The sequence below is a fragment of the Paraburkholderia bengalensis genome (genome assembly GCF_037126505.1).
Classification (GTDB): Bacteria; Pseudomonadota; Gammaproteobacteria; order Burkholderiales; family Burkholderiaceae; genus Paraburkholderia; species Paraburkholderia bengalensis.
The window spans coordinates 1-57,671 of record NZ_JACFYJ010000041.1; the positions used below are offsets into that span (position 1 = coordinate 1).

General features: G+C 64.4%; 48 protein-coding genes and 2 pseudogenes (1 of these 50 running past the window's edge). 12 read left to right on the top strand and 38 right to left on the bottom strand.

Going from position 1 to position 57,671, the window contains the following annotated elements; genetic code table 11:
• The 10 genes and pseudogenes from H3V53_RS22890 to H3V53_RS22935 all read left to right on the top strand — a co-directional run.
• A pseudogene (locus tag H3V53_RS22890) lies at positions 1-93 on the top strand (HD domain-containing protein); the annotation flags it as partial.
• A gap of 69 nt (positions 94-162) precedes the next feature.
• Positions 163-459: an NAD-dependent epimerase/dehydratase family protein gene (locus tag H3V53_RS22895; protein ID WP_419539550.1), complete on the top strand. Its 297-nt coding sequence runs from the start codon at positions 163-165 to the stop codon at positions 457-459.
• A 32-nt stretch (positions 460-491) separates the two neighbouring features.
• Positions 492-1,559, top strand: a complete 1,068-nt coding sequence (locus H3V53_RS22900; RefSeq protein ID WP_419539551.1) for a catalase family peroxidase — start codon at positions 492-494, stop codon at positions 1,557-1,559.
• A gap of 162 nt (positions 1,560-1,721) precedes the next feature.
• A complete protein-coding gene (locus tag H3V53_RS22905; protein WP_336599899.1) occupies positions 1,722-2,267 on the top strand; it encodes an RNA polymerase sigma factor in 546 nt (181 codons plus the stop codon).
• On the top strand, positions 2,264-3,166 hold the full coding sequence (locus H3V53_RS22910; protein WP_336599900.1) for an anti-sigma factor: 903 nt from the start codon (positions 2,264-2,266) through the stop codon (positions 3,164-3,166). The genes H3V53_RS22905 and H3V53_RS22910 overlap by 4 nt, the downstream gene beginning before the upstream one ends.
• 587 nt (positions 3,167-3,753) lie before the next feature.
• Positions 3,754-4,062: a hypothetical protein gene (locus H3V53_RS22915; RefSeq protein WP_336599901.1), complete on the top strand. Its 309-nt coding sequence runs from the start codon at positions 3,754-3,756 to the stop codon at positions 4,060-4,062.
• Between the two features lie 4 nt (positions 4,063-4,066).
• Positions 4,067-4,315, top strand: coding sequence for a hypothetical protein (locus H3V53_RS22920; protein ID WP_336599902.1), 249 nt, complete (start codon positions 4,067-4,069; stop codon positions 4,313-4,315).
• A 46-nt stretch (positions 4,316-4,361) separates the two neighbouring features.
• Positions 4,362-5,198, top strand: a complete 837-nt coding sequence (locus H3V53_RS22925; RefSeq protein ID WP_336599903.1) for a hypothetical protein — start codon at positions 4,362-4,364, stop codon at positions 5,196-5,198.
• A gap of 29 nt (positions 5,199-5,227) precedes the next feature.
• On the top strand, positions 5,228-6,121 hold the full coding sequence (locus tag H3V53_RS22930) for a c-type heme family protein (protein ID WP_336599904.1): 894 nt from the start codon (positions 5,228-5,230) through the stop codon (positions 6,119-6,121).
• A gap of 3 nt (positions 6,122-6,124) precedes the next feature.
• Positions 6,125-7,465 carry a serine/threonine-protein kinase gene (locus tag H3V53_RS22935; RefSeq protein WP_336599905.1) on the top strand — a complete coding sequence of 447 codons (1,341 nt, stop codon included), beginning with the start codon at positions 6,125-6,127 and terminating at the stop codon, positions 7,463-7,465.
• A gap of 2 nt (positions 7,466-7,467) precedes the next feature.
• Here the strand turns inward: H3V53_RS22935 and tagF are convergent, their stop codons facing one another.
• From tagF to H3V53_RS23015, 16 genes are all read right to left on the bottom strand, one after another.
• Positions 7,468-8,010 carry a type VI secretion system-associated protein TagF gene (tagF, locus tag H3V53_RS22940; protein WP_336599906.1) on the bottom strand — a complete coding sequence of 181 codons (543 nt, stop codon included), beginning with the start codon at positions 8,008-8,010 and terminating at the stop codon, positions 7,468-7,470.
• Positions 7,992-11,501, bottom strand: a complete 3,510-nt coding sequence (tssM, locus tag H3V53_RS22945) for a type VI secretion system membrane subunit TssM (RefSeq protein WP_336599907.1) — start codon at positions 11,499-11,501, stop codon at positions 7,992-7,994. The genes tagF and tssM overlap by 19 nt, the downstream gene beginning before the upstream one ends.
• Complete coding sequence (gene tssL / locus H3V53_RS22950; RefSeq protein ID WP_336599908.1) at positions 11,498-12,829, bottom strand: type VI secretion system protein TssL, long form; 1,332 nt, start codon at positions 12,827-12,829, stop codon at positions 11,498-11,500. Before tssL ends, tssM begins: the two co-directional genes overlap by 4 nt.
• A gap of 28 nt (positions 12,830-12,857) precedes the next feature.
• Complete coding sequence (tssK, locus tag H3V53_RS22955; RefSeq protein WP_336599909.1) at positions 12,858-14,192, bottom strand: type VI secretion system baseplate subunit TssK; 1,335 nt, start codon at positions 14,190-14,192, stop codon at positions 12,858-12,860.
• 8 nt (positions 14,193-14,200) lie between these two features.
• Positions 14,201-15,682: a type VI secretion system-associated FHA domain protein TagH gene (tagH, locus tag H3V53_RS22960; protein WP_336599910.1), complete on the bottom strand. Its 1,482-nt coding sequence runs from the start codon at positions 15,680-15,682 to the stop codon at positions 14,201-14,203.
• Between the two features lie 9 nt (positions 15,683-15,691).
• The gene (locus H3V53_RS22965; RefSeq protein ID WP_336599911.1) at positions 15,692-17,665 is read right to left on the bottom strand and encodes a type VI secretion system Vgr family protein; all 1,974 of its coding nucleotides are present in this window, start codon (positions 17,663-17,665) and stop codon (positions 15,692-15,694) included.
• Entirely contained in the window at positions 17,652-20,258 is a 2,607-nt protein-coding gene (tssH, locus tag H3V53_RS22970; RefSeq protein ID WP_336599912.1) for a type VI secretion system ATPase TssH, read from the bottom strand. The genes H3V53_RS22965 and tssH (H3V53_RS22970) overlap by 14 nt, the downstream gene beginning before the upstream one ends.
• A gap of 4 nt (positions 20,259-20,262) precedes the next feature.
• A complete protein-coding gene (tssG, locus tag H3V53_RS22975; protein ID WP_336599913.1) occupies positions 20,263-21,279 on the bottom strand; it encodes a type VI secretion system baseplate subunit TssG in 1,017 nt (338 codons plus the stop codon).
• Positions 21,264-23,126, bottom strand: a complete 1,863-nt coding sequence (tssF, locus tag H3V53_RS22980; protein ID WP_336599914.1) for a type VI secretion system baseplate subunit TssF — start codon at positions 23,124-23,126, stop codon at positions 21,264-21,266. The genes tssG (H3V53_RS22975) and tssF (H3V53_RS22980) overlap by 16 nt, the downstream gene beginning before the upstream one ends.
• A complete protein-coding gene (gene tssE, locus H3V53_RS22985; RefSeq protein ID WP_336599915.1) occupies positions 23,123-23,626 on the bottom strand; it encodes a type VI secretion system baseplate subunit TssE in 504 nt (167 codons plus the stop codon). Before tssE (H3V53_RS22985) ends, tssF (H3V53_RS22980) begins: the two co-directional genes overlap by 4 nt.
• Before the next feature lie 13 nt (positions 23,627-23,639).
• On the bottom strand, positions 23,640-24,131 hold the full coding sequence (locus H3V53_RS22990) for an Hcp family type VI secretion system effector (RefSeq protein ID WP_014193150.1): 492 nt from the start codon (positions 24,129-24,131) through the stop codon (positions 23,640-23,642).
• Between the two features lie 50 nt (positions 24,132-24,181).
• Entirely contained in the window at positions 24,182-25,699 is a 1,518-nt protein-coding gene (tssC, locus tag H3V53_RS22995) for a type VI secretion system contractile sheath large subunit (RefSeq protein ID WP_336599916.1), read from the bottom strand.
• A gap of 10 nt (positions 25,700-25,709) precedes the next feature.
• Positions 25,710-26,234, bottom strand: coding sequence for a type VI secretion system contractile sheath small subunit (gene tssB / locus H3V53_RS23000; RefSeq protein WP_336599917.1), 525 nt, complete (start codon positions 26,232-26,234; stop codon positions 25,710-25,712).
• 37 nt (positions 26,235-26,271) lie between these two features.
• Entirely contained in the window at positions 26,272-27,294 is a 1,023-nt protein-coding gene (tssA, locus tag H3V53_RS23005; RefSeq protein WP_336599918.1) for a type VI secretion system protein TssA, read from the bottom strand.
• A gap of 102 nt (positions 27,295-27,396) precedes the next feature.
• Positions 27,397-27,900, bottom strand: a complete 504-nt coding sequence (locus tag H3V53_RS23010; RefSeq protein WP_336599919.1) for a DUF3455 domain-containing protein — start codon at positions 27,898-27,900, stop codon at positions 27,397-27,399.
• Between the two features lie 85 nt (positions 27,901-27,985).
• Entirely contained in the window at positions 27,986-28,993 is a 1,008-nt protein-coding gene (locus H3V53_RS23015) for a hypothetical protein (protein WP_336599920.1), read from the bottom strand.
• A 337-nt stretch (positions 28,994-29,330) separates the two neighbouring features.
• Here H3V53_RS23015 and H3V53_RS23020 point away from each other — a divergent pair.
• Positions 29,331-29,570, top strand: a pseudogene (locus H3V53_RS23020) (CBS domain-containing protein); the annotation flags it as partial.
• A 319-nt stretch (positions 29,571-29,889) separates the two neighbouring features.
• On the opposite strand, the gene H3V53_RS23025 reads toward H3V53_RS23020, so the two are convergent.
• Complete coding sequence (locus H3V53_RS23025; protein WP_054922143.1) at positions 29,890-30,093, bottom strand: cold shock domain-containing protein; 204 nt, start codon at positions 30,091-30,093, stop codon at positions 29,890-29,892.
• 483 nt (positions 30,094-30,576) lie between these two features.
• Here H3V53_RS23025 and H3V53_RS23030 point away from each other — a divergent pair, with 483 nt between their 5' ends.
• A complete protein-coding gene (locus tag H3V53_RS23030; protein WP_336599921.1) occupies positions 30,577-31,827 on the top strand; it encodes a hypothetical protein in 1,251 nt (416 codons plus the stop codon).
• A gap of 80 nt (positions 31,828-31,907) precedes the next feature.
• Here H3V53_RS23030 and H3V53_RS23035 read toward each other — a convergent pair whose 3' ends face one another.
• The 21 genes from H3V53_RS23035 to tssB (H3V53_RS23135) form a co-directional block, all read right to left on the bottom strand.
• Positions 31,908-33,170 (bottom strand): hypothetical protein, encoded by a 1,263-nt coding sequence (locus H3V53_RS23035; protein WP_336599922.1) that lies wholly within the window; start codon positions 33,168-33,170, stop codon positions 31,908-31,910.
• A 128-nt stretch (positions 33,171-33,298) separates the two neighbouring features.
• On the bottom strand, positions 33,299-34,450 hold the full coding sequence (tssA, locus tag H3V53_RS23040) for a type VI secretion system protein TssA (RefSeq protein ID WP_336599923.1): 1,152 nt from the start codon (positions 34,448-34,450) through the stop codon (positions 33,299-33,301).
• Positions 34,447-38,616, bottom strand: a complete 4,170-nt coding sequence (locus H3V53_RS23045) for a type VI secretion system protein (protein WP_336599924.1) — start codon at positions 38,614-38,616, stop codon at positions 34,447-34,449. The genes tssA (H3V53_RS23040) and H3V53_RS23045 overlap by 4 nt, the downstream gene beginning before the upstream one ends.
• Before the next feature lie 88 nt (positions 38,617-38,704).
• Positions 38,705-39,457, bottom strand: coding sequence for a DotU/TssL family secretion system protein (locus H3V53_RS23050; RefSeq protein ID WP_054922154.1), 753 nt, complete (start codon positions 39,455-39,457; stop codon positions 38,705-38,707).
• 73 nt (positions 39,458-39,530) lie between these two features.
• A complete protein-coding gene (gene tssK / locus H3V53_RS23055; RefSeq protein ID WP_336599925.1) occupies positions 39,531-40,865 on the bottom strand; it encodes a type VI secretion system baseplate subunit TssK in 1,335 nt (444 codons plus the stop codon).
• On the bottom strand, positions 40,862-41,254 hold the full coding sequence (locus H3V53_RS23060) for a hypothetical protein (protein ID WP_336599926.1): 393 nt from the start codon (positions 41,252-41,254) through the stop codon (positions 40,862-40,864). Before H3V53_RS23060 ends, tssK (H3V53_RS23055) begins: the two co-directional genes overlap by 4 nt.
• Positions 41,255-41,382: 128 nt before the next feature.
• Complete coding sequence (locus tag H3V53_RS23065; protein WP_336599927.1) at positions 41,383-42,810, bottom strand: dicarboxylate/amino acid:cation symporter; 1,428 nt, start codon at positions 42,808-42,810, stop codon at positions 41,383-41,385.
• Positions 42,807-43,508, bottom strand: a complete 702-nt coding sequence (gene cuyB / locus H3V53_RS23070; RefSeq protein WP_336599928.1) for a cysteate racemase — start codon at positions 43,506-43,508, stop codon at positions 42,807-42,809. Before cuyB ends, H3V53_RS23065 begins: the two co-directional genes overlap by 4 nt.
• 9 nt (positions 43,509-43,517) lie before the next feature.
• Positions 43,518-44,792 carry a dicarboxylate/amino acid:cation symporter gene (locus H3V53_RS23075; protein WP_336599929.1) on the bottom strand — a complete coding sequence of 425 codons (1,275 nt, stop codon included), beginning with the start codon at positions 44,790-44,792 and terminating at the stop codon, positions 43,518-43,520.
• A 30-nt stretch (positions 44,793-44,822) separates the two neighbouring features.
• On the bottom strand, positions 44,823-45,740 hold the full coding sequence (locus H3V53_RS23080) for a substrate-binding periplasmic protein (protein ID WP_419539558.1): 918 nt from the start codon (positions 45,738-45,740) through the stop codon (positions 44,823-44,825).
• 58 nt (positions 45,741-45,798) lie between these two features.
• Positions 45,799-46,059, bottom strand: a complete 261-nt coding sequence (locus H3V53_RS23085; RefSeq protein ID WP_054922166.1) for a hypothetical protein — start codon at positions 46,057-46,059, stop codon at positions 45,799-45,801.
• A 13-nt stretch (positions 46,060-46,072) separates the two neighbouring features.
• A complete protein-coding gene (locus H3V53_RS23090; protein WP_054922168.1) occupies positions 46,073-46,459 on the bottom strand; it encodes a PAAR-like protein in 387 nt (128 codons plus the stop codon).
• 20 nt (positions 46,460-46,479) lie between these two features.
• Positions 46,480-47,202: a toxin-antitoxin system YwqK family antitoxin gene (locus tag H3V53_RS23095; protein ID WP_336599931.1), complete on the bottom strand. Its 723-nt coding sequence runs from the start codon at positions 47,200-47,202 to the stop codon at positions 46,480-46,482.
• An 8-nt stretch (positions 47,203-47,210) separates the two neighbouring features.
• Positions 47,211-49,136 (bottom strand): type VI secretion system tip protein TssI/VgrG, encoded by a 1,926-nt coding sequence (tssI, locus tag H3V53_RS23100; RefSeq protein ID WP_336599932.1) that lies wholly within the window; start codon positions 49,134-49,136, stop codon positions 47,211-47,213.
• A gap of 4 nt (positions 49,137-49,140) precedes the next feature.
• Entirely contained in the window at positions 49,141-51,864 is a 2,724-nt protein-coding gene (gene tssH, locus H3V53_RS23105) for a type VI secretion system ATPase TssH (RefSeq protein WP_336599933.1), read from the bottom strand.
• 11 nt (positions 51,865-51,875) lie between these two features.
• On the bottom strand, positions 51,876-53,018 hold the full coding sequence (gene tssG / locus H3V53_RS23110; protein WP_336599934.1) for a type VI secretion system baseplate subunit TssG: 1,143 nt from the start codon (positions 53,016-53,018) through the stop codon (positions 51,876-51,878).
• Positions 52,973-54,730 carry a type VI secretion system baseplate subunit TssF gene (tssF, locus tag H3V53_RS23115; RefSeq protein ID WP_336599935.1) on the bottom strand — a complete coding sequence of 586 codons (1,758 nt, stop codon included), beginning with the start codon at positions 54,728-54,730 and terminating at the stop codon, positions 52,973-52,975. The genes tssG (H3V53_RS23110) and tssF (H3V53_RS23115) overlap by 46 nt, the downstream gene beginning before the upstream one ends.
• Before the next feature lies 1 nt (position 54,731).
• The gene (gene tssE / locus H3V53_RS23120) at positions 54,732-55,187 is read right to left on the bottom strand and encodes a type VI secretion system baseplate subunit TssE (protein ID WP_336599936.1); all 456 of its coding nucleotides are present in this window, start codon (positions 55,185-55,187) and stop codon (positions 54,732-54,734) included.
• A 58-nt stretch (positions 55,188-55,245) separates the two neighbouring features.
• The gene (locus H3V53_RS23125; RefSeq protein ID WP_054922178.1) at positions 55,246-55,734 is read right to left on the bottom strand and encodes a type VI secretion system tube protein Hcp; all 489 of its coding nucleotides are present in this window, start codon (positions 55,732-55,734) and stop codon (positions 55,246-55,248) included.
• A gap of 69 nt (positions 55,735-55,803) precedes the next feature.
• Complete coding sequence (gene tssC / locus H3V53_RS23130) at positions 55,804-57,309, bottom strand: type VI secretion system contractile sheath large subunit (protein WP_336599937.1); 1,506 nt, start codon at positions 57,307-57,309, stop codon at positions 55,804-55,806.
• 66 nt (positions 57,310-57,375) lie between these two features.
• Positions 57,376-57,671, bottom strand: partial view of a type VI secretion system contractile sheath small subunit gene (gene tssB, locus H3V53_RS23135; protein WP_336599938.1) — the 3' portion only. It continues 286 nt past the right edge of the window; 296 of the gene's 582 nt are visible here — the last part of the coding sequence; its start codon lies beyond the right edge, outside the window — the gene reads right to left on this strand; it ends in the stop codon at positions 57,376-57,378.

Genomic DNA, 57,671 nt, shown 5'->3' on the forward strand with positions numbered 1-57,671 from the left:
GGCACGTTCAACGACGATTTCCTGGCATACAAGGACCCGGGCTTCGAGCGCGTGAACCTGTGCAGCATTATTTTGAATTCCCGGTGGGGATGACGTCCTCGCCCGCCCCTACGGGCACACTCTTCTATGCCGTTCAGGATTTAGCATGTCGAGACGCACAGTTTGATAACGGGCGCCAGCAAAGATATCGGGCGTGCGTTGTCAAATCGGCTCGCCTCCGACACACATCAGGTCGTCGGTCCAGCACGCAGGACCGGCGACCCAAATTTCCCCCGCACATTGGTTTTCGTCGATCTGACCGATCGCAACGCGACGGCACGGGCGCTCATCTGCTCATGGGGGCGTCGCAATGCGCTATGCGGTGTATGTGAACACGCAGGGCGTCGCAGGCAGTCGAGGTCGTTGCGGCCGGGGAACCTGCGCGTTCGGACGCACTACCCTATACTTGACAGCCTTTGACTCTGATCAGTCGCATAGCCCGCCTCTGCGTTATGCCCCGAATTCCGCCTGTGCGAATCATCACCCGCTGCGCATTCATCGCGTCAGCGCTCGCCGTGGTTGTCGTATCGTTCGCGTGGGTCGCCGGGTGGATTGTCTGGCCCGGCACGGCGCCGACGCTTTCGCCGAGACGTCTGATCGACGCATTCGAGCACGCAAGTGGCAGGCACCTCGGGTTCCGTCGCAATCATGCCAAGGGAATCTGCGTAAGCGGCTACTTCGACAGCAACGGCAAAGGCGCGACGCTTTCGCGTGCCGAGGTATTTCGACCGGGCCGTACGCCGGTGACGGGGCGCTTCTCCGCTCCGGGCGGCAATCCCGCAGAAGATGACGCGGTCACCACCGTGCGCAGTTTCGCCCTGCGCTTCATGATGCGCAATGGAGAAGAATGGCGCACCGGTATGAACTCCGCGCCGGTCTTCGCCGTTCGCACGCCGCAAGCCGTGTTCGAGCAACAGGAAGCCATGCGGCCCGACCCGCGCACGGGCCGCGCGGATCCCGCCAGGCTGGAGGCGTTCTTCGCAGGGCACCCGGAAACCAACGCGTTGCTCGACTGGCTCGCCGCACATGCGCCGTCCTCGGCCTTCTACAACGCGAACTATTACAGCATCAATGCGTTCCGTTTCACCGATTCGGACGATACCACTCGATTCGTACGCTGGAGCGTGACACCGGAAACGCCCTACGCACCTTTCGACGCCAGCCGACATTCAACGCGCGATCCGGACTTTCTCGCGCATGACCTTCGCACGCGGCTGCGCGAGCATCCCGTCAAATGGCGGTTGATGCTGACGCCAGCCGGCCCGGGCGATCCCGTCGACGATGCCACGCGCGCGTGGCCTGCCGAACGCGAAGCGCATCGAATCGACGCGGGCACGCTGGTCATCACGTCCGCCGAGTCGCAGATCGACGGCGCATGCCGCGACGTCAATTTCGATCCGACCGTGCTGCCGCGGGGCATCGCGCCTTCCGGCGATCCACTGCTCGCCGCACGCGCCTCGGCCTACGCCGAGTCGTTCAGGCGTCGCACAGCCGAGGAGGCTCGTGAGAACGTGCGCTGAAAAAATGAACGCGTGGAATAAAGCCTTCGGGCGAAGTGTTTCATCCCAACCTGAACTTTGCGGTTCGTACCTCGCGCCGGTGCCGGCAAGGAGACGATCGACCACGATCGCGACAGCACGCGCGGCATGGATCCGCCCGGGGATCATGGAGAGATACGGTAAATGAGCGGTGCAGACCTGCCCAGCATGCTTCCTGACATGCTGCCGCGCCTGTGGGCATTCGCGCTTCGTCTTTCGGGCGACCAGCACGATGCCGAAGATCTCGTGCAGCGCGCGTGCCTGCGCGGGCTCGAACGCGCACATCAGCTTCAACCCGACACCGCGCCCCTGAGCTGGATGTATGCCATCATCCATTCGACGTGGATCAACGAACTGCGCGCACGCAGCGTCCGCAAGCGGGCGAGCTTCGAGTGGGACGACGACTTCCTCGAAAATCTGCCCGACCCGGTCGACAGAAGTCCGGAAACGCAGTTGATGCACGGGCAGATCGTCGACGCAATCGAGCGCCTGCCTGAAGCGCAACGTGTGGTCATGTTGCTCGTCGCGGTCGAAGGCTTCTCTTATCAGCAGACTGCAGACACGCTGGAGATTCCCATCGGCACGGTGATGAACCGGCTCTCGCGCGCCCGGCAATCGATCGGCGCCACGTTCGGCGAGCAGACTCCCAAGGCTCGCTCCGCTCCGACTCACAAGGATTCGTTCGCATGATGGCCGACGACGCTCAACTTCTCGCTTATGTCGACGGCGGGCTCTCTCCCGAGCAGCGCGAATCCGTCGAAGCCCAACTGCACGAATCCGCGCAAGCGCGCAAGAAAGTCGCGCTCCTGCGTGCCTCGAAGGTTGAGTTCGCGGACGCCTGCGCGAAGCAGGCTCTGCCCCCCGTGCCGGAGAGCCTGCGGCTCAACATCGACTTGATGGTGAAGGCGCATCGGGCCGCCGCGGCCGCCAATGAACCCGCCAACCCTGCCGCCACGCACGCTCCCGCCGCGCCGGTGCGGTCGCGGCTGCGCCGCATGCCGATGTGGCTCGCTGCGGCGTGCGTCGCGGGCGCGTTCGTGGCCGGCCAGTTCGTCCATTTCGGCTCGCTTCCCGGTTCACCGCAGCCCGGCAGCGGCACGCAAATGGCGAGCGCGGATGTCTCTCCGTGGGTCGCCGCCGCCGTCGGCTATCAGAAGCTCTACACCCGCGACACGGTCGGCTATCGCGAAGACGATCCGGCTACCGCCGCACACGTCGTGGCCGACATCCGCAACGAGGACCGCATCGCGCTACGCGTGCCGGACCTCAGCAGCGCGGGGTTGACTTTCAAGTCGGTGCAGCGCCTGCGCTTCAACGACAAGCCGCTGGTGCAGATCGTTTATCTGCCGCGCAACGGGCCGCCCATTGCGCTGTGCGTGATGAAGGATGCCCGGCCGGACGAGACGGTCGCGTCCCGCACGGTCGACGCCATGGCCGTGACGACCTGGCGGCAGGGCGAGATGAGCTATGCGCTCATCGGCCAGGCGGGCGACGTCGATCTGGGCGCGCTCGGCAAGCGCATCTCCGAACTCGACATGGCGCCGCTCTTCAGTGAGGCGTCGCACGGGCCGGCGAACCTGGCGGGGTGATGCGCCGCGCCTTTCTTTTTTAGCGCATGGAATATAAACACCGTTTCGGGTGTTGTGTGACTAGCCCTTCGTATCCCGGGGGCGTGGGACGCGCGTCCGATTCGCCGGACAGCGCGTGAGACCGCGCTGCACTATACGCCGCGAACAGCGCTTGAAAGCCTTACGACACCGGACGACATCGAACTGCTGGGCCTAGGTGGATGGCAAGCTGCCCGCGCGTGAATGCGCGGCGCGCGAGCGCCTGCTTGCCGCATCGCCCAATGCGGCGTTGCGCGTCAAACGCCTCGAAGGGTCGAGCCTGCCGTACGCGGAGGCCTTCGCGCATCAGCGGCTGCCGCCGGTTCCGCCGTCGCTCGCACGGATGATCGACCGCATCGCGCGGGCCGCGCGCCTCGACACGCCAGGGCCGGCTCACTGCGGGCGCGGCGCCGGCGCCAACGACGACAGAAACATCGGCGCGCCCCCATGGCACGCGACGGCGCGGGTCCGCAGGACAGCCGCGGTCGGCTGGCTCGCGGCAGCGTTTTTCGCCGGCGCGCTCGCATCGGCTTACAGCGTTGCGCTTCGGTTACGACGATGCCCGTCTCGTGCCGCATCAGGAAGGCGCTCATGCAACCGCGGCCTGGGTCGAAGCCGCCGTGCACGATCAACAGCATGACAGCCGGGAAGCGCTGGCAAATGTCGACGTCGATGCGGCCCTCTCGCAGACAACGCTCGACAAGATTCGCCTGGGTGATCGGCTCGCCATCGGCATTCCCGACCTGAGCGCGGATGGCCTCACGTTCAGGCGCGTTCAGCCCCTGCAATTTCATGGCCGGCCACTGGTGCAGATCGTCTACCTTCCCTCCCAGGGCAATCCCGTCGCCCCGTTGCCTGACGCACGAAGCCCAGGCTGACGCGATGCCCGTCGACCGCACGGTCGCCTCGATGGCGGTCGTCACCTGGCGCCGTGGGTACATCGGTTATGCGCTCATCGGCGCATCGGGCGATGCTGCGCTGAACCGGCGGGCGCGCAGCCTCGCGCAGGGCGACGTCGCCTCGCTGCTCGGCGCGGTCGCGCCGCCGCGGACGGTCTGCGCACGCTCGTCGCATCGTCTGACTGAGGTGAGACAGCACCGGAATAATCGCGCTTCCAGGCTGTTGTGTTGATGAGACCGGCGTCTGCCGGACCAAAACGCATCGACCGGCGGCGAGCATGATTCATCGATTGCCCTTCAGCACAGCAGGACTTGTCATTGCCGCGGCGGCAGCGTCGCCCGCTTACGCCGGATGGATGCTCGCGGGCGCCGATGCGCCCGTGAGCGTGATTCGCGGAACACGCATGAGCGATCTCACAGCGGGCGCGAGCCTGCGCGAAGGCGATATGCTCGAATCACGTGAAGGCATCGTGCAACTGCAGGACGAACACGGCACGCTGCTCGCGCTCGGTGCGCGCACGCACGCGATGCTCGCCGCGGATGCGCACGTCGCGCTGCTCGACGGCTGGCTCAAGGTGGCCGCCGCACCCTGCGCCGTTCACGCATGCATTACGCCGCATGTGGATACCGAGCGCGGTGTGCTGGACATCGGCGCTGGCGCTGCGGCGGTCGTGCTCGCGCGCAACGATGCGAACGCCGTCGATATCTTCAGCGAAACCGCTACGCAGACCCTCTCGGTGAAACCGCCCGTGACGCTCGCGAGCGGCCGTTTCATCACCCTCGATGCGCATGCCGGCGTGCAACAGTCGGCGCGGCCGTCGAGTGCGTTTCTCGCCGATATGCCACTCGCCTTTCACGACGCCTTGCAGCCGCTCCCGCCCGCGAAGCCGTCGCAGAGCGCGCCGGTTTCGCGCGCCGTGAATTATGGCGATGTCTCGCCGTGGCTCGTCAGCAGCCTGCCCGAACGCAGGACGTTCCCTGCGCGCTTCCGCTCGCGTCTTGCCGATACCGCTTTTCGCCGCGACGTGGATGCCCATCTGAAGGCACTGCCCGACTGGCGCGCCCTGCTCTCTCCGCCGCGACGCCCAAGCGGCCCGGGCACGCGTCATCCCTAAGCATTGCATATCATCACCATTTCATCGTCATGAAGCTCAGCCTGTCCCTCAGCGTCAAATTCAACCTCGTGTTCCTGTTCATTTTCGCGGTCGCACTGGTGGCGACCGGCGCGGTGTCGGACCGTCTGCTCCAGAAGCAGGCGCTCGAAGAAACCGTGCACGATGCGAACGTGCTCGCGAGCGCGGCATCGTCGATGCAGAACTACACGGCCGCGCACGTGACGCCGCTGCTGGCCACTCAGGTGAAGTACCGCTTCGTCCCCGAATCGATTCCTGCGTTCTCCGCCATCGAAATGCTGAATCTGCTCGAGAAGGACTTCCCGAACTTCTCTTACAAGTCGACGATGCTCAACCCGACCAATCCACGCGACCGGCCAACAGACTGGGAGACGGACGTGATCCGCCATCTGCACGATCATCCCGAACTGAGAACCCTCTCCGGCGAACGCGATGCGCCCGGCGGCCGGGCGTTGTTTCTCGCGCGCCCGAGCCGCATCACCGATGCCGCGTGCATGCAGTGCCACAGCACGCCATCGGCAGCGCCCGCGACTGTCACCGAGAAGTACGGCACCGCGAACGGCTTCGGCTGGACCATGAACGAAGTCATCGGCGCGGAGTTCGTGTCGGTGCCGATGGCACAACCCGTCGCGCGCGGCCGCGCCGTGTGGCGCACCTTCATGCTGTCGCTGACCGGCGTGTTCGGGGTCTTGCTGATCGCGATGAACGTCATGATGCACGTGCTGATCACGCGGCCGATCCGCTCGTTGTCCCACGCCGCCGATGAAATGAGCCTCGGCAAGCTCGACACGGTCATTCTGCAAACGGGCAGGTCAGACGAGATCGCCTCGCTCGCGGTGTCGTTCGGCCGCATGCGGACGAGCCTCGTCGAAGCGTTCCGCATGCTCGACGAAGAGCAGGCCTAGCCGATGCCATCGGCTGACGAAGTGCGGGCAACGCTGGGGCGGTACGTCATCGAGCGTGTGCTCGGGCGCGGCGCAATGGGAATCGTCTATCTTGCGTTCGATCCGCATATCGAGCGGCAGGTCGCGCTGAAGACGCTGCACCGCCTTGCTGCAGATGACGCCACCGCCGCGCACGAACAGACCACGCGCTTTCTGAACGAAGCGCGCGCGGCCGGACGTCTCGTGCATCCGAACATCGTCGCGATCTACGACTACGGCGAAGCCGACGACATCGCCTTCATCACTATGGAATACGTGCGCGGGGAAAGCCTCGCCGCGCGTCTCGCCCAGCACACGCGCACGGCAACGCCGATGAATCCGGCAAGCGCGCTTCGCTGGTTCACACAACTGCTCGATGCACTCGACTACGCGCACGAGGCCGGCGTCGTGCATCGCGACATCAAACCGGCCAATCTACTGATCGCGCCGCGCGGCGAATGCAAGATCGCCGATTTCGGCATCGCCCGTCTCGACACGTCGGCGCTCACCCAGACGGGCACCGTGCTCGGCACGCCGAGTTACATGTCTCCGGAACAGTTCACCGGCGATACCATCGATGCGCGCGCCGACCTGTTTTCCGCCGCCGTCGTGCTCTATGAAATGCTCACCGGCGTGTGCCCGTTCACCGGCACGCCGGCGGCGGTCATGCGCGCCATTCTCGACGACATGCCGCCGCTTCCATCGAGCGTCGTGCGCAGCATTCCCGCTTATGCCGACGACCTCGTGATGAAAGGCATGGCGAAGCGCCCGGACGCACGCTTCGCCTCGGCGCGCGAATGGCGCGCCGCAGTGCTGGCCGCGCTTGCCGCCGATGCAGAGGATGATGCGGAACGCACGGTGATCGCCTCGCGCGTTTCGCCCGCCCTGCCCGATGCGCCGCCCGCCTTCGCGCCGGCCATGATCGAGCAGATCGAGAAGCGCCTCGCGAGCCACGTGGGTCCCGTCGCATCGCTGCTGATGCGCCGCGCCTGCGCGAACGCGGCGGACATCGATACGCTGCGCGGGCGGCTCGCCGCACATTTGCCGACAGACGAAGCGCGGCGCGATCTCGATGCGCTGCTGATGCGCCTTGCAGCCGGAACGCCGCCTTCGCCCGGCGCACGGGCGCAGCCCGTCAGTGCGCAAAGCGTGAACGAAGCCGCCGCGCGGCTCACGACCTGTCTCGGTCCGGTCGCGCGCATCGTCGCGCGCCGCGCCGCCGCGCAATCCCCCGACCTGCCCGCTTTCTACGCGCGTCTGCTCGACGCCGTGCCCGATGAGCATCGCGAGACCTTGCGGCGCGAATGGGGCATCGCGGGCGGCTAGCGTCAGTCGGCGAGCAGGCGCAAAAACAAGGCGGAGTCGAGCGCGCCTGTGTGCCGATGCGCTTCGCTGTCCGCTTCCGTCCACCACGCGCTGCCGCTATTGCACGAAGTTGCCCGTAACGGCGGCGCAGGCAAGGCGGCGAGCCGCACCTCGAATGCAGTCAATGAAAACGACGGCGCGAGCGTGGACAGCGCGAGCGCAGCCGCCGCTTCGTGCCACGGCGAGTCGGCGGCGCACGACGCGCCGTCGGTTTGCCGCGCGACGATCAACGGGAAATAGCGCCCCACCGCGTCGATGCCGGGCATCAGCACGCCGGCAAAAGCGCATTCGTCGAATAAGCCGGGACTCGCGCAGAAGCGCCACACGGGCATGGCGAGATAGCGTTCGAGCCAGTCGTGCGGCGCACGCTGGTGGGCCGTCAGAAGGCCGCGTTGCAGCCAGGCGTCGCAGGTTTTCACGAATGAGTCCGGCAAACCGCGCCCGACGAAGTCTCCGTGCGTGCGGACCTTGCCGTAGAAGCCCGCGCTCATAACGAAGCCGGGCAACGGAAGGCATTCAGGACGCCCGCGCGAAACGCATTGTTCACGCTGCTGGCGACGAGCGACAGCACGACCTTGCCGCCGTCGAACGACACACTGAAGCGATCGGGTGGCCCGGCCTGCCGCACCTGCGCACCGTCGAACACATGAAACAGCGCCCACGGTCCGTCCGCGCGCAGCGGCGTACCGTCGGCGGGATCGAGTTCGACATGGACCTGCCCGGTGCCGTTGCCGCTCGGCCAGCGAAACTCGGCCGTGCCGTTGGGCGCCTCGCCCGATGCGGCGAGCTGCGTGCCGTCGACATCGAGCACGAAGCGCTTCACCGACGGATCGAGCGACGTCACTTTCGCCGTGAAGCGAACGGAGACATCGCGGCCGCCGTCGCGGAACAGCGCGTCGCGCAACATCGCGGCACGCTGGAACTGCACCGGCACGTCGTCGGACAGGCCGAGCGCCTTCGCTACGGGACGCCACTTCCACACCGCCCCCGACGTGTCGACGCGGCTCTGCAGATTCTGCTGGAAGAACGCATCGACGAGGCCGCCGGGCGCGAGCACGCGCGCGAAATCGTCGGGGGCTGCGTCGCGCGTTGCGCCGCGCACCAGAGGATAGCGCCCGTCGAGCGCCTGTCTGCAGGCCGGCGCGACGCTCGCTGCCCACGCGGACTGCAACTGCGCCCGCTGGCTCTGGATCTGCACGGTATCGGCGTTGCCGGCCACGCCCTGCAGGATGGCCGCCAGCGGCGCGGGCGCATTCTGCGACATCAGCTTGAGCCGGTCCAGCGGCCCGGTCGCGGGCAACGGCAGGGACTGCCTGCGCGCGGTGTCTTCCGCCTGCAAGGTCGCGGCGGCGTCTTTCAGCGCATTGATGTAGTCGTCGAGCGGTGCGCCGGCGAGATCGTGCAGCGTCTGGAAATGCGTATCGACGAGCGTCGGCGCGGCGGGCGGGTCCGTCTCGACGCCGATGCTCTTGCGCAGCGTGTCGAGCTTGCCGGGCTGCGCGGCGGGCGGGGTGAAGCGCGTTTCGCGCGCAATGCCCTCGATCAGTGCGCGCAGCGGCGAATTCGTCGCGCCGAGCAGGTTCGCCACGCGGGCGCCCTGATCCGGCGCATCGAACGGCACGACGCCGATATCCGTCAGCAGTGCGTCCCACTGGCGAATCGTTTCGTCGCTATAAAGCCGTGTGAGCGCCGTACGCAGCGCGTCCGTATCCTGTTCGCCGGCGCGGGTCTGGCCGTTGCCGAGCACCCAGTCGTCTTTGGGCAGATTCGCAAGTGCGGCTTCGCGCAGACGCACGAACGCCGCGAAGCCGTCGCGCGTATAGGCACCGTCGATTCCTTGCGTGAGGGGCGTGCCGCTCTTTCTGACGAACACGATCTGTCCGCTCGGCCCGGCCGCCTTCGCGACCGTGAATTCCGGCAGTCGCTGCTGCGCGAGCTGCTGCTGGATGCGTCCGTCGAGCCGCTGCGCCAAAGGCACGCGATTCAGCACGGCGCGCGCCTGCGCAATCAGGCTCTGGTCGAGCGGCAGGTTCGAATCGAACTGTCCGCGGCTAAACATCGCCCGCAGGTGACGCTCGATGTTCGCGCGCTCTACGTCGCTCGCGTCCTTCATGGCGCCCTGCCGCCAGGTGCGCATCGCCCAGACCTGCAGTGCGTCGGGGTCGAAGTGTGCCGGATCGCCCAGCATCAGATACGCGCGCAGCGCCTCGTAGAGCGTCGCCGTATCTTCAGACCCGGCGCGACGCAACTGGTCTTCCATGCGCTGCACGACGATCGGCAGCAAAGTCTGCCGCAACAGCCGCTGATAGACGCGCTCGGCTTCGAGCCCAAGCTTCTCGCGCTGATCGAGCCCAAAGCCCGCCCACCACGACGGATCGCGCGAGGCGCGCTCGGCGTCGCCGCCGGGCAGGTCGCGCGCGGCATCGAGCAGCGACAGCACGGCGAGCGGACTGTCGCCGGCGCTCGTCTGCTTCGCGCGTTCCGCCAGCGCCGCGATCTGCTGACGGCTTTCCTCGACGAAACGCCGGTTCTGCCGGTCGCTGGCAATCAGTCCGGCCAGCCCCGCGGCGAGCGACACACCGATCAGGCCCACGGCGATCCGTTGAAAGCGCGTGCGCCGCCGTTCCGTACGCGGATCCGTGCCCGCGATCCCTTGCTCCGCGAAGATCACGTCACGCAGCAGCCGCTTGACGAAGTAGGCGCGCCCGCTCGACGCACCCGCCGTCCCGACTTCGCGGCGCAGTCCCAGCGAACCGGCCATTGCGCTCATCATGCGTTCGAGCGGGCGGCCGCTTTGCGTGCCGCTCGTGAAGTAGACGCCGCGCAGCAAAGCCGCGCGGGAGAAGCGCGAGTCGCCGAAAGCATCGTCGAGAAAGCGCTGCAACGGGTGCTCGATGCCCGCGAACTGTTGCGGGAACGAATGAATCAGCGCGCGGCGGTGAACGTCGGTTTCCTGCTGCATGCGTTGCAGCACGCGGTCCTGCACCTGTCGGTGAAGCAGACGGAACTCGTCGGGAAAGCGCGCGAGCGCTGTGCCGGCCTCAGCTCCGCCCTCGTCCGATGCGAGCGGAAACGTCATACCCCAGACCTGCTCGCGTTCGTCGCGGCCGAAGTCGTCGAAGTATTCGGAGAAGCCCGCGAGCATGTCGCTCTTGGTGACGACGACGTACACCGGCAGACGCACGCCGAGTTGCCGGTTCAGTTCGGACAGACGCTCGCGGATGGTCACTGCATGGGCGGCCCGCGCTTCGTCGGACTGCTGCAGCAGATCGGCGGCGGACACCACGGCCATCACGCCATCCAACGGGCGGCGCGGACGGTATTTGCGCAACAGGGCGAGAAAGCCGAGCCATGCGCCGCGATCCGCTTCTCCATGGCTATCCTGACTCGTGAAGCGGCCGGCGGTATCGAGCAGCACGGCGTCGTCGGTGAACCACCAGTCGCAGTTCCGCGTGCCGCCGACCCCGCCCACCGCCTGCGCGCCCAGCCGGTCCGCCAGCGGAAAGCGCAGGCCGGAGTGCGCAAGCGCGGTTGTCTTGCCGGCGCCGGGCGCGCCGACGAACATGTACCACGGCAGATCGTAGAGCGCTTCGCGGCGCGGCATGAGCCAGCCGGCCACACCCTGCTTCGCGCCGCCGCGCGTTTCACGCAGCGTCCTGAGGGCGTCTTCGAAACGCGTGCGCAGCGTGGCAAGTTCGGCATCGGCGGCCTGGCGCGCGGGGTCCGGCTCGCGTCGCGCGGGATCGAGCGCATCGGCAACGAGACCCTGCACGAACTTCGATCCGGCGATGCGCGCCTTGGCATACCGAACGCCCCAGTATCCGGCCCAGCACAGGAAGATCAGCGCGACTGCGAGCCACCGGCGTGCTGCGCTGTCGAGCGGCGCGCGTCCGTCGAAGGCGACGAACGGCCCGTAGAACCACACGAGCGCAATCAGCGCGAGCACGCCGGCGAACGAGACGACAGCAGGCTTCTTCAGGGTATCGATCCACTTCATGGTGCGGCTCCCGGCGAAAGAATGTCGATGCTCACGCGGCGATTGCGTGCGCGCCCGGCGGCGGTATCGTTCGATGCGGCGGGCTCCGTGTCGCCGCGTCCCTCGGCGCTGACCCGGGCGGGATCGGGCAGTTTCGCGGCGAGCATCGCGCGCACCGTGTCGGCGCGCGCCTGCGACAGCGCCACGTTCGACGGGAAGCGCGCCGACACGATGCGCTGGTTGTCCGTATGTCCGATCACGACGACATTGCCTGGCTTGTCGCGCAAGGCTTCGCCGATGCGCTGCACGAGCGGTGCGAAATGCGCATCGAGATCGGCGCTGCCGGACGCGAAAATCTGCACGCCTTGCGCCGTGTTGTTGAGCGTGACGGTCGTGCGGTCCGCCGACTCGCCGACCGTCACCAGTCCCTGCGCGATCTCCGGCGCGAGGAAGCCGCTCAGGGCGGCAGCCAGCCTGGGCGCGGCCTTCGTCTTGTCGGCGAGCACCGGCGCGGGCGCGACCCGGATCGCGCGCATCGCGGCGAACACGGGGTCCGAAAAGGCATTGATGCGCAGACCGAGCACGAGGCCCGTCGTCATCAGCACAGCGGCCGCGAGCGCGAGCGCCACCCACAGCGGCAGGAAGCCGAGCAGCCGTTTGCGTTCGCGGTCGGCGGGCCGCCAGTGCGGCGACAGCGTCCGCTCCACCGCGCCGCGCTGCGCGCGGATCACCTGTTCGAGGCGGGCGCGAATTTCGTCGAGCTGACGCTTGCCGCCTTCGATCAGGCGATAGCGCCCGTCGAAGCCGAGCGCGAGCATCACGTAGATGAGTTCGAGCATGTCGATATCGACCGCCGGGGTTTGCGCCAGCCGTTGCAGGATGACGAACAGCCGCTCCCCGCCGGATGCCTCGTTGTGAAACGTCACGAGCAGACTGCGGCGGCCCCAGACGCCCGCGCCCCACGGCGTGGCGGCAATGGCTTCGTCGATGAACGTGCACAGGCAATAACGGGCCGGTCCGAGCTGGGCATCGGGCACGCCGAACGAGCGGCCATCGGCTTCGAACTTGCGCACCATCGGGATGAGCTGTGCGCGCAGGGCTTCGAGATCGGGGTGGCTCGCGAGCCTGCGCAGCGGCAGCGCGAGTTCGAGCAGCGGACTCGCCGCGCGCAGGAGCGGATTGCGCCCCGCGATCGAGGCGTCGAGCGGCGCGAGCAGCGCTTCTGTCGTCGCGGCCGCGCCGGCGTTCGTCGCGCGCTCGCGCTTGCGGCCGGGCGTCGGCATCCGGATGGTCTGGGCCGCGTCGAGAAACACCGCGTCGTCGAGCGGCGGGTGGATGTTGTTGGACATGGAAAGACTTCCTTTAAACGGCGTGGTTTCAGTGCCGGATCGCCCAGAGTTCCATCGCGAGGCCAGGGAATTCGCCCGCGACGTGCAGCGCCATGCCGGCGGAGGACGCCAGCGTCGCCCATGCTTCGTTCTTGTCGTCGAGTTCGAAGTAGCTGTAGCCGGCGTGGAACGGCAACTGGCGCGGCGCGACCGCGAGCGCGCGCAGCCCAATGCCGGGCAATTGCAGATTCACGAGGTCGCGGATCTTTTCGATACTGCCGATCTTCACCTGACTGCCGAACCCGGACAGCAGCGTGCTGGTCGGCACCTGCGCGCGCGCCGCCAGCACGAAAGTCGCCCCGGTGAAGAGGGCGCGATCGTTGACCAGCGCGACGCGCAGGCCGTAGCGTCGCTCCTCCAGCGCAATGGACACGACCTGCGGATCAGCCACGCGCGACAAGGCGAGGCGCAGCGCGGCGATCACTGGCTCGAAACTCTCCTTCAGCCGTTCGTGCCGGTACGCGGGAAATTCCGGCGGCCTGCGGCCCGCCTGACTAAACGTGGCGAGTTCCCCCGCGAGGCCGATGCACACCTGATACAGCGCCTCGGGATGCAGCCCGCTCAGCACGTTGAAATGCGCGACCAGCGGCTGGGCCCGGTTGACGATCTGCAGCAGCAGGAAATCGGCGATCTCCGCCATGCCCGCGCCATCGGGCTGCGCGAGCCGCGCCGCAAGTGCTTCGCCGCGCTGTTGCAGCAGGCCGGCCAGCTCGGTCGCAAAGCGCGCGAGCTCGCCCGCCACGCGATAGTCGAGACACGGCACGCAGTATTCGTCGTCGAGCACCACACGGCCGTCGCTCTTGCGCTCGATCACATGCGCGACCCCGGCGCACGCATGGGCATGCGCGACGTCGGGCGAGAGCGCCAGGCGCAGACGCAGCTTGCCCACCTGCAGCAGCGTGGCGAGTGCATCGGCGTCGTTGCTGTCGTGAACTTCGACATCGGCTGCGCGATAACGCGCGAGATTGTCCGCGTGCTCGCCGCCGCCCGATTCCGGCGAGCCGGGCCGTCGCACCGGCAAGGCGAGCATGACCGTCATGTTCGCCGCGTTCTCGGGAATCTCGAGCGGCTCGGGCAGGTCGTCGTCGGCGGGCAGACTGAAGGGCGTGCCGTCCGGCAGCACGCCGGCCGCGGATCTGAGCCCGAGCTTGCCGAGCTTGAGCAACGCCTCGTCGATTTCGAGTTTCGTGAAGCCCCACGCATACGGACGCAGCGCGCCCGCGCGGCCTTCGAGCAGCGCCTCGACATGGCGGTCGTGCTGCTGCAGATGCTGCGGCTGGAGGAACATGCCCTCCGACCAGATGACCTTGTTGTTCCAGTACATGAGCTGACTCAGTCTTTCGGGGATTGCAGCGCATCGAGCTGCGCCTGATACGCACGGCCAAACGGCTCGCCGAAGCGCTGCTGAAAGTCGTCGCCGGTATCGCGCGACACGCGCTCCCAGGTCTTGACGTAGCGCTGCCATAGACGCGCCTTACGATTGCTGACAATGGCGTGGAACCGGCCCGACGCATCGAGCGAACGTTCGATGGCGGCCGGTTCGATGCGTGCCATGGCGTCGTCGAGCGCTGCGCGCATGCCGGCGATGAGCGCCAGTTCGTGCGTCTGGATGTCGTGGAACGCGGCGCGCATGGCTTCGTCGGGCGCCAGGTAGCCGCGGCCTCGCGCGCCGAGCATCTGGGTCAGCGCACGATGGGCGTCCGGAAAGAATTTGAGCGGATTGTTGTCGCGCTCCTCGATCATCGTCATGGCCATGCGGGTTTCGCGCTTGGTCATCGCCCGCGAACGAAGGACGGACATCGCACCCTGAGTGGCCGTGCGCAACATCGATCCGATCAGGCGCGCGAGGTCCGGCGCGGCGATGTGCGCGACGTCGGCACGTTCGACGCCGAGGCCGTCGAGCAAGGCATCGAGCAGCGCCGCTTCGTCCTGCGGCGTGCCCGGCTGCACGCCCGCTTCGCCGCCCGCCGGGAGCGGCGCCGAGGCGGTGTCGTGCGCTTCGTCGTCTTCCGATGGGGATAGCGCCGCGTCGCGCATCTCGCGCCGTATGGCCGGATGCCGTTCTTCGGCTGGCGGTACCGCGTCCGGCCGTGAAGGTGGTTGCATGGCGGGCAACGCCGACACGGCGCGCTCCGGCGAGACGTGCTCCAGACTGCGCACCGCCGTCTGCGCCCGAGGTGCGCGCTGCGCGCCTGCGTCGCGCAGCGGATCGGCACCGCTCAGCGCATGCATCAGGGCCTGACTGGCATCACCGCCGAAATTGCCCGGTTCGCGCAGCAGCGGCGTCGCGGCAAGCGGGTCAGGGGTAAAGGGTGCATCGTCGTCGCTCGGCCCGACGTGAGACGCGGTACGCTCATGCGGCGCGTTCCAGTCGTCGGGAATGAGCGGCGCGGGCGGCGGCGCCTCGAATTCCGGCGTGGCCGGCAAGCCCGCGGACGCAACCGGCGCAACCGGCGCGGGCGGCGCGGGCTGGGTCATCAGCGTCTGGTCGACGGCGTACACGGTTTCGACCGACACGACCAGCGTATAAGCCCCGATCCCGATACGGTCATCGTTCGACAGGACCGCCTCGCGCTCGGCCCCGAGCGCTTCGTCGTTCAAGAGCGTCGGATTGCTGCCGGCATCGACCAGAACGTAGGTGTCGCCGCGGCGTTCGATGCGCGCCTGAATGCGCGAGATACCGCGCTGCGCGTCCCCCAGCACCAGCGTGCACTCGCGCGCGCGCCCGATGGTGGCGCCCTCGTCGATTGCCATCGTGCGCGGCGCGGCGCGCTCGTCGCCTTCGCCGCCTCGCACTGTCAGCGTCAGTGTCATCGTGATCTCCTATTTGCGGCCCTTGCTGGCGCCATCGTCGGCATCGCGCGGCGGAGCCGGCGGCGCGGGCGGAATGGCGAGCGGCACTGGGGGCACGCCCGGGCCGATCGGAATCGGAAAGCTCGACATCTCGATCGTCTCGGGACCGATGAGGATGTACGACGCGCCGGCGCGCAATGCGATGGTCGCGCCCGCCTCGACTTCCACCGCCGCGCCCGCCTTGATGCGCACCGTCGCGCCCGCCTCCAGCGAATACGCCTCGCCGACGAACTGGTCGTGCGTCGTCATGCTCGCCGCCGACACGCCGCCGAGCACGCGCGACGTGCTTCGCCCCATGACGGAGTCGTTGCGGGCGCCGCGCGTCGCGCGGAACTCGTCGCCGCCGATGCTCACGTGTCGCTCGCCCGATACGTTCATCAGGGCGTCGTGTCTGATCCAGGTTTCGTGATCGCGTTCGGCATGAAAGAACATCTGCTCGCTGCCCTTGCGATCGTCGAAACGGACTTCGTTGTAGCCGTTGCCGCCTTTTGTCGACTGGCTCTTCAGGGTGGAGACGGCGCTTTGCGCGGGCAATTCATATGGCGGCATGTTGGTCGAGTTGTAGGCGGCGCCCGTGATCACCGGCCTGTCCGGGTCTCCTTCGACGAACTCGACGAGCACTTCCTGTCCGATGCGCGGCAGGAACATCGCGCCCCAGCGCCGGTTGGCCCAGCCTTGCGCGACGCGCACCCAGCAGCGGTCGAGCGGGTTTGCGTCATCGGTCTGCGTGAGTTGTTCCCAGTGGAACCGCACTTTCACGCGACCATACTGATCCGTGAGAATCTCCTCTCCCGGCGGCCCGATCACCACGGCAGTCTGAGGTCCGGCGACGCGCGGAGCGGGCGTCACGCGCGGCGAGCGAAACGTGGTGTCGCCGCGGATCGCCCGGAAGCGACAATCGAAAAGCGGCCGGCTCGGATCGTCGGAAGATACATAGGCATCCGACACGATCTCCGCGTAGTTTTCGATCACCAGATACTGCCGGTTCTGCGCGCTTGCCGGATGATCGCGAAGACGGAACAGCCCGCCCGCCGCGATGCCGCGCGCGGTGCTGCGCCCTTCGATCGAATCGTTCTGTGTCTGATGGATCTCTACGTTCACGCGCGCGAGCCGCTCGCCATCGCCCGCCGACAGATGCCCGGTCAGATGTTCCTGCATCAGATAGCGCGGCGGGTCATACGGCGCGCCGCGCGTGGCCCGGGCCACCAGCCCTTCGCTGTTGCTGACGGAGGCTTTCTCGAAGTCGTAATCGTTGACTTCGTAGCGCCCCGTTTCCAGCGTCGCGCCCGACACCCAGCGATACACGCACTCCTCGTCCTGCCGTGGCGTGTCCCACGCCTGAAACGGCACTGTGTCGTAATGCGCGATGGGGCGGTGTTCAGCGCCGGAGTCGGCGAGCACGAGCGTGTGCTTGCCGCCTTCGTGCTCGAAGAAGTAGTGAATTCCTTCGCGCTCCATCAGACGGCTGACGAAATCGAAATCCGTTTCGCGGTATTGCACGCAATGATCGAGCGGCGGATAACTCGCCGTGCACGCGTTGCGAAAATCGACATCGAACGATTCCAGCACCTTCGACACGATCTGCGGCACCGTGCGCTGATGGTAGAAGCGCTGGTGCGAGGCGCGCGTGAGCAGCCACATGCGCGGATGCACGATCGCTTCGTAGCGGGCCATGCGGTTTTTCGTGCCGTCGCCGGGCATCAGGAGACGCAGCGTCGTCACGATGCCGTTGAGCTCGCGCGCGCCGCCGACGGGATAATCGAGCGTCACCGTGAGGTCCTGCCCGAGCACCTTGCCCGGATCGATGTCGTTGCGCATCGAAAGGAAAGCGATCTCGTAACGGCTCAGACGCCCGAGCGCCTCGCTGGCGGACATGCGCAGGAATACGGCATCGCCGCCGAGCGCCGCGCAATTCATGCGCACATGGCGTTCAGTCGAAGGCATACGTGAACTCCTCGTCCTCGACGCCCACATGCACGCGCGAAAGGGCCGTGCCCGCCATCACGCGCGACAGATACTCCGTACTGATGCGCGGCAGCACGCTGTTGGTGAGGATCGCGTCGATCATGCGGCCGCCGCTTTCGAGCCGCGTACAGCGCAGCGCGATCTGCGCGACGACGTCATCGTCGTAAGTGAACGGCACACGGTGCATGCTCGTCACCCGCTCCGCCACGCGCCCGAGTTGCAGCCGGATGATCGCGCACAGCATGTCGGCGGAAAGCGGGTAATACGGAATCGTCACCATGCGCCCGAGCAGCGCGGGCGGAAACGTCTGCAGCAGTTGCGCATGCACTTCCCGCTCGATCACCTCCATTGGCGCGTGCGCCCCCGGGCCGGCGCACAGTTCCGCGATACAGTCGGTGCCTGCGTTGGTGGTCAGCAGGATCAGCGTGTTGCGGAAATCGATGGAACGCCCCTCGCTGTCGTCCATGCGGCCCTTGTCGAAGACCTGGAAGAACAGTTCATGCACGTCCGGATGGGCCTTCTCGACTTCGTCGAGCAGCACGACACTATGCGGACGCCGTCGCACCGCCTCGGTCAGCACGCCACCCTCGCCGAAACCGACATAGCCCGGCGGCGCGCCCTTCAGGAGCGACACGGTATGCGCCTCCTGATACTCGCTCATGTTGATGGTGATGAGGTTCTGCTCGCCGCCATAGAGCGTCTCGGCGAGCGCGAGCGCCGTCTCCGTCTTGCCGACGCCCGAGGTTCCCGCAAGCAGAAACACGCCGACGGGCTTGTTCGGATCGTCGAGGCCCGCGCGCGAGGTCTGCACGCGGCGCGCGATCATGCGCGTGGCATGGTGCTGTCCGATGATGCGCCTGTCGAGCAGTTCGTCGAGACGCAAGACATTGCCGACCTCGTTCTTCAGCATGTTGAGCACGGGCACGCCCGTCCAGTCCTGAACGACCGCCGCGACCGCGTGACGGTCGACGCCGGGCAGGATCAGGGGCGCTTCGCCCTGGCGCATGGCGAGTTGCGCCTGGCGTTCGCGCAGCGCAGTGAGATCCGCCTCGGGCGCGTGCTCGCGCAACGCCCGGCGGCGCGCGAGGATGTCCTCGACCATGCCGCGCTCCGCGTGCCACCGCGCTTCGAGGGCCGCCAGACGCGCGTTGGCAACCTGCAAGTCCGCGGATGCCGCTTCGTGCCGTGCCGCCGTATCGATGCCGATGGCCGCCTCGCGCGCGATGACGTCGAGTTCGGTCATGAGTGTCTCGATGCGGCGCCGCGCATCGTCGACGGCGGGCGGTGTCGCATGCTGGCTTACGGCGACCCGTGCGCAGGCGGTGTCGAGCAGGCTCACCGACTTGTCGGGCAACTGACGCGCCGGCAGATATCGATGCGAAAGCCTCACCGCCGCCTCGACGGCTTCGTCCAGGATCTGCACGCCGTGATGTGCCTCGAGCGCAGCCGCGACGCCGCGCATCATCGTCACCGCGCGCCTCTCGTCGGGCTCATGCACCTGCACGACCTGAAAACGCCGCGTGAGGGCGGGATCCTTCTCGATGTGCCGCCGGTATTCGGACCACGTCGTGGCCGCGATCGTGCGCACGGCGCCGCGTGCCAGCGCCGGCTTGAGCAGATTCGCCGCGTCGCCGGTGCCCGCCGCCCCGCCCGCGCCGATCAGCGTGTGCGCCTCGTCGACGAAGAGGATCACCGGCTGCTCCGCGGACTGCACCGCATCCAGCACCTGACGCAGACGCGTCTCGAACTCGCCTTTCATGCCCGCGCCCGCCTGCAGCAGCGCATCGAGCGTGCGCAGGCTCACGTGCCGCAAGGCGGGCGGCACATCGCCCGCGACGATGCGCAACGCAAGCCCTTCCACGACCGCCGTCTTGCCGACGCCAGCCTCACCCGTGAGAATCGGGTTGTTTTGCCGGCGGCGCATGAGAATGTCGATGACCTGGCGGATTTCCTCGTCCCGGCCGACGATCGGATCAAGCTTGCCGGAGCGCGCATCCTCGGTCAGATCGACGGTGAAGCGTTGCAGCGCGTCGTTCGTCCGACGCGCGTCCACGGCTGCCAGCGGCTGCGGCGCGGGCACCGTCTGCGCCGGCGTTTCAGGCGAGCCGGCGAACAGATCGGCATGGCGCTCGACGACATCGTCCGCCTTCACGCGGTCGAACTCATGCGAGATGCCGCGCAACACGTTGCGCAGCGCGGGCGTCTGCAACATGCCGACGAGCACATGCGCGCTGCGTATCGTGTGCGCCTCGAACATCAGCGATGCATGAACCCAGCCGCGCTCCACCGCTTCTTCGAGTTGCGCGCCGATATCCGTCACCGACGATGCGCCACGCGGCAGACGGTCCAGCGCATCGGTCAGATCGCGCGCGAGCACCGATGGATCGATGTCCGCATGGCGGATCACGCGGTGCAGATCGGAATCCGGCAACTGCAATACCTGATGCAGCCAGTGCGCGATCTCCACATAGGGATTGCCGCGCAGACGGCAGAACGTTGTGGCGCTTTCCATCGCGCGGAAGCTGAGGGTGTCGAGTTTGCCGAACATGACGGCACGGCTGATGTCTGCCATTGAGCTAGTCCTTTGCATGAGATGTGGCGTGCGGCCGAAGCATGAGCTGCGTCGCGTCGCGGCTCGGTGCGCGCGCATGCAGCCACGTCGTGTAGCCGAGGCGCCGATGCCGCCCGAGCGCGAGACGCGGGACGTCCGCGCGCTGCAATTGCAGATTCACGTCCCATTCGAGCGGGTCGCGCACATAGAAGCGCACCCAGTCGACCAGGCGCACGAGGCTCGCGCCATCCGGCAGGAAACGCGCGTAGTCGCGCAGCGAAAGCGGGCCGAGCACGATGCGGAACTTGTGCTGGCGATTGAACACGCGCGCGCCGAGCATCGTGCCGACGCCCATGCGCGCGCCGTCGTCGGGCGCTCCGAGGCGCGAGCGCGCCTCGTCAGGCAACGTCAACCAGTGACCGACGTTCTGCGTCACCTGCACCGGCAGCCCGAAATAACGTGACAGCACCAGCCGCAAGCCTGCGGCATGGCGCGTCGGCCCCGCGAGCAGCCCGGCGAAATGCAGCTTGGCGAAATCGTGCACCGAGTCGCGGTTGCGCAGCGATGGCTGATTGAGCCCGAACACCGTGCCGACGTATGACGAAAAGCGGTCGTCGTCCCGGCGATCCAGACTGACGACCGGCTGCGCGGCCGCCCATGCGCGATAGAACAGGGACGTCATGCGGTGATGAAACACATCGAGAAAGCGCGCAAAGGTCGGATCGCCCGCATTGCGCGCGCGATCGCGCACGTATTCGGTCAGGTGCGTGGGCATCGGGCCGTTCGGTCCGAGCAGGCCGAAAAAGTTGACGGCGAGCCTGGGCGGCTGCTCCTGTACGCCGGCGAAGTGCTTCAGCGTGGTCGGAAAGAAGATCAACTCCGGTTCCTGCCCGAAGCGCACCGCATCGTCGCGTGGACGCAGGGACTCGCCAGTGCGAGGCCAGGCCGGATGTGCGGCGTCGATGAGCCTGACCGCCTGAAAAAAATCGAAGCGGTTCGCATCGGCGGCGAAGCGTTCGAACAAGGTCACAGCGTCCCGCATCGTCCGCTCTCCGGCGCCCAGCGCATGATTTCACCGCGCGTCACCGACGACACGATGGTTTCCGTGAAGGCGTTCAACGAGACGTACTGCTCGAAAAAGCGCGCGAGCACCGCGCCGAACAGAAACGCGCTCGCGCCTTCGAATCCGCTCTCGTCCAGCAGCACGTCGAGGGCGAGGCCGCGCCCGAATACGATCGGACCGCGCGAGGGCAACCGGCGCGTGACTGCGTTCGAGCGAATCGAGCGCAGTGCGTCGATCTGACGCGCAGCCGCGTGGTCGCCTTCGGGCGCGTAGAGCGCGAGCAGATCGCGCATGGCGCGCGCGCCGCTGCCGTCGCCATCGTCCACGAGGGAGCCGTGGTTCAACGACAGATGACTCAGCAGCCGCCATGCGACCGCGCCCTGCGCGTACGAAGGCAGCGGACGGCTCGGCGCAACCATGCAACGCACGGCCGCGACGGGCGCTTCGAGTTCCAGCGTGAAATCAGTCTCGCCGCGTCCGAGGGGCATCGTCAGCGTGAGATCGCGGTTGGTGCACAGCACGCTGACGCCGAGCTGATGAAGATCGGCGGGATAAGGCGACTCGCGCGTGTCCACGAGCGCAATCCACGTTTCGCTGCCCGCATAGGAGGAACGCGCGGCAGACCGGGCGCCGCGCTCGTTCTCGCGCGCCGACGGCAGACGCTTCTCGCGACGCACCTGATAGAACGCGGCATCGGGATCTTCGATGCCGAGATCGCGCATGCGGTAGAACGGCTGGAATGCGATCTCGCCGCCGCCCGCACGATATCCCGTCACGCCCTGAATGCGGACCACCTCGAAATCGCGCGGCCGCGTGCGATCGACGACGACGTGATGTTCGAACTGCTCGCCCGCCACGGCGATGCGATCGGCGCGGCGCGGGAACAGATTGATCGCGGGCGTGCAATGTAGGGCGAAATTCGCCTGATCGACGACCTGTTCCAGCGCGATGTCCACTCGCGAAAGCAGCACGACCAGCTCGATCTCGCTCTTGTCGCAGCGCGCCAGTTGAGCACGCAGTCCCTCGAGACCGACGAACATGAAACGCTGCGGGCAGGCGAAATACTCCTGCAGCAGCCGATAGCCCGGAAACGATTGCTCGCTTACGGGCAGTAGCGCTTCCTCATCGCCGAAGCCGAGCGGGCGCAGCACGGAGGCCGGCAGCACGGCGTCGCCCGCCACGACGCCGAGCGTCGAGCCAATCAGCAACTCGTAAAGCTTAGCGGCAACGCCATCGTTGCCGTGCAGATAAATGGGCAGACGATCGATCGCGAGGTCGCGCAACTTGCGCCCGCCGGCCGCGCGCAAGGTCAGACGCAGGCCTGCCTTCACGCCGCGGGGCAAGCGCGCTTCGATACCTGGCATCGCGCCCGTATGCGTGAAGAGCCGCGCCGCCGAGAGTTCGATGGGCCACAGCGTCAACGCATGCGTGGTGCGGAATTCGCAACGCGTTGAGCGCTCACCGTCGAGCCGGCCGTGCAAGGCGGTGCCGCGCGGCACGGGCACGCCCTCGGCGAGCGCGGGATGCGTGATGTCAGGCTGCAAGTGCACGACGGTCATCGCCGGCGTCGGTGCCAGATAGTGTGGATAGACCAGTTCCGCCAGGTGCTGCGTGAAGCGCGGAAACTCCGCGTCGATCTTCATCTGAACGCGGGCGGCGAGAAAGCCGAAACCTTCCAGCAGACGCTCGACGTAAGGATCGGCGCATTCGAAGCCTTCGAGGCCCAGCCGTCCCGCGATCTTCGGAAACGCCTGCGCGAATTCCCCGCCCATTTCGCGGATATGCTGCAGTTCGCGGCTGTAGTACTGGATGAGGTCGGGGTTCATCGCAACATGGCTCCTTCGAATACCTTGGCCTTGCCTGCTTCGAGATCCAGCTCCGTGCGCAGATAAAGGCGCTCCGGCACGGGATGCGCATGCAGATCCGCTTCCACGATGAAGGCCAGCGCGTTGTGCTGAATGGCTGCGTCGCCGGACTGCATGGCGCGCACCCGCAGCGTGCCGGGCACGATGCGCGGCTCGAACGCGCTGATGGCGTCGCTCATCAGCCGTTCGATGCGTCCGACATCGACGTTCGACGCGCTCTTGCCGGCGAGGTCCGCGAAACCGAAGTTGAGCACCGATGCCGCGACTTCCGGAAAACGCGCGATAACCTGCGCCGACGCGATACCCTGCGCGTTGAGCAGCCAGCCGATATCGCGCATCACGCTCAGGCGTTGCGCGCGCGCCGAACTGGCCCGGTGCTCGCGCCCTTCGCGTGATGCGCCGGGCGCATGATCGGTCAGACGGTCGAGCAACGACGGCCGAACCTTGTCCGCGTCTCTCATGCGCATGCCTTGCTTACGCGGTTGCGTTGGCGGGGATGTTCCACTTGCTCTCGACCACGCCGCCCTGCGCGGACCCGGTGCTGGGGTCCTGTTGCTGGTACGTGACGTGAAACTTTTCGAAGTTGAGCGTCACCGTCTCCGTGAAGCGGTCCTCGGCGTCCGAGCCCCCGGTCGCGTAGTTCGTCACGATGATCTTTTCGAGTTCGATGGTGTAGTACTCGAGCGGCTTGGTGCCGCCCGCCTTGCGCACCGTGAGCTTGCCCGTCGGAAAGTGCTTGCCGGTAGCGCAGGCGGAAATGATCGACGGCGTGCCGCGGTCGGTGTATTTCGTGATCGTCAGGTCCTGCACCGCGACCTTGCCGCCGCCGCCGCCCGTGCCGAGGTGCATGGTCCCCGACTGCGACAGGCCCCAGCTCCACGAGAGCACATCGATCTCGTCCTTGTGCTTCGAATCCAGCGATTCGCCCTTGACCGTGTCCAGCTTCAGAAAAATATCGACTGCCATGACGTTTCCTTATCGATGATTGATTGACTGCGCTAAAGCGTGCGTGCCGCTCAGGCGGCTTTTGCGGAAGGCAACTTCGAGACGAGCCGCAACGACACCGTCAGGCCTTCGAGCTGGTAGTGCGGCCGCAGGAAGAACTTGGACGTGTAGTAGCCCGGATTGCCCTCCACTTCCTCGACGACGACTTCCGCCGCGGCCAGCGGCCGGCGCGCCTTGGTCTCTTCCGACGAGTTCGCCGGATCGCCATCCACGTACTGGAGAATCCAGTCCTGCAGCCAGCGCTGCATTTCGTCCTTCTCCTTGAAGCTGCCCACCTTGTCGCGCGCGATGCACTTCAGATAGTGAGCAAAGCGGCCGCACGCAAATAGATATGGCAGACGCGCCGCCAGATTCGCGTTCGCGGTGGCATCGGGGTCTTCGTATTCGATCGGCTTGTTGAGCGACTGCGCACCGATGAATGCCGCGAAGTCCGAGTTCTTCCGGTGCACGAGCGGCATGAAACCGTTCTTCGCGAGTTCGGCCTCGCGACGGTCGCTGATGGCGATCTCGGTCGGGCACTTCATGTCCACCCCGCCGTCGTCGGTCGGGAACGCATGGACCGGCAGGTTCTCGACCGCGCCACCGGACTCGATGCCGCGAATGCGCGAGCACCATCCCCACGTCTTGAACGAGCGGTTGATGTTGGCGGCCATTGCATAGGCGGCATTCGCCCATGCGTATTTCGATGCATCCGTGCCTGCCGTGTCTTCCTCGAAATCGAACTCGTCGACCGGACTCGTCTTCGCGCCATAGGGCGTGCGCGCGAGAAAGCGCGGCATGGCGAGACCGATGTAGCGCGAGTCCTCGGAATCGCGCAGCGACCGCCACGCGGCGTGCTCGGGCGTCTGAAAGATCTTGGTGAGATCGCGCGGGTTCGCAAGTTCCTGCCACGAATCCATCAGCATGACGGCAGGATCCGCGCCGGCGATGAACGGTGCGTGCGCCGCCGCCGACACCCTGCCGATCTGCGTGAGGAAATCGACATCTGGGCCGCTGTTGTCGAAGTAATAGTCGGCCACGAGCGCACCGTACGGCTCGCCGCCGAACTGGCCGTATTCCTCTTCGTAGAGCCGCTTGAAGAGCGGACTCTGATCCCATGCCACACCCTTGTACTTGCGCAACGAACGATGCAGGTCTGCCTTCGACACGTTCATCACGCGCAGTTTGAGACTCTCGTCGCTTTCGGTGTTGGTGACGAGGTAGTGAAGGCCACGCCATGCGCTTTCGAGCTTCTGAAAAGGCTCCGCATGCAGGATCACGTTGATCTGCGCGCTCAGCTTTTCGTCGATACGCGCAATCAGCGCTTCGATGGTCGCGAGCGCATCGTCGGACACGCGCTGCGTGTCAAGCAGCGCCTGCTCGGCAAGCGTGCGCACCGAGCTTTCGACGGCCTCGCGGGCCTTGTCCGAGCGAGGACGAAACGCCTTCTGCAGGAGTTGCTGGAACTCGCCGGACGGGCTTGCGTCGTCCACTTCGTAGGCGTGTTGTCGATCGCGCTCGACGGATTGATCGAAGTTGGTTTCTGCCATCGTCGTTCCCTTATTCGGTGTCCTGGGTTTCGGCATGCTCGCCGGGCCTGGGTGAGGCGGCCAGCGAACTCATGAGCGCCGGGTCTTCGAGCAGCCGCGCGACGAGCTTTTCGGCGTCCGTCTTGCCGTCCATGTAGGTCAGCAGGTTGCGCAACTGACTGCGCGCTTCGAGCAGTCTCGCGAGCGGCTCAACTTTGCGGGCGATCGCGGCGGGCTCGAAGTCGTCCATGCTCTCGAAGGTCATGTCGACGCCGATCTTTCCTTCGCCGGTCAGCGTGTTGTCGACCTGCATGGCGACGCGGGGCTTCATCGAACGCAGGCGTTCATCGAAGTTGTCGATGTCGATCTCGAGGAACCTGCGCTCCGCGACAGGCGGCAAGTCCTCGTGCGGCTGCCCCGACAAGTCGGACAGCACGCCCATCACGAAAGGAAGATTGACCTTCTTCTGCGAGCCGTACACCTCGACGTCGTACTCGATCTGCACGCGCGGCGCGCGGTTGCGCGCGATGAACTTCTGGCTGCTCTCTTTGGCCATCTGTCGGTTCTCCGGGTTGATAAGCGAGGCGTGAGGCTCAGTCGTCGAACGACTCGACCGCCGATACGCCGACCACTTGGGTGAGTTGCGCCAGTCCTTCCGGCGCGAGGTCCTTCATCAGATCGATAAACGATTTGTCGATCAGGGTGATGGCGCGCGCGAGCAACAGCGGCACGGGGCTCGCAGGCTCGTGACGCGCGTAGTACTCGCACAGGCGCGCCAGCGTCGCCGCCACGTCTGCACGGCTGTGGATGACGTCGCCCGACCCGGCAGCCATCGATACGCCCTCGCCCGGCACGGGTGTCTCCGTGCGATTCCCGAGACATCCGGCGAAAAGCGATCTCGCCCGCTGCAACAGCGTCTTCAAAGGAGCGAGGTCGAGTGTCCGCGCCGCGCCGACACGCGCCGACAGAAGCGCTTCGATCGCCTCGACGTGAGCGGCCGCGGCATCGAAAGCAGCCTTCGCGCGCAGCGATGTTTCAGGTGTAGCCGCGATCGCCGCCTCGATTTCCGACGCGCTACGCGTCGCGCGAGCATCGGGTGCGCGGGCATCGCCGCTGGCGTATCCCCATTCGCGCAGCGTGACCGGCTGCCCCTGGCCGGGCAGCGGCGTGTCCGCCAGTTCGGCAAGCAAGCCAGCGGGATCGACCCATGCGGCAAGCGCATTGACGCGCGCGGTGGGATCGTCCGCGTCGCCAGCATCGAGCTGAGGATGCACGTGCTGCCATTGCTGTTCGAGCAGTGCGACCGTGAGGGCGAGTCCATCGCTCAGTCCTTCGACGCCTTCGCGAGCCAGACGGGCACGCGTCAGCGGCACGATCACACGCAGGTCCCGCGTGCGCTCCATCAGCGCCGTGCCGAGTGAGTCCACGACGATCCAGTCGGCCGGCACTGCGGCGACGAGCGTCGCGCCATACTCTGCTTCCGGGCGGCCCTTGATCGCCTCTTCCAGCTCGCGAAACTGATGGTCGTACTCGAGGTCGGGCCCGCAGGGGGCATCGTCCGTGAGCGGTGAAAGCCAGCGATTCCAGCTCTGATGCGTAATGAGCTCGTTGTTCATATCAGCTTTAGGATGAAAGGTATCAGACCCAGCCAATGGCTATCGTTCGCTACCCTAATTGTCTGGCAGCGAAATACTTTGATGCGGGCTCAACGGGATCCGCTAACGATAGAAAATGTAGGTGGCCGTATAAGGCGAACCGGCCGACTCGTGCTCCTGCGTGCACGGCGTTTGCGGCTTTCCGCCCCCGATCGTATTGACGCGCTGCACGCGGCGCACCGAAGCCAGCAATCCCGGCGTGCCCGTCGAGCGCGTTTCGAGAAGCAATTCAGGCACGCTGCCCGGCGCCTTGCCCGGACGTTGTGCAAGCACGCGGCCTTCGATCCGGCTGCCGTCCCCGGCTTGCCAGGACGGTCCCGCCCCATGCTCGATGACGGGTGCGCCGCTCTCATCGGAAAGCGTGGCACGCGGCGCCTTGAATACCCAGCCGAGCACGTGATCCGCTCCATATTCACATGAATAGATCTGTTCGCCCGATGCAGTCGTTCGCAGCAGCGGCTGGGCATCGGGTAAATCGATCGACGCTGCCTGTGCGCCCGCGCCGCACGCGACGGTGATGAAAGTGACGCCGCTCAAGGCGTGCATAGTGCGTGACAGTCCTTTCATCTCGTGCTCTCCTGAATCCCTGTTTCGAAGCCGCCGCGCTGGTGAGACTTGCGCTGGCCCTTTCATAACACCCGAGCCCCGCAGGCTATTCCATCGATTCCTGGCTGTAATTCGAGGAGGAGTCGGAATCCGAGCCGCGATGGGTTCCACCGTGGTACGCGTCCAGGGTGTCCATGTAGGTCGGCACAGGCGACGGCGGTGCGGCGCCGCTGCTCTCATCCAGATGCCTTTCGAAATCGTCGGTGATCAGGAACCGTGCGAGCTTGAGTTCCGGCCTGAACAGGCCGTTGAGGGTCTTGTCGGTGTCATCGTCGGATAGCGCTGAAAGGAGCTTGCGCTGGGAATCCGGGGTTAACTTGCGCGTGAGTTCTACGATCGATAACGCCACGCCCACCATCATCGAGCCGCCCGAGAAGACATAGGTCGGCTTGTTGTAATCGTCGACCGCCTTATTGACCGTCAGGTAATCGCTTTCAGGGAGTCCGGGAACGCGACGCTGGAGACCGTTGTTCGCAGGCGCGACCATGTCGTTGAGGCTCAGCCAGGCATGTTCGAAGCGCGAGCCGACCCGCGAGGACTGAAGATCGAAACGGTACAGCACGTCCCCGAACCGGCTGCTGGTCTTCTTGGGCGTGCGGCCACATTCGAGCGAGAAGAATACGTAGTCGTCGTTGGCCGCCTCGGCGAGATCGGCTGCCTGCGAATGTGTCAGATCGAAAGTGATGCCCTTTTCGATCAGCTTCTTGCGCGAATACAACGTGGTTTCCCCGTCTCGGTCACGCTTGGCGGGTGTGAAGTGGGTCGCGTAGAACGGCCGCTTGTCGAACTTCGTAACGAAGTCGTGCTCGAGGGGGCGAAGCATCTTCAGGTTGGCCCGCAGGCGGGCAAGATTCGCTCGCGAGAGCTTATCGATAGCCTCGATCTGTTCGTTTTCGCTTTGATGTCTGCGCCAAAGTTCACCTTTCCCGAACATGTCCTGCTGCGGCTTTTCGGCGATTCGTGCGCGCAGTTTGGAAACGGTCTTTCTGGCGATTCGTGTAAGGGAATCGGGGCTGATTTCCGCGGGCCTGGCGTTACGGCTATCATCGGTCATGTCGCGTTCCTCCGTTCAGATGTCTAATTCAGAACATCCGATGGGGCCGCATTATTCCGTGCATTCTTGCATCAGCCAGACTAGCGCGGCGCGAACGGTGCGACGCGCTCGCCTCACGGTTCACGCCGCACGCTCGCTAAATGCTCGGCGTTCGAGTCCGGCAGACCGATCGCTTCACAGGGGATAGCGTGAAAGCGCGCGTGGGCGGGAGTACGTTCACGAGTACCGTCATCTCGAATCTTTGAAGGTGCTGCGAAACCAGCAGTCGTTCCGTTGAGATGCGAGGAACGGGCGATGCTTTGGCAACCGGGCCATGATGGCGATTACCGGGAACACCATGACTGCAGTATCGGATGTAACGACAAGAGACGCCGCCGCGATTGGACCGACGCAGACCTTAAGCGAAACGGAAAAACTGATGGACGACCTGAACGTGAGAGCGTTGCCAGTCTGCGACGGACCACGTCTGAACGGCATGCTCAGGGATCGCGACATTGTTGTTCGCGCTGTCTCCGCTGGGCTTCACGGCATCGGTCCGATTGCGGAAGCATTGCGCAAGACGCTGGCAGGTAAAGCCCGTACGGGGCGATTGGATGAACTCAAAGCTCTGAAACTTTTGCGGCAGACGGTCCTGTTATGACAAGCTCTTGAGTTTCAGTGGATTGCACACTGGCAACGAAAGACGCGATGAATCCGGGCGTAACGGCCGGTCCTCTCCCAAATAGGCGGGATACAGTCCCCAACTGTCTGATATTTTTCCTTCGGGAAAGCGTCGGTTCGTGGCGCAGCCCCGCGGACCGGATCGTCGTCGTTACGAGCCTTAAGCTGCCGGCGCTTCCAGAAACCAGATGGCCTCAACAAACAGGCCATCCAGTTCGCCGCATCGCCTGAAGAGCTTATTGCGGCTGGATGTTCGCTGCCTGCTTGCCCTTGGGGCCTTGCTTTACTTCGAACGATACTTTCTGGTTTTCCTGAAGCGACTTGAAGCCACTCGTCTGAATTTCCGAGAAGTGTGCGAACAGATCTTCCCCGCCACCGTCCGGCGTGATAAAGCCAAATCCCTTCGCGTCATTGAACCACTTCACAATACCTGTTGCCATTTCCTGAATGTCCTGATTTGATGTTACGCGCCAACGGCGCCGTGCCTGACGCGGACTGCTCTTTTATCACGACTTCTGCGCCCGCGCAAAATCACGAAGGTGGCGTACCGCACACGTTCGGCCCTTTCATCATGATCCTTCGTCGTCCTCTCGTTGCTCGCAGGAAGCAAAAAGTGGCCGATCGCCTGAGTAGGCGGTCGGCCTTAACCCGCACCGAAGGTCGGGATCTTTCATTATGGGAGTAGCAACTTGATTACCAGGCTTCGCGGTCTTCCTGGAGGCAGGCGCATTGGCAGAGGGACTGCCGGCAACCAGATACGTGGCGCGGTCCTTCGCACCGGCATTCCACGCGCGCGACCGTGACCAGGAGGCACCGATCGATGCACCAACGAGCCCCGCTGATTGCGCGTTGCTCGCAATGACTTGATTGGGTAATGTTATGCCTGTAGCGTGAGCCAAAATTCCTAGAAAAAGAGAGAGAAAATGCGCGATAAATATCTTTTCGTACCGGCCCGGAATGTCGACCGCGCCTTCGATCCGATCATTGCATATCTTTCGGCGGCGTTTAGTGATGACAAGAGCATCCGCAAAGCCGAAAGCGGACTTGCACTGCGCGTGATGCAGGCCGAACTTGGTGTGCGTGGACGAAAAGTACACGAGGTTCTTCACCGGTATGAGAAGCGCTACCTGAATATTGGAGATTGGCCCGCACTTCTGCAGGACATCATGCGCAATACGGATGGAAACGTAGAACTCGAGCGGATAGGCAACAGTTATAACGTTTTCGGGAAAATAGGAGGGATCAAGCGGAAAATCGGCATGATCTTTCTGGAGGATTCGAGGTTCGTGACAACAGGCGCGAGACGGGTAAATGGAAAGGACATCTATTATCGCCGCGATGATCCGCACAAGCGGCACTATATATTCGTCAACCACACTCGCACTTTCGTGCGTCGATATGTAAGTCGCGGACTGAACGGATTTGACGCGATGAACCTCGCGAGAGGGTTTCCCTTAATGGCTGTCTTGCAAAACGATCAGGCAATTGAAAAAGAGATCGGTGGCCACATGCATGCAGTGGTCGTGAATACCGACCTGACAATAGCTCAACAAATCCTTTCACATACGCGCGGCTGGGGAGGCAGTAAGCGCTTCGTCTCAACAGGAGTATCGAACCACCCTGCAATTTCAACGCGTGGATACGCGTTCAATAGTTTGTACGGCGCTGTGACGGTAGACCTGGCAATGGTGAACGATGATCTGATCTATGACCTTCACACACCGCGTGCTGCGCGGGCGCAGTTTCAGGACCCCTCATTCCATGCTTCACCGGACGACGTCCTCGTCAACGCGCACCACACCACCGACGATATCGCCGGGCAGGCATATCTTGGAATGCGAGATGTCTTGCGTACCCGGGAACTGTTGATCAAAGGCAATATCCAGCCAAGCGCAATACTCGCAGTCCGTAACGAGGCTGTGGTACTTGGCATCGGTTGCTCGACGAATTCTGAGCATAAGGAGGTCCGCAAGCAGTTCCGCGCGCTCCCCAGATTCGTTGCACACGATCCGCTCGACTTCAGGGATCCTCATACCGGGAAGCGGTGGCATTTTATCGAGTTCGCAACTGCGCACGATGCGACTAGCGCCCATGCCGCCTTCCACGCCACGCGCACTCAGGACAAGGTGCTTTTTCCCAAGTTTAGTCCGGTCCGCCCGACTGGCATGGTTTGACGAAGGCATCCCCGCGACACGAGCTGTTTGCGCGCTTAGCTTCCGCTATGAATACGCACCTCAATTCAATACATTTGCTCTTAGGCAAGTGGCGCCAGGTCTATCACACCATGCCGCTCGCCTTCGTTGATTTCGGTGATGAATCTGTGCATCGCCGCGGCGTATCCTGGCCACAGAGAATATTCGAGTGCGGCCTGCCTGGCGCGAAATTCAATGATGGCCGCCTTGTTCTCACGCCCTCCGTACATCACGCTATCCATCTTGTCACCCAACCCCGCAAGCCCGCGCAGACGATGACCGAGCTCGGGGTTACTGTCCGCCCACAGATCGTTGTCGTCGCCGCCCAACGGGTGCGCAGCCGCGCTCAAAAGGTCGTTGCCGTCTACCATCCCCTCCAGCCACGCCTTGCGGGTGATAGGTAGCGTCACTGGCGCGGTCGACAGGTTTCCACGGTCGGTAATCTTACGTTCGACGACCATTCCGTCCGGATCGACCCCCGTCGCCGGCATGTTCGACATTCTCGACATCAGGTGCGTGCACACATACTCGACCCATTGCGCCTTTCCTTCAGCGCCGCGGTAGTGCATCTGCTCCTCCGCCGGCAGGTCCTTGAAGAGCGCGCCGAAGCTGGTGCGGGACATCAGCAGGAAAAGGTACTTCACTGCCCCCACGCCCTGCTGGGTCGGCGAGTAGCCGCGCCGGAGGTAGGTCATGATCATTGTCAGTAACCCACGCATCTTCGCACTCGGCTCGTGACGGGGCCAGTTCGGGTCGTACATGTTCGTGTGGTCAAGGATGATGGGCTTGAGCAGGCCTGCATATCCCTGAGCACCCGTGCCTTCGCCACCGAATATCACCTTCGCGAAATTCGAGTTTGGATCGGCCAGTAGCCGCCAAAGCTTGCGCACGCGTGCCAGCCGGATACCGCCCGTCACTTGCGTGATAGCCTCGATTGGCTTCATCCGCATGTCCTGCTTGATATGGATGATGAAGCGGTCGTTAGGCGCGCGGAAAGTGCCGATCGGGAAATCGGCCGCCGTCAGGAAGGTTTGCATGTTGCGCTTGTTGAGCATGCCCACAAAACGCGTCAGGTCGTTCATGACCTGTGTCAGCTGAATCGCTCCCGCCGCGTTCTCTTCCACCTCCTTTACCACCCATTCGATTTCTGTTCCGTCGACCGTCATCGACCAGCCCAGCCCACCTCGCACGACGGCAGCCTTCGGGTAGCTCGTGGTGTTCGCCGCAATCCACTGGTCGTTGATAGCGGTACCGTGGACGGGATTGACTCCGTCGTTCAACTTGTAGATATCCCAGCCAGTCGCGAACTCGAAACCTACTGCCATCGCAGCCTCTCCATACCGCCCGCGCTAGAGCGGACGACGAGTTGTTTTCAATGAATCCGACGCGCTCAAACGACCTGCGCGGAATGTGAATGACGTGGCGAGCGGCACGCCCGATGCACCAGAGCGGACTAGTCGACTTCGAGCAACGCAAAGAACCGCGACATGTCGCCGTCAGTGCGTACAACCTCACGCATGAGTTCGGGCAGCGACATCTGACCCCAGGCCACCGCGCGCTTCAGCAGGAATGGCGTGGGGCTGTGCGGCTCGTGTTCCGTCAGATAGCGCGCCGCCAGCTCGATCAGCTGATACGCGTGAGCGCGGCTCTCGATGCCCCCAAAAGCCGATTTCTCGCGCGACACGGCAGACTGCGATCCGACCGGTGCATCCTGCAACACATCACTCATTCCGTTCTCCCAGGACGGCCGCTCCGCCCTCGTATGCGCAACGTTGTCTGGCGGAATCGCCGGTACGTCCGGCTGTGGCGACGGTGGCGCCACAGGCATTGCACGGTCGCCCAGCAGGCTGGTTACGGCACGCGAAAGCCGCATCAATACGTCTGTCACACGCCCAAGATGCGGCGCATCGTGTTGCAGCAGTGTGTCGAGCAGACGTTCGAACCCGCGCCAGGTCTCATGCGCGATCTCGAGCTGCTGATGCAGCCTTGTCAATGCCGCGAGGTTATCTCCTTGCGTGACATGTTTGTCGAGCAGGTCTCGCGTGAGTTCGGCACCGTCTTCATCACTGCCTTCCATGATGACGCGTTGCCATTCGTCCAGATTCACGTGTGCGGGCTCGCGCCCTTCGATGGTGAGGAGCGGCACATACAAGGTCAGCACCAGGGCAAGCGTGTCGTTGAGCCAGACGAACGGCGCGACACGCGCATCCGCGTCGCCTTCTTCGAGCGCGGGCCATGCGTTTTGCCAGTAATGCTCCGCGAGCATCGCCATTACCCGCGTGCCCGCCGTGAAACCTTCGATACGGTGCTGATGGGTCCATGCTTCGCATAGCCAGGCTGCAAGCTGAAAATCCTTGCTGCGCGTGCAGAGTGCTTGCGTTGCAAGCGCCGCGACGCACTTCCAGTCCGCCTTGATCAGCGGACGTTCCCATTCCCCCATCGGCACGCTTGCATCGTCCTGCGTGCGGGCATCGCGAATCTGCTGGTACACAGGTTCATAGCGCAGCGACACACCTGCACCATCCCCTTCCGGCACGGGCGCAAGTAGCGCCTCCAGATCGATTTCGAGGCCGGTAGCGACATCCATCGGATATGACTGTTTCATAACGCGGTCCAGTCCGGTGCGCGCACCGGGAAGCTGCCGGGCCACGGCAACGGTGTTTTCTTGCCAGCAGGCATCAGCGCAAGCCGCACGAACACGCGTCCGTGCGCCTGCTTCGGCAAGAGAGCGAGATTGGCGGGATCGACGGTGCCAAGCGGGAAATCGAACTTCAGCAACTGCGCGGTGCTGTCGCCGCGCGGGCTGGTATCGGCGACGCGTTGGCGGTTGATGAACGAAATCAGCGCCCACGGATCGGAGAACTGCCATGTCAGCGTGCGGCCATCCGTCGACAGCGCACGCTGCTGCGGGTCGGCCGTTGCCGTGAGCGGTGAATCCTTCGCAAAACGCAGCATCAGCGAGACAGGCGTGCCGTAGTCCCAGTGCACCGTGTGCGGCGCTTCATTCATCGAAATGCTTTGCGAGCCGACTGTCAGCGTCCAGTCGATCACCTGGTTGGCCGCGATCTCTCCGCCACGGTTGGCGCGAAACTCGACATTCAGGTCGTAGCCGTTGGGCGCGCCGTCGTCGGATGGATACAGCGGCGCGAGCAGCGTTCTGACCTGATCGAAATTGTCGATGAACTGGCGCAGTTTGCCGCCCGCCACGCTCGCCTGCGCAGCATTGCCACGCGTTGCATGGAACGCCTCCGATACAGGCGCATATCGTTTGAGCACCTGCCCAAGCTCACCGAAATCGGCCGATACCGTGTCCGCACGTGTAGCGACATGAATTACGCTGCTGTTGTCGAAAGGTTCACGACCGGCCACGGTCTCGTTGAATGCCGAGGCGAAATTCGCCCATCGCTGGCGCAGGTCGAACACGTAAGACTCACTGCAACGTGCAAGCAACCGGTCATAGAGCCGCGCGTGCAGGATCGCAAAGTAGTCGCCTTCACCATTCGTGGAAGGCCGCCCCGTGAATTTCGACATGCAGCCAGCCGGCCCCGGGTCTGCCGCTACGGACAGCGCGAACTGTTCGAGACGCAACAGGCTGCTGTTCGGATTCTTGAGCTGGTAGCGTTCGAGATCGCGATTGATAGCCTGCCAGCGTTGCACCAGCGGTGCTGTCGCACTGCTCGCGTCGAGCGCGGCCAGATACACGGAAGCCTGTTTGCCGAGCGACAACGCCCGCGCCGCCTGCTGGTCCAGATACGGTGCGAGCGCAGCGGCGTCGGGAACGCCGAACGCGGCCAGCACGGGCGAGCGTCCGCTACGCGCGCCATCGTTGCCGCTATCCTGCCGCGTCATGTACAGCTCCGACTGCGTAAGCGCATTGTCGACGCGCTGCAGATGCGCGATCGCGTCAGCCGACACGAGCATGTGCAGGTCTTCGAGTTGCGCGTTTGCGCCCAGCTCGGTCAGCAGCGCTTCGATGCGCGCGAGACGCCCACGCGCGGCGTCGAACGCGGCGCTGTCCTGATCGCTCTGCGCTGTCGTCACGGTCGCCGCAGCCGCCGTCTGATCGAGAATCAGACGCGCGAACTGCAGATCGAGCGCCTCTTCGATCGCGGGGCGCATTGCCGCGGGCATCGTGTTCATGCCTTCGGCAAGGAAGCGCTTGCGTACGTCGCCAAGCGCCAGCGCCTGGTCGAGTTGCGTGCGGTCCCACGCAATCGTCGAGCCGTCGGCCAAGGTCGGCAACTCGCGATTGCGCGGTGCGACCATGAACGGCTGGTTCAACAGGTTCGACAAACTGTCACGCATGGCGGCGCGATCGGGCGAGATGCTGTAGCGCGCATCCTTGTCGCTCCAGACGATTCCGCTATTGGTGCCGCCAAAACGCAGCGCCAGTTCGCTGCGGAAAGCCTGGAAGCCCGCGTCGTCCCGTTGACGGATTTGTGCCGCGAGGTCCGCGCCGAGCAGCCGGTTCTGCGCGGCGCGCATGAGCGTGCGATCGTAGACCGGTCCCGGCGCGAATTGCGCCTGATGCAGCCACCCTCCCTTACCCGAAGCGAGCAGATCGCGCTGCGCATCGATACCCGTCACGACCGCCCGATAGCCCGCCGTGAGTTTCGGGAAGTCGCTGGCGCCTGCGTCGGAGACGGAAAGCGCGTTGAGGTTGTCCGTCACCGTACGCTCAGCGACCAGCAGAGGGTTGTTCGTGAACAGTCCGTTATCGACCTGCTGTGCGCCCTTGTCGAGCGTACAGCGCAGCGCCTGTTGCACGGGCACGAGATCGATACCCGACGTGCGCGCAGCCGTCAGTCCATTTGGCTCGCGATAAAAATACGGCAGGCTCCCGGATACGTTGCCCTGAAGCTCCGCACCCAGCGCGTAGCGCACCACGAGACGCAACGCGTCGGCGTTATCAGCGGCAGGATGCTGGAGCCGTTGCAGCGCCTGCAACGCGGCGTCGAACTGGTCGACGTTGTTCACGTAAAGCTGCAATGCGCGCATCTGCGGCAGGTCTTCGACGGCAAGACTCGGTGCAGCGCTGGCATCGGCACGCATGCCGCCTGGCGCCGTACAGTCGTCGCCCGCGATCAGCTGTCCCGTGCTCGGATCGCGCCCGACGCCCGTCAACTGACTCACCCGTGCATACATCTCCCGCTCGAGCGCGGCGACGGCGATCTCGCCGAACTCCCGCTCGAAGCGCTCCTTCACGCGTGCATTCAGATCGTCGACGATGCTCCACGAGCCCGGCATGAAGACCGTCCACGTGCTGTCGGTTTTCAGATTCTGGTTCAGCACGATGAGCGCCAGTGCCTTGCGGCGATACCAGTCGGCGGGAAGTTCCTGGCCTTGCTGCGCAGCCGCGGCGCGCTCGCCTGCATCGCGACGCAGCGAGGCGAGCGCGGCGACGAGTTCGCCATTGCGATGGCCTAGCTGCACGGTAGCGACGACCAGACCGATGCCCCAGCCACCGAGCAACGCGATGCTGCCCCAGCGCAGCGCGCGGTTCATCACGGGGCGTGTCAGATGCTGCGAGCGCGACGGGCGCGTCAGTCCGTATTCGAGGAAGATTTTCTTCTCGAACAGGTCACGCAGGAACGCAGGCTGCAACATCAGGTTGTTGATTGCGCCGCCCGGTTCCTGCCTTCCGTCGCCCATGTTGGCATCGGCGAGCTCATCCGCGGCGCCCTCCGCATACAACATGACACTGTCGCGTTGCGACCCGGATGCCGGGGGCAACGCCTCGAGTTGCGCCAACGAATCCCCGCCCTGCGTCACGCTCCACTGCGCGAATTCGCTCGCGTCGCCTGTGAGGTAGATGCCACGGAAAAAGAACGGTTCGTGATACGCGCTCGCGCGCAGCAACTCATCCACGTAGAGCTGCAGTTGCGCACGCATCGCATCGATGCGCGACGGCAATTGGAGGAACTGCCGCGCGTCGAGATGTGCCGAATCAAGTGCGAAGAGTTCGGCGCTTGCATCCGAAACCGACCGCATCACGCTGTTCATCGCCGTGTCGACCCAGTCGGGCTGATAGGTCGTCGAGAGATCGTATGGCGACGACCAGCCGAGCATGCTGGCCCGCATCGGCTCGGGCAGCGCACGCGCAAAGGTCGAGAAGCCGGGCAACGCCTCGCAACCGGTGATGACCACGTAGACGGCAAAGCGCATCGCGAAGCGGTTCTGTGCGAGCCAGAGACGGCGATGCGCGAGCTTCGCGTGGCGCACGAGTTCGAGCCGCGCATCCGTGTTGTCCGCGAGCAGCGTGGCGGCCGGCACCGTGATCACAACGGAATCGAACGGCCGTTGCTGCCGGTAGTTGCGGCACAGGCTGAGAAACTCGTCCCACGGCTTGCCATCGCCATCGTCATCCGGCGAACCGAGATAGGCCGCCTTGATATCGACCACGATGCCACGGTCGAAGAAATGCCACGAGATGCCTTGCGTCGCAGCGGGGCTCGCTGCGTCAGCACCGAGCACGCTGGCCACGCCCGCCTGGGCGATCGGCAGCGGTCGTGGATCGTCTCCTTCGTTGAGGATCATGATCCACGGAATGTTGTACCGCTCGGCACGCGTCGCGATATTGCCTTCGATCAGTTCGACTGCCTGGCGAAACGCGCTGCGCAGCGAGTCCGAGCGCAGACGTACGATCTTGCGCTCGGCTTGCGGCTTCGCATGCGAACCGTGGACCGCGAAATACAGCACGGCGCCCAGCACGACGCATACCACGAGTGTGAGCAGCGCGACCGAAAGCAGAAACAGGTTGCTTGTCAGCATGGACGCACTCCCACACATGACAGGCATCCGGGCGACTGCATCGGAGGCACAGCGTCAGGCCCGAAAGCTGGCACATAACAGCGAACGTTCATGAACTTCTCCCCGTCACCGGGTCGGCATGCAGCGCGTCGCGTACGGGCCACGACTGCCACAGCCACAGCATTTCAGAAATCGCCAGCAGCGACACTGCGGCGAGCATCAGAATCACGGTCCAGCGGCTCACGGTGGGCAGTTTGCGCGGCGCGACGTGCGACAGCGTGTTCCCATAAGCGGCCTCGGACAACACGCGCTCGCGTCCGCCGAGATCCGGGCGGCGCTGATAAACAAACTCGTAGAGTTCCTCGCGATAGCTGCGCAGACGCGCCGCCGCGTCGGTATCGCGAAAGCGCCCCTGGAAGCCCATCGCCAGCGCGAACAGGTAGAGCCGCGCAAGATTGCGGTCCGACGGCTCGCGGTCCGACAGTAGCTGCTCGATGCGACGGAAAATCTGATCGCCGGCGACGTTGGTGCGAAACAGCGTCGATTCGAGCAGATAGCCCGTCCAGCGATCACGCCCGGACCACTGCGAGTTCAGCAGTATTTCGTCGGCGAGGACCGCTTTCAGATAGCGGGCGTCGGCGATCGTCTCCATCTCGAAGCGCGTGCTGTCACGCCGCGACTGCAGCGTCTGGATTTCGAGCAGATCGAGCAGATGACGACTCATGCTCTGCGCGGCGAGGTCCGGGTCGGCATCGGGCAACTCGGAAAATCGCGTCTGCGCCCTGACGAGCTCGTCGAGAAACGTGCGGAACTGTTCCGTCACGAGATCGTCTTCTTCGGGTTCGGGTCGGTTGCGTGCCATGCTCAGGTTGCCTTGATCGTTGCCTGTGTGTGCGCGTATGTGGTCGCTGTCGTGATCGCCATCATGGCGCGTGTCATCCCTTGACGAACAGCAGCATTTCCTGCGGCCGCTGCGCACTCGCACCTTCGTTGGGGTTGCCGATCACCAGTAGTTCGCTCGCCAGCACCAGCGCGTGCTCGGCTTGAACCTCGAACAGCAGGTAGCCCGAGCCCGAGCGCAAGCCGAGATCCTCGGCGTAATCGATGCCTCGCCGCGCGGCGCCGAGCACACGGCGACTGCGCAACGACGCATAGACCGACTGCGAGCCGATGACGGCGCCGTCCATCCACGCCAGCAGATCGCGATCCGACTGGCCGCGCAGACCGACCACGAGCCGCTCGCCGATCCAGTCCGGATGCAGCGAGATTTCGAATGCGCCGTGACGGAATTCGAACTTGTGCTCGCGATACTCTTCGTTGACTTCCGACATCGATTCGCGCAGCGAGCGCAACAGCGGCGTGAATACCGACAGCGGATCGGCGTGATCGTAGTCGGCAGGCACGGGCGGCAGGCCGCCCGGCTTGAGCATCGCGAGCGATCCGTTGAGCGCCGCCAGTGACAGATACAGCGAGAGCGGATGAAGATGCGGCGTGCGCAGCGTCGCTTCGGCTAACGGCAACGCACTGAGCAGGCTGCGCAAGCGGTCCTTGAGTTCCAGCTGCGTCAGCCGGTCGTCGACTTTCGACGAGGGATTCGCGGTTTGCCGCGCGACGAACGCAGCCTTGCCGCGCAGTTGCCCGAGCAGCGACGCCACGCTCGTCCAAAGCGGGTTGTCGCGCGCCACTTCCAGCAGCGGCGGCAGATGCTCGCCGAGCCGCACCACCTCGTTGTCCTTGTACAGCGAACCAAGCCGCAGATAGACGTGCATCGCCGACGGCAGTTCGCCCGCCGTGAGCGCGAGATTGGGCATCAGCCGCGGGATATCGACAGGCGGCGCATCGGAAACCTGATCCTCGACGGGTGCGCTCGCACTCGAACGGAATCGCTTGATCTGCGCGCTGCGGCGCATCGTGGCCGCTACAGGCAACACCAGGTAGAAATCGATCGGACCATTCGAGAGCGCGGCCGCGAACGGTTCGAGCGCCAGTTCAAGGCGCACCGCGCCTTCCGCTTCCGCGTGCCAGGTCACGGCCGTGCCATCGGGCATGATCGCGTCGAGTTCCAGTACACGCAGCAGCCCGGCGGGCAACAGGCCGTGGTCGAACACGAGACGCCGCACGCCCCAGCTGAACGGCGCGGCTGCAAGCGTCTGCCATGCAACCAGAGAATCGACACGCGACGCCATCTGCTGAAAATGCTGCGGCGAGAGCAGCATGCCCTCGAACCATTCGATACGGTCGGTCACCGCCATGTTGGCGTCATGCATCATTTCGCATCCAGAACGAAAAAGTTGTTGCCTTCGAGCTGCACCACCATGTGGCCGCTGAAGTGCTCGATCCGCGCGCGATGCGCGCCTGGACCCTCGTAATTGGCAAACACAAATGCGCCGGCAACGCGTGGCCCGGCAAAATCATCGCCGCTCACCTCGACGCGCTGGCCCGGCACGATCTCCCAGCCGCGATACCGCAGATTCTTCGGGTAGGTACTCACGAGATCGTTTCGTCCCGCAAACCATTTCGAGGCCGGCATCTCGGCAATGCGGGCAAGCAACGCGTCATCGCTCACGAGGACGATGTCCACGGCCACAGCGCTGTTGTTGTTGACTTCGTCGCTGGCGCTCAATGTCACCTGTGACCATTTCGCCTTCTCACCGCTCATCCCGAGGACGCTGCATCCTCCGAGCGCCCCAGCAAGGCACACTGCTGCGAGGAGCCCCGTTGTGCCCTTCGTCAGTTGCCTGCATGAGCGCGTCCAGTCGCGCGTGAATGCGCGCATCCGACCGTTGATCATCTCGCTCCCACTCCCATTCCCATCACCACGATCAGCGACGCCACCATCACGACGCAGCCCACGGCAAGCACCAGCTGTCCGCGCGTGAACGTGAAGCGCAACACCGGGTTCAATTCGACGACTGTGCCTCGCGTATCGACGGCGGCCGCCCGTTCCGATGGCAAGCCCGCCGAGACGAGTGCGATCACCGTACACACCGAAAGCAGGCTCAACACGTTGCGTGGCCCCTCGCAGATCAGATCGACCGTGACGAGAAGAATGCCTGCGGCCTCGACGGGCAGATTGAGCAACGACAGCACCAGACCCGTATAGCCGACCGTCGCGACACCGTTCTGCCCGGCCGATACGAATGCAGCGATCACCGACGCGGCGCAGATCACCACGATCTCACCCGGCCCAAGCGGCCGTTCGTAGAGGTTGGCTACAAACACCGTCGCCAGCGTGTAGTACAACGCTGAGCCAGCCCGAACGAACACCGAGCCGAACGGTACGACCAGTTCTACGACGCCTCGGCTGAATCCGAGGCGCCCGCTCATCGCTTCGATGGTATGGGGAATGGGCGCCGTGGCGCTGCCCGACGTGAGTCCGATCAGAAGCGGCGCTTTCAGGCTGCTGAGCACGCGCAGGAACGGCTGTCCCGCGCGCGTAGCGATCGTACCGATTGCCACCGTCGAGAGCACGATTGTGGACACGGCGAAGCACAGCAGCAGGCCGCTCATCGCACCGAGCGTGGCGCTTTGCGTGTGCGACGTCAGATTGGCGGCAACGCCAAGCACCAGCACCGGGATCAGCAGATTCGCATGCGCGATGATCGTTTCGAGGGAGCGATAGACACCTTCGAACACATTGCTCAGCATCTTTGTTTTCTCGCGCGAGAGCGCGGCGAACGCCATGCCGAACAGAAGCGTGCCCGTCAGGATGCCGAGCGAGCGCCCTTCCGCGAGCGCGCGATAAAAGTTGTCGGGGAAAATATCGGCGATGCTGAATACGCCGTTGGCTGCTTCATCGCTGCCGCCGCCGTGGTCGAACAACGTCACGCGCACTTCTTCCGCATCGCTGGCGCTCTTGAGAACGAGTTCGCCAAGGTGCGCATGCGCGGCTGCGGACAGGTGCTCGCCCGGCATGATGAGCACGCCCAGGAGCGTGCCGACGATCGCGCTGACCACCACGAGCCCGAGCGCAAGACCAACGATCGTGCCAACCCGCGTGCGCGGCTTCGGCAACGCGATGACCTGACGGAGGCCGAAGAATGTCGCCACGACGAGCAGCGGGATCGCCGCCATGTTAACGACTGACAGATACAGCTGACCAACGAAATACGCGAATTGTCCAACAGGCTCGGCAAACACACCGCACAGGCCACCCACCGCCAGGCAGACGATAAGGCCGAGCGTGCTTTGCGAGAGCGTGCGAAGCGTTTTCATTGCGGGCGATTCCAGCCGCGCTCGCACGCATACTTGACGGTGGCACGTGCCAGTTCGAGCGAACTGTCGATCAACGCGATTGGCAATGCGGCGACACGCTGCGCTGCCAGCGGGACTTCCGTGCAGGCCATCAACGCCGTCGTCACGCCCTGTTCGGCGAGCATCGTGAGAGCACGCTCGAGATGTGCTGCGGCGGCATCGAGGTCTGCGGACTTCACTTCGTCAATGCACGCGGCGACGAGCGGCTGCACCGTCTCATCGGGCGTGACGGGTTCGATGTCGCGTTCGGTGAGGGCGCGCTGATAGAAACCGGACACCAGTGCGCCGCCCGTCGCGAGCACAGCGACGCGTCGTGCTGTCGATGGCACCGCCGCTATGCAGATTTCGGCGATATTCAGCACGGGGGCAGCACTGTGCGCACGAATCTGCGGATACCAGTGATGCGCCGAATTGCACGGAATCGCGATCAGCCCGACGCCGTTCCTGTTCAGCATGTCGATGCCCGCGAGCAGCGCTGGCAGAGGATCGGCACCATTGCCGAGAATCGCGCTCGAACGGTCTGCGATATGTGGAAGGTTCGCCACCAGGAGCGGAAGATGCTCCTGGTCGCGGCTCGCTTGCGTGAGCCGCACGACCTTGTCCATGAAGTCCACGGTCGCAAGCGGCCCCATGCCGCCAAGAATGCCGATGAGTGCCATGGGCGGGTCCTAGATCTTCAGCGGACGAGGACAGATGACGGAAACCGCAGCCGCATTGCCGATCACGAGAATCAGCGTGCGCAGCATGTCACAGATGGGATCGACAGCAAGAAACAGGATGAACGCAGCTTCGAACGGCAGTCGCAGATAGGAGCAGGTCATACCCACCAGCGAAACGGTGACGAGCCCCGTCATGCCTGCTGAAGCGAATCCCGCCAGCACCGACGCAAGCAGCACGGTAACGACCTCGACAACGCCGAGCGAATGGCCGTACAACTGGGCGATGAAAAGCGTCGCGCACACGTAGTAGACCATCGGGCCGACACGCAACAGCGAGATCGTCAGCGGCACGAGCAGTTCGACGCGCGAACGGGCGAAGCCGAGGTTATCGACGAGACTTTCGATCATGCTCGGCATGCACGCCGCGCTGTTGCGGGTAGCCAGTGCGAGCGCAAACGGCGCGCGCAATGCGTCCAGCGTCTTGCCGAGGCTATGCGTCGAACGCTTCCAGATAATGACGGCTGCAAGCACCAGCAGGAGCGCCGAAGTGACAAAGAACGCCAGCACGAACTGCAGCATCGCGTGCAGCGGTCCGACGCCGGACTTGCCCAACTGTGCGGCGCTCATGCAGAACAGAATGAGGGGCAAGGCGTAGCTCAGCCAGTGCATCAGCTTCTGGCAAGCGTGGTAGATGGTTTCCAGCGACTGGCTAAGCCCGACGGAAATACGCTCCGGCACCCGCCCCACGGCAAGACCGAACAGCAGTGCGAAGACGAGCGCCTTCAGTGCGTCACCGTTCGCGAGCGCGGCGAAGATGTTGGTCGGCACGAGGCTCGTCAGCACGTCGGAGAAATTGAGCGTCTTTTGAGGCAAATCGGCGCCATACAGGTTCATCACCGTGTCGCTCGACGAACTGTCGCTGCCCACCATCAGGCCGAATGTCTGCATCGTTGCCGTCGAGATATTTGCGCCGGGATGCATGACCAGCAGCACGATTGCGCCCACAACCGCAACCGTTAGCGATGCGCCGAGGAATACCGTGACCACACGCATCAGCAGCCGCGAGGTGCCGCCGTCGCGAAAGAGTCGCTGCAAGCTGAAGATTACCGCCGATATCATGAACGGCAAGGTCGTCATCTTCAGCAGATCGACGTAGACGTCGCCGAGAAAGCCGAGCTTCTGCGACGCCTCAGGTGCAAACAGACCGAAAGCGCCACCGAGCGCGAGACTGCCGATGACCACCCACGGATTGAGCACAAAGGCGTAGATCCTGCTGGAATTCATTGTTCTGTTCTCTTTTGCGCGCTAGATGGGTTAGTGATCGGCGGCTTGCAGGACGGTACCGACGTCCAGCTTCGTGCTGCGATCAGCGAGGAACTGATTGACGAACGAAAGCAGGGCCGGCTCGTTCACGTTGACGCCAATGGCGAGCGTGTCTTCGAGATCCTGCAGCGTCACGACGCGCAACCGCAGCGACGCCGTGGGGTCGACCTTGAGAACCCGCTTCACTTCAAACTCGTCGCGATACGCGGCGGTGACATCGCCAGCATTGAGTGCCTTGAGCACATCCTCCCAGGTCGCGTAGCTGCGAACCTGCGCGTGCGGGAAGTTATTGACCACGTAACCCGCGTATGACGAGTTCGCCACTACGCCAATGGTGCTGTCATAGGAACGCACCACTTCCGGAACGGAGCGGCCGTGCGCCAGTTGCGCGAACTTCACGCGGTTGAGCAGCAGCGCGCGTTTCAGGCGCAAATAGGGCGTGCTAAACGCAATCACCGTCGCGCGTGACAACGTCCGCGATAGCTTGCTGACTGCGATGTCTGCCTGCCCTTTCGCGAGCAGGCTCACCGTGTCGTCGAACGTGTGTGCATCGCGATTGAATCGCACCTTGACGTGGAGCTTGGCCGCCATTTCGCGGGCGAGATCGATATCGAGCCCTGTGAGCTTGCCGTCATGCTCTTCGAAGAACGGCGGCTGATCGACGGATAGAACGGCAACCACGAGTTCCCCCCGACCGATGATGCGCGCGAACTCGGGTGCAAGCAGGCGGCCATCCGGCATCTGCACGAGACCTGTCGAGGTGACAACGGGCGCGCTGGCAGGTGCCGCCACGGCGGGCGCGCCAACCGGCTGCGCTGTTGCAGCGGACGCGCTTTGGGCAGTCACGCCTGCAACCAGCAACGCAACCCCCGTGAGGAAGTTGCCAAGCGCGCGCCGACAACCATGCATCACGCGCGGATCGTTGCAGACGGGGGTGAAAAGAGAACACGACATGACATTACCGATTTCAGGGAGTCGAAGAAGCGGGAAGCGCGGCGATGTCCGCGGTAGCCGGCGATGACGGTTGCGCGACGGCAGCGGGCGGAGCGGTGGCGGCGACGGGCGGCAACACGCGTGCCTCGTAGGTGGCCGTTTCCGTCGCAGGCGACGAATGATTCATGCGCGCGCCGATTTCCACACCCAGCAGAAACAGAAGCACGCACAGCAGGACTGCGCAGGTGATGGCAATCGTCACCATCCGCGAAGTCATCGAAAAAACGTATTGCATGGTCTCCTCGCGTTCAGGCGGTCATCGTGGTGAACTGCGCCGGCGCGACGACCTGGATCACGCCACCCCACGCGCAGGTCAGCTTCGACGAGTTCTGCAGCGCCGGCATCGAGCCGATCAGCACCGTCGGCGAGCCGGGCGCCCACGGCGCGGGCGTGACGGGAATGCACGGCATCGGCGTCAGCGCGCCCAGGGCGGCAGCCGTGGCGGCGGCCACCATGGGGTTGGCCATCGAACTGCATTGCCCGAACGGCATGATGTTGACCATCGGCGCGCAGTCCATGATGTTGGCCGCCGGCGCGCCGCACATCACCCGGTTGACGGGCAGCACCTGCAATGCCGACGGCGCGACGCCGAAACTGCATTGCAGCGTGGTGCCCGAAGTCACCTGAATCCCCATATCTGCCTCTTCCCCTGCCTTTATCCTCTGACCCACTTTTCCAGATTCCTGACAAGACGCGGTCCGCGCGCACTGCCCGCCTGCGGCGTGCCCGTATCAGGCGCATGCCACTCGCCGTGCGGCTTACCCTGCCGGTAGAGCCGTTCCTGCATCACCGTGCCGTCCGGTGCAAAGCGGCGCACGGTGCCGTGCAGCAGGTCCGCCTGATACGGCGAGCTCTGAACCAGCGCTCCGTTGGCGGCATATTCACGCGTCTCCCCTTCGAGCTTGCCCTTGCTGTAGCGCGCACGCTTCACCACGACGCCGTCGTGCATGAACACGGCTTCGCGCTCCAGTTTTCCCGCCTCGTATGTCATCTGCGACGTGACGAGCCCCGAAGGCGCATACGTCGCGCTCTCGCCGTGCAGCAGCCCGCTCACATAGTGATTACGGCTCGCAAGACGCCCGGCTTGATAGAAACATGTCACGCCGTCGAGCTTGCCCTTGCGATACTGTGCCTCCTGCACCAGCTGGCCTTGTCCGTCGAAAATGCGCAGACTGCCGTCGAGCAGGCCGTGCACATAGTTCGCGCGCGAGAGAGCGGTGCCGTTGGGCGCATAACTCACCGTTTCGCCGTGCGGCACGCCCCGGGCGAGCGACGCGCGGTTGACGAGGTTGCCCTCTGCGTCATGCGTCTCGACCACGACGGTTTCGACCTCGTCCGTACGGGGCGGCAAACTGCCGGCAAGCGTTGGCGTCGACATGGGCGTTCTCAGTTGAGCTGGACGATGCCGCCCTTGAGGGCGAGCTGACCACCGCCGTCGACCGTCTGCGTGGCCGAGGCCTTGTGCGAAACCGTCATGCCTTCGTTGCTGAGCGTCGTGCCCGCCTTGCTTGCGTGCGACGTGCCCGCCTCGCTCGCCAACGATGTCCCCGCCTTGATGCTGATCGACCCGGTGACTTCGATCACAAGGTTGCCGCCTACTTTCAACGTGTAGTTGCCGTCGATCTTGTGCGTGTGATCGCCGCTGACGTTGTGCGTGAACGCCGCGTGGTTCGTGTGGCTCTCATCGCCCGTCACGTCGACCGTACGCGTACCCTTGACGGTATGCGTCTCCTTTCCCTCGCTGACCTCGACGCTGCGATCGCCCTTCTGCACCACGTGCGTTTCCGCGCCGGCCTTGACCGTGGTCGAAAGCGCGTTTTCGATCTCGACGGTCATGTCCTTCTGCGCATGGACGTAAAGCTCTTCGGAATTGAGCTTGTCTTCCATGCGGATTTCATTGCCCGCCGTGCCGCCTTTCGATGAACGGGAGCGGATCACGCTTTGCGTCTGCATCGACGGCAAGGTCACGGGCACCGCGTTTGTGCCGTTGTAAACACAACCTGTCACGAGCGGGCGGTCGGGATCGCCGTCGACGTAGCTGACGACAACCTCTTCGCCGATGCGCGGCAGAAACAGATGTCCCCAGCCCGGTCCCGCCGATGCCTGCGCGACACGAACCCAGCACGAGCTGTTCTGATCGGCATCGGGCGTGCGATCCCAGTAGAACTTGAGCTTGATGCGCCCCTGGGCGTCGGTCCAGATCTCCTCATCCGACGGCCCGACCACTTTCGCCGTATGCGTGCCCGACACGACGGGTCTTGGTGTCACGAGCGGCGCGCGAAACGGCACGGTGGCAGGAAACACGTCGAACTCGTTGCCATACATCAGGTTCGAAGCGGCGTGGCGCACGGCACGTACCACGTAGCTGACATTGAGCGCGCTGTCGGGGTGGCCGCTCAACGTGAAGGTGGTGCCTGCCGTGAGGCCGTAGTAGCCGCCTTCACCGTGCCCCGTCTGCTGCCCGACGTTGTGCGCCTCGCGAAGCGTTCCGGCGATCTGGTCGCCGTGCGACGCAGCGACGTATTTGCCGGGAAACGTGAAGCGCGACCCGGTCGGAATGCTCGACGTGCCTTTCGACGACGACAGCAAGGTGGCCGCCTGTGTGTAGTCGTAGTCGCTGACGATATGCTCGCCGGCCACTACGCCGCGCGACATTTCGAATGCGCTGAGTCGCTGTGCTTGGGGACCGATGCTCGAATCGGGTGCGAAATAGAGCGTGCCGGCCGTCGTCGCTTCGTGTGCGGATGGGTCGTCCGCCAGCACCATCGTGTGCGCGCCGTCCGCAAAGGTGAAGAAGTAGAAAATGCCTTCCTCTTCCATCAGGCGCGAGATGAACTGGAACGCGCTTTCGTCGTACTGGACGCAATAGTCGCGCACCAGATAGTTGCCAGCGTGCTTCGTCCCGTCCTCGAAGGTCACGCCAAAGGCACCGAGCACCTGCTTGACGATGTCGAGTGCGCTCTGGTTTTGCCAGATGACGCGATCCTGGCCGAGCGTCAGCAGCCACAGGCGCGGCGCCAGTTCCGCAGAATAGAAACCGTACTGCACGTCCGCGCCCGCATGGGCGAAGCGCGTGACGATGCCATTGAAATAGCGCGTGGCGCCCGTGTGGTCTTTCAGCGTCACCGTCACGCTCTTGCCTACGATCTGCTGCGGATCGAGCGCCTTGTTGGTCGAGCGCATGCGCAGATCGAAGTGGTACAGCTCCGAGATGGCCTCGCGTCCGCCGAAACCATCGAGCAGCAGCACGTCCGTCCCGAACGGTGTCGAGACGGATGCAAAACAGTTCGCCTGGCTGGGCACGGTGGACATGCGCTTACGCCTCCTTCGGCAGGAAGCGGAACTCGATGTCGCCCGTCGCGCCCAGTGTGAGATGCACGCCGCCAAACGGCTCCGATATCGAGATTCTCTCGAGGACCTGGCGCGCCAGTTCCGGCAGGACCGACTGCGTCAGAATGTGGTCGACATTGCGCGCGCCGCTGTCGACTTCCTTGCAGCGCTGCGCGATCAGCGTGGCGAGATCCGCGTCCCAGGTCAACTGCGCGAGGTGGTTGCGCGTAAAGCGCTGCGCGAGCCGTTCGAGCTTCAGATTGACGATCGCGTTGATCTGCGCGTCGCCGAGGTGATAGTACGGCACGAGCACGAGCCGCCCGAGAAACGCCGGACTGAACTGCCTGAGCAGCGCCGGACGCAGCTTCTCGATCAGCGCTTCGGGCGGCGGGCGGCGGCCGCCGCGGGAGGCTTCCGTAATCACGTCCTGCGCCGCGTTCGACGTGAGCAGGATCAGCGTGTTCTTGAAGTCGATGGGGACGCCCTCACCATCTTCCATCACGCCCTTGTCGAACACCTGAAAGAACAGTTCCAGCACATCCGGATGCGCCTTCTCCATTTCGTCGAGCAGCACGACGCTGTACGGGCGGCGGCGCACCGCTTCCGTCAGTACGCCGCCACGGCCGTAACCGACATACCCCGGCGGCGCGCCCTTCAGTCCCGAGACGCTGTGCGCCTCCTGGAACTCGGACATGTTGACCGTGATCATGTTGCGCTCGCCGCCGTACAGCAGATCCGCCAGTGCAAACGCCGTCTCCGTCTTGCCGACGCCGCTCGGCCCAACGAGCAGGAAGACGCCGACCGGTTTGCCTGGATCGTCGAGATCGGCGCGAAACGTACGCACCCGGCGCGCGATGGCGTCGAGCGCTTCATCCTGTCCGACCACGCGTTCGGCAAGCTTGTCCTGCAGGTAAAGCACCGTATGCAGTTCGTCGGCGAGCATCCGGCCGACGGGAATGCCCGTCCAGCCGGATATCACCTTCGCGACCGTTTCCGAATCGACGCACACGGGGACCATTGGCTCGTCGTTTTGCACGGCTTCGAGGCCTTTCTCCAGCCGCGACAGATTCGCTGTCAGCGACTCGCCCTCTTCGGACTCCGCCGCGCCGCTCTGATCCGCCAGATAGGCGCGGATCTTCTTGCGCCAGGCGAGCACCTCTTCGACCGCGCGCTTTTCCGTCGAGAGCTTTTCGGCAAGGCGTGCGTGCTGCGCGCGCTCGTCTTCGAGCTGCTTCGTGATGGCAGCGATAGCGTCGGCGCGCTCGGCGCCCATGGCGGCTTCGTGACGCGCGATGCGAAGCTGGTTTTCGGCGGTATCGAGCGAGCGGCCGAGCGCTTCGATCTCTTCGGGCAACCCGTTTTGACCGATCGCGACGCGCGCGCAGGCCGTATCGAGCACGCTGATCGCCTTGTCCGGCAACTGCCGCCCGGAGATGTAGCGATGCGAGAGCTTCACGGCATCGCGGACCGCTTCATCGAGAATCTCGACCCCGTGATGCTCTTCGAGCTTCTGCACCATGCCGCGCAGCATGTCGATCGCGACGGCCTCGCTCGGCTCCTCGACCTTGACGACCTGGAAGCGCCGCGCGAGCGCTGGATCACGCTCCACGTACTTCTTGTATTCGGCCCATGTCGTGGCGGCAATCGTGCGCAGCTCGCCACGCGCGAGCGCCGGCTTCAGCAGGTTGGCCGCGTCACCCTGACCTTCGCTGCCGCCCGCGCCAATGAGCTGATGAGCCTCGTCGATGAAAAGAATCACGGGCACAGCCGACGACTTGACCTCCGCGATCACCGACTTGAGCCGGTTCTCGAACTCGCCCTTCACGCCGGCCCCTGCCTGCAACAGCGCAAGATCGAGCGAACGGACGGACACATTGGTCAGCGCGGGTGGCACGTCGCCTTGCACGATACGCTGCGCGAAACCTTCGACGACGGCCGTCTTGCCGACGCCCGCCTCGCCCGTCAGGATCGGGTTGTTCTGACGGCGGCGCAGCAGCACATCGATCAGTTGCCGGATCTCGGCGTCGCGTCCGCGAATGGGGTCGATCTTGCCTTCACGCGCAAGCCCCGTGAGATCCACGGTGTATTGATCGAGCGCAGTCTTGCGGCCCTGGCTCGCGCCGCCTTGCGCCATGAAAGGCATCGCCGCTTGCGCCTGGGGCGCAGCAGCGGGCGTTGCATTGGCTTGTCCTGCTTCCGGCGCCGCCGGTGAACCCGGCTGCGTGCCGCCGGCATCTTCAGCCGAACCTGCCAGCACGGCGCCAAGGCGCTCGCGCAAGCTCGCACGCGGAATATTCAGCAATGCGGGCGCTGACTCGAGCAGCATGCCGCGCAGACCGTCCACCTCGAGCAGTGCCAGCACGAGCGTGCCCGAGCGGATCTGCTGTTCGCCGAGCAGCATCGAACTGAGCAGCCACGCTTCCTGGAAAAGCGGAGAAAAATTCGGCGACAGCGCGGGCGTGCGTCCATTGCCGCGCTTGAACAGATCGACGGCCTTCTGAAGTTGCGCGGTGAGCGCTTCAGGTTTGATGCTGAAGTGCGCGAGAATCGCGCGCAGGTCCGGCGCATCGGATTCGAGCAGCGTCAACAGAAGATGCTCGACATCGACGTTGTAATGCGTCTGACGCACGCACAGTTGCGCGGCCTGCTCCATCGCAAGCTTGCATTCCGGGTTGAGCCGGCTCAACAGGGTTCGGATATCGATGTCCATGCGCGTTGTTCTCAGAGATTCGTTGGCGCGGGCGCAGCGGCTTCGCGCATGGCGAGGCGCACCGGCTTCGGCGTGTGAGTGTCGTGATTCGCGCCGCCCAGCCAGGAGGTCCAGCCGAGCCGAGCCGTACGCAAGCCGCCCGCCGCGCATTCGACACGTTGCGGCGCAAGATGCAGTACGAACTGCACATCGAAGTCCTGCTGCAGATACGACCTGATGAGCCACGCGGCCATCGCGTGATCCTGGCCGCCGGGTAGCAGCGCTTCGAAGCGCGCCTTCGTCAGTTCGGGAAACTCAATGCAGATGCCGTTCGCTTCGTCCCACGTGCGGCGTCCGAGCACTGCGGCGCCGCCCAGACGTGGCGTGCGGGAACCGGCGCGCGCGAGGCGCAGCGAATCGGCGGGATCGATTTCACGCCAGCCGCCGACGAACTGGGCACCGCGCACCTCGAGACCGAGGCGATCGGCAAGCAAAGTGCACAAGCCCATCATCGAACGCGGCGCGGCGCCTAGCAGGCCCGCGTGGCGCATCCACAGGTGTTCGCCATGCGGGCCGCGATTGGTGCCATTCGCGCCCGCACGCAGTCCGAGGTTGCTCAGCGCATCGAGCGCCGCCGCGAGTGCGGAGCCGTGCGGGGAGCGCCAGTTCAATCCCGGCGCGTGCTTCTTGCGGCTGCGATAGAGGAACGACAGAAAGCGATGGTTGAAGATGTCGAGCAGATCCGCCGACGCCGTGTCGCGTTGAGCGCGCCGCGCCAGCACCAGTTCCGTATAGGCCATCGGCAGCGGTCCGTTCGCGCCTGCCAGCGTAAGGACGGGCGTCGTCACCGTATAGCTCGCGTGCATGTCGTGTGCGCCATGCCGCTCGCGCGACGCGGACTCATGTTCATCCGCAACGTCAGCGTGGTGACCGCCGCGCGATCCGGCATGTTCTTGCACGCTGCGGATATCGCTCGGCTCGAACGCGAGCGAAACGTGGCCGACGAGACGCACAGCCTCGCCGAGACCGTTGCCGCGCCCAAGCGGCCGCGCCCACGGCGCAGCCCGTTCAAGCAGGCTGATCGCCTGGAACAGATCGAAGCTCTGGGGGTTCGCCTTGAGACGGGCGATCAGAGCAGCTGCTGGCAGCCCGTCATCGGCTCCCATTGCTTCCATATCTCGTCTCCACGGCGCACTACCAGCCGAACAAAGGAATTGACCGACGTGTACATCGCGAAGAAACGCGCGAGCACAGCGCCCATCAGCAAGGGCGAGCCGCCGACGAAGGTCTCGGGATCGAACTCGACGGTGACCTCAGTGCCGCGGCAGTAGCCGCGCCACGCGTCACTGCCGACATGCGCCGTGACGCTGCGCGCTTGCACGCTGCGGATGCCGCGAATCTGGTCTTGCTCACGCGTACCATCGGATGCGAAAAGCCGCAGCATCTCCTGCAACCGCGCCCGTCCCGTTGCACCGCTCACCAGCGAGTGATAGTTCAGCGTGAGCAGCGAGATCAGCCGCCACAGGGTCTCGCTTCCGAGCGATGGGCTGCGCTGCGCGGTAGGCTCATAGAGACAGCGCACGCGCGTGTTCTGCGACACCTTCTCGACCATCATGCGTGCGCCGACAGGCACGTGTTCGGCCAGCCGCCGGTTGGTGCACAGCACGTTCGCGTACACCACGGGTGCGCCTGGCTCGGACTGCGTGTTGGTGGCATCGACGAAACTCAGGAACATGTCTGTGCCGAGGACGTTCTCGCGCAGGCTATGTTCGCGCCGCGCCGACCAGAACACGGTGCTGGCATTCGTGTCGATGTGATCGATAGCGGCGAAACTGGGCACCGTTGTCACCCGGTCCGACGACGGGTCAGACGCGACCACAGACGCAATCGAATGAATTTCTGTCATCGACTCGCGCCGCTGGTCGGCGACGAGCCTGTATTCGTAATGTCGATGGTCGACGACGATCGGCTCGCTCGTCTGCGAAAACAGATTCACGATCGGCGTGCTGCCAAGCTGAAAATGTTCGGCACGCAACATCCCGAGGCCGCGCGGCGCGCGGTCGAGATGAAGCACGATCTCGCAGCGACGCCCTGATCCGAGCCGCCCTTCCAGATGATGCAGATCGAAGAAATGAAACTTGCGTGGAAAGGCGAAGTACTCCTGCATCAGCGAGTAAGCCGGCTGAGCGTTGGGGGGACGCGGCAATACGTCGTCGGTTTCTGCGTAGCCCACTTCGCGCCACGCGCGCGCCGGCAGCAGCGTTGCGGCTGCACGGCCTTCGGGGCGAACGGAAACATCCGCCACGCCCGACACCAGCAATTCATACAGCGGCATCGTCACCATCCAGTCGCCGTGGAGGTGGATGCGCAAATGCTTCAGTTCGAGTTCGGAAAAGTCCACGCCCGGCGAGCATTCCAGCGTGAGACGCAGCGTCGAATCGTCGCCGAACGCGGCGTGACTGAGCTTCACCGGCCACAGCACTGTGTCCCACGCCGTGCGGAAACGGCATGTCTCGCCTGTTTCCGTGCGCGCCTGCAGGCCCGTGTGACGCGGCACGAGAAACCCGGCTGTTACCTTGCCCTGGGTCGGATCGAGATCGAACTGCGCGATCGTCATCGACGGCACAGGCTGCACGAGCGAAGGACACACGTTGTCGAGCAACGCCGATGCGACCTGCGGAAACTCCTGGTCGAGATCGCGGTGAACCCGCGCAGCAAGAAAGGCCGTCGCTTCGATCAGCCGCTCCGTGTGCGGGTCGAGTGACTCCGTGCCGTGCAGCGCGAGGCGCGATGCGATCTTCGGGTAACGGCGAGCGAAGTCCGCACCTTGCAGACGCAGGTACGAGAGCTCGCGCTTGTAGTACTGAAGGATGTCGTCGGGCGCCATGTCAGCTCTCAGCAGCAGTCCGGGCCTCGCTGACCGTGTGACTGTGCGTCGTCAGTTCGAAAGCGACGTGCGCGACGCTGTTGCCGGACCGCAATTCTGCGTCGATGGTCAGCACAGCGTGCGTCGAGTGATCGGAAGGGAACACAAAGCCCACGGTGACGTTGGCGAGGCGCGGTTCGAACAGCGTAATCGCGCGTCTGACGACAGCGGCAATTGCGTCCCGATCAGGACCGGAATGCAACGACCTCTCGGAAAAGTCTGGCACGCCGTAGTTGAGTACGGTGCCGTCGCTGACTGCAAATTGTTCAAACGTCAGGCGCGATCGTGTGTTGAGCAATCTGCCGAGCTCGCGCGCAACCGACTCCCGCAGCGCATCGGCGCCTGAGAGCTGCGCCTCGCCGCTGGCGGCGAGGCGGTCGAACAGTGGCATCGATGAACCGCTGACGATTGCCGGCATTGCGCGATGACTCCAAATAACGCTTCTTTAGCGCCGGATTCCGGCGCAACCGCGATGATCAGGCCGCCGGAGGCGCAGAAACGTTCTTCGACAGATCCCAGCCGAACGAGGCCGTGCCCTTCTTCGTCGAATCGACGTTCTGCTGCGTGTAGACGGTCGTGATCTTCGAGAAGTTGATCGAGAAGGTATCTGCCGACTCGCCGCCGCCGCTCGTCGAAATCGACGAAATCATCGCGTCGCTCAGCGTGTACGTGAGCAGCGACATGAACTTGCCGTTCTCGTTGCGGCCGATGGAAATCGTTGCATCGCCGAGCTTGGTGCCAGCAGCGCACGCGGAATACAGCGCGGGCGTGGCCTGATCGGTCGCCTTGCTCAGGCTGAACTCCTGGAAGCTCGGACGGCCCATTGTGCGTTCCGTATTGCCGACGTCGCGGTTCATCGAGATCGACACGCCGATCGAATACGAATACAGCACGATCTGATCCGTCGCGCCGTCGAGCGTCGAATTGCCCTTGATGTCCTTGATCTTAAGAAGAACGGTATCCATGAATCTCTCTTATCAATAGGTGACGTATTTGCTTTGCCGCGCGGCGCGAGGGCCGCGCGCGACGGATCATCAGGCTGCCGCTGCCGGCAGTTCCGCGACGAGACGAATCGACGCGGTCAGTTCTTCCATCTGGAAATGCGGCTTCAGGAAGCAGGTCGCGCGGTATGCGCCGGGCTTGCCCGGCACTTCCGTGACGTCCACGCGCCCTTCGCCGAGCGGGAAACGCGCTTTTTGCGCGTGCGACGCCGACGGGTTGATCAGCACATAGTCAGCGATCCAGTTGTTCAGATACGCCTCGATATCGCTGCGCGACTGGAAGCTGCCGACCTTGTCGCGCATGATCACTTTCATGTAGTGAGCGAAGCGCGATGCGGCAAGCACGTACGGCAGACGCGCCGACAGTTGCGCGTTCGCGTTGGCGGCGTCCTTGTTGTACACCTTCGGGCGATTGGTCGTCTGTCCGCCGAAGAAAGTCGCGAAGTTCGAACCCTTCGAATTCACCAGCGCGATAAAGCCGAGGTCGTTCAGTTCCTTCTCGCGGCGATCGGTGATCGTCACTTCCGTCGGGCACTTGAGGACAATGTCGCCTTCGCCCGTCTTGTACGTGTGTGCGACCATGTTTTCGACCTTGCCGCCGCCTTCCACGCCACGGATCGCCGTCGACCAGCTGTACTTCGCAAACGCATCGGTGATGCGCAGACCGAGCTGGTAGGCCGAGTTCGCCCACAGGTACTTGCTGTGATCGGTGCCGTCGACATCTTCTTCGAAGTTGAAGTTCTCGACGGGCCTGGTCTTCGCGCCATACGGCAGACGTGCCGCGTACGAAGGCAGCACCAGCGACACGTAACGCGAATCTTCCGAATCGCGGAAGCTGCGCCATGCGGCGAGTTCGGCGCTCTCGAAGGTCTTCGACAGATCGCGCGTGACGCCGAGGTCCGTAAACGATTTCAGATCGAACAGGCTGGGCGATGCGGCCGCGATAAACGGCGCATGCGCGGCGGCTGCCACCTTCGAAATGCGTTCGAGCAGCGCGATGTCTTGCGGATGACGACCAAACGAGTAATCGCCGATCAGCAGCGAGTACGGCGCGCCGCCGAATGTGCCGTATTCCTCTTCGTAGATTTTCTTGAAGAGCGTGCTCATGTCGTGATCGACAGCCGTTTCCAGATCTTTGAGCAGCTCCTTCTTCGTCACGTTCAGCAGACGCAGCTTCAGCTGCGGCCCCGTTTCCGTGCCGTAGACCATGTCATGCAGGCCTGTCCAGGACGCTTCGAGCTCCTGGAACGCTTCTTCATGCATGATCGCGTTGAGCTGGTCCGACAGCAGCTTGTCGATTTCAGCGACGCGTTCGTTGATCATCGCGACGACGCTCTTATCGGGGCTCGTGCGCATGCCTTCGTCGAGAATCTGCGAAGCGAGCTGGCCAATCAGCTTTTTGGCGTAGCTGCTTTGCGACGGCTCGACGGCCATGTTGCCTTCATGCACGATGCGTTCGAGCAGGCTCAGTTCCGCGCCCGCGGCGTCGAGCGTCTGGGTTTCGCGCGCGGCCGCACCGGCCGCTGTGTTGCTTGCCATCTGAATCACCTTTGAAAGTTCGTTGCGCCCATCAGGAAGGGCATATCAGGCTTCTGTCGGCTGCCTTCAGGCGGCAGGCGTGTCCTCAGCGGGCGCGGCCGGCTCGGCCGCTGCCTCGGCCGCCGCGGGTGCTGCCGAAGCAGCTGCGGGAGCGTCGCTGGCATGCGCCTGACTTTGAACTTTCTTCAGCTCCTCACTGTTCTGCACGATGCGCTCGAGCATCGAATCGAGCTCGTCGTTGCCGTCGAGCTTGGCGAGCAGATCGCGCAGCTGTTGCCGCGCTTCAAGCAGCTTGGCCAGACGCGGCACCTGCTTGACGATGCTTTCCGGATGAAAATCTTCGAACTTCTCGAACTTCAGTT

What these genes read in the sequence shown, in the direction of transcription:
- H3V53_RS22900 (WP_419539551.1), top strand. Translation starts at nt 492, where the DNA reads ATGCCCCGAATTCCGCCTGTGCGAATCATCACCCGCTGCGCATTCATC.
- H3V53_RS22905 (WP_336599899.1), top strand. Translation starts at nt 1,722, where the DNA reads ATGAGCGGTGCAGACCTGCCCAGCATGCTTCCTGACATGCTGCCGCGC.
- H3V53_RS22910 (WP_336599900.1), top strand. Translation starts at nt 2,264, where the DNA reads ATGATGGCCGACGACGCTCAACTTCTCGCTTATGTCGACGGCGGGCTC.
- H3V53_RS22920 (WP_336599902.1), top strand. Translation starts at nt 4,067, where the DNA reads ATGCCCGTCGACCGCACGGTCGCCTCGATGGCGGTCGTCACCTGGCGC.
- H3V53_RS22925 (WP_336599903.1), top strand. Translation starts at nt 4,362, where the DNA reads ATGATTCATCGATTGCCCTTCAGCACAGCAGGACTTGTCATTGCCGCG.
- H3V53_RS22930 (WP_336599904.1), top strand. Translation starts at nt 5,228, where the DNA reads ATGAAGCTCAGCCTGTCCCTCAGCGTCAAATTCAACCTCGTGTTCCTG.
- H3V53_RS22935 (WP_336599905.1), top strand. Translation starts at nt 6,125, where the DNA reads ATGCCATCGGCTGACGAAGTGCGGGCAACGCTGGGGCGGTACGTCATC.
- tssM (WP_336599907.1), bottom strand. Translation starts at nt 11,501, where the DNA reads ATGAAGTGGATCGATACCCTGAAGAAGCCTGCTGTCGTCTCGTTCGCC.
- tssL (WP_336599908.1), bottom strand. Translation starts at nt 12,829, where the DNA reads ATGTCCAACAACATCCACCCGCCGCTCGACGACGCGGTGTTTCTCGAC.
- tssK (WP_336599909.1), bottom strand. Translation starts at nt 14,192, where the DNA reads ATGTACTGGAACAACAAGGTCATCTGGTCGGAGGGCATGTTCCTCCAG.
- tagH (WP_336599910.1), bottom strand. Translation starts at nt 15,682, where the DNA reads ATGACACTGACGCTGACAGTGCGAGGCGGCGAAGGCGACGAGCGCGCC.
- H3V53_RS22965 (WP_336599911.1), bottom strand. Translation starts at nt 17,665, where the DNA reads ATGCCTTCGACTGAACGCCATGTGCGCATGAATTGCGCGGCGCTCGGC.
- tssH (WP_336599912.1), bottom strand. Translation starts at nt 20,258, where the DNA reads ATGGCAGACATCAGCCGTGCCGTCATGTTCGGCAAACTCGACACCCTC.
- tssG (WP_336599913.1), bottom strand. Translation starts at nt 21,279, where the DNA reads ATGCGGGACGCTGTGACCTTGTTCGAACGCTTCGCCGCCGATGCGAAC.
- tssF (WP_336599914.1), bottom strand. Translation starts at nt 23,126, where the DNA reads ATGAACCCCGACCTCATCCAGTACTACAGCCGCGAACTGCAGCATATC.
- tssE (WP_336599915.1), bottom strand. Translation starts at nt 23,626, where the DNA reads ATGAGAGACGCGGACAAGGTTCGGCCGTCGTTGCTCGACCGTCTGACC.
- H3V53_RS22990 (WP_014193150.1), bottom strand. Translation starts at nt 24,131, where the DNA reads ATGGCAGTCGATATTTTTCTGAAGCTGGACACGGTCAAGGGCGAATCG.
- tssC (WP_336599916.1), bottom strand. Translation starts at nt 25,699, where the DNA reads ATGGCAGAAACCAACTTCGATCAATCCGTCGAGCGCGATCGACAACAC.
- tssB (WP_336599917.1), bottom strand. Translation starts at nt 26,234, where the DNA reads ATGGCCAAAGAGAGCAGCCAGAAGTTCATCGCGCGCAACCGCGCGCCG.
- tssA (WP_336599918.1), bottom strand. Translation starts at nt 27,294, where the DNA reads ATGAACAACGAGCTCATTACGCATCAGAGCTGGAATCGCTGGCTTTCA.
- H3V53_RS23010 (WP_336599919.1), bottom strand. Translation starts at nt 27,900, where the DNA reads ATGAAAGGACTGTCACGCACTATGCACGCCTTGAGCGGCGTCACTTTC.
- H3V53_RS23015 (WP_336599920.1), bottom strand. Translation starts at nt 28,993, where the DNA reads ATGACCGATGATAGCCGTAACGCCAGGCCCGCGGAAATCAGCCCCGAT.
- H3V53_RS23025 (WP_054922143.1), bottom strand. Translation starts at nt 30,093, where the DNA reads ATGGCAACAGGTATTGTGAAGTGGTTCAATGACGCGAAGGGATTTGGC.
- H3V53_RS23030 (WP_336599921.1), top strand. Translation starts at nt 30,577, where the DNA reads ATGCGCGATAAATATCTTTTCGTACCGGCCCGGAATGTCGACCGCGCC.
- H3V53_RS23035 (WP_336599922.1), bottom strand. Translation starts at nt 33,170, where the DNA reads ATGGCAGTAGGTTTCGAGTTCGCGACTGGCTGGGATATCTACAAGTTG.
- tssA (WP_336599923.1), bottom strand. Translation starts at nt 34,450, where the DNA reads ATGAAACAGTCATATCCGATGGATGTCGCTACCGGCCTCGAAATCGAT.
- H3V53_RS23045 (WP_336599924.1), bottom strand. Translation starts at nt 38,616, where the DNA reads ATGCTGACAAGCAACCTGTTTCTGCTTTCGGTCGCGCTGCTCACACTC.
- H3V53_RS23050 (WP_054922154.1), bottom strand. Translation starts at nt 39,457, where the DNA reads ATGGCACGCAACCGACCCGAACCCGAAGAAGACGATCTCGTGACGGAA.
- tssK (WP_336599925.1), bottom strand. Translation starts at nt 40,865, where the DNA reads ATGATGCATGACGCCAACATGGCGGTGACCGACCGTATCGAATGGTTC.
- H3V53_RS23060 (WP_336599926.1), bottom strand. Translation starts at nt 41,254, where the DNA reads ATGAGCGGTGAGAAGGCGAAATGGTCACAGGTGACATTGAGCGCCAGC.
- H3V53_RS23065 (WP_336599927.1), bottom strand. Translation starts at nt 42,810, where the DNA reads ATGAAAACGCTTCGCACGCTCTCGCAAAGCACGCTCGGCCTTATCGTC.
- cuyB (WP_336599928.1), bottom strand. Translation starts at nt 43,508, where the DNA reads ATGGCACTCATCGGCATTCTTGGCGGCATGGGGCCGCTTGCGACCGTG.
- H3V53_RS23075 (WP_336599929.1), bottom strand. Translation starts at nt 44,792, where the DNA reads ATGAATTCCAGCAGGATCTACGCCTTTGTGCTCAATCCGTGGGTGGTC.
- H3V53_RS23080 (WP_419539558.1), bottom strand. Translation starts at nt 45,740, where the DNA reads ATGCATGGTTGTCGGCGCGCGCTTGGCAACTTCCTCACGGGGGTTGCG.
- H3V53_RS23085 (WP_054922166.1), bottom strand. Translation starts at nt 46,059, where the DNA reads ATGCAATACGTTTTTTCGATGACTTCGCGGATGGTGACGATTGCCATC.
- H3V53_RS23090 (WP_054922168.1), bottom strand. Translation starts at nt 46,459, where the DNA reads ATGGGGATTCAGGTGACTTCGGGCACCACGCTGCAATGCAGTTTCGGC.
- H3V53_RS23095 (WP_336599931.1), bottom strand. Translation starts at nt 47,202, where the DNA reads ATGTCGACGCCAACGCTTGCCGGCAGTTTGCCGCCCCGTACGGACGAG.
- tssI (WP_336599932.1), bottom strand. Translation starts at nt 49,136, where the DNA reads ATGTCCACCGTGCCCAGCCAGGCGAACTGTTTTGCATCCGTCTCGACA.
- tssH (WP_336599933.1), bottom strand. Translation starts at nt 51,864, where the DNA reads ATGGACATCGATATCCGAACCCTGTTGAGCCGGCTCAACCCGGAATGC.
- tssG (WP_336599934.1), bottom strand. Translation starts at nt 53,018, where the DNA reads ATGGAAGCAATGGGAGCCGATGACGGGCTGCCAGCAGCTGCTCTGATC.
- tssF (WP_336599935.1), bottom strand. Translation starts at nt 54,730, where the DNA reads ATGGCGCCCGACGACATCCTTCAGTACTACAAGCGCGAGCTCTCGTAC.
- tssE (WP_336599936.1), bottom strand. Translation starts at nt 55,187, where the DNA reads ATGCCGGCAATCGTCAGCGGTTCATCGATGCCACTGTTCGACCGCCTC.
- H3V53_RS23125 (WP_054922178.1), bottom strand. Translation starts at nt 55,734, where the DNA reads ATGGATACCGTTCTTCTTAAGATCAAGGACATCAAGGGCAATTCGACG.
- tssC (WP_336599937.1), bottom strand. Translation starts at nt 57,309, where the DNA reads ATGGCAAGCAACACAGCGGCCGGTGCGGCCGCGCGCGAAACCCAGACG.